This is a genomic window from Bradyrhizobium vignae, from assembly GCF_004114425.1.
GTDB classification, from domain to species: domain Bacteria; phylum Pseudomonadota; class Alphaproteobacteria; order Rhizobiales; family Xanthobacteraceae; genus Bradyrhizobium; species Bradyrhizobium vignae.
This window is the reverse complement of the sequence record NZ_RDQF01000039.1, coordinates 1-56,875: the sequence shown is the minus strand read 5'-3', so window position 1 is coordinate 56,875 and position 56,875 is coordinate 1. Positions and strand designations below refer to the sequence as shown.

At 63.8% G+C, this 56,875-nt stretch carries 48 protein-coding genes and 3 pseudogenes (1 of these 51 cut by a window edge); 34 read left to right on the top strand and 17 right to left on the bottom strand.

Annotation, left to right across the window (positions count from 1 at the left end):
- Positions 1-358, bottom strand: partial view of a (2Fe-2S)-binding protein gene (locus EAV90_RS27015; RefSeq protein WP_162500386.1) — the 5' portion only. The gene continues 92 nt to the left of window position 1, outside the view; only the first 358 of its 450 coding nucleotides appear in the window; it begins with the start codon at positions 356-358; its stop codon lies off the left edge, out of view.
- A 313-nt stretch (positions 359-671) separates the two neighbouring features.
- Here EAV90_RS27015 and EAV90_RS27010 point away from each other — a divergent pair, with 313 nt between their 5' ends.
- The gene (locus EAV90_RS27010) at positions 672-2,276 is read left to right on the top strand and encodes a B12-binding domain-containing radical SAM protein (protein WP_122404407.1); all 1,605 of its coding nucleotides are present in this window, start codon (positions 672-674) and stop codon (positions 2,274-2,276) included.
- Positions 2,277-2,280: 4 nt separating this feature from the next.
- Here EAV90_RS27010 and EAV90_RS27005 read toward each other — a convergent pair whose 3' ends face one another.
- Positions 2,281-3,669, bottom strand: coding sequence for an MFS transporter (locus EAV90_RS27005; protein ID WP_129145174.1), 1,389 nt, complete (start codon positions 3,667-3,669; stop codon positions 2,281-2,283).
- 1,351 nt (positions 3,670-5,020) lie between these two features.
- Between EAV90_RS27005 and EAV90_RS27000 the strand changes: the two genes are divergently transcribed.
- From EAV90_RS27000 to EAV90_RS26980, 5 genes are all read left to right on the top strand, one after another.
- Positions 5,021-6,655 (top strand): calcium-binding protein, encoded by a 1,635-nt coding sequence (locus EAV90_RS27000; protein WP_129145173.1) that lies wholly within the window; start codon positions 5,021-5,023, stop codon positions 6,653-6,655.
- A 565-nt stretch (positions 6,656-7,220) separates the two neighbouring features.
- Positions 7,221-8,669, top strand: coding sequence for a coiled-coil domain-containing protein (locus tag EAV90_RS26995; RefSeq protein WP_129145172.1), 1,449 nt, complete (start codon positions 7,221-7,223; stop codon positions 8,667-8,669).
- 63 nt (positions 8,670-8,732) lie between these two features.
- A complete protein-coding gene (locus EAV90_RS26990; protein ID WP_122404403.1) occupies positions 8,733-9,776 on the top strand; it encodes a TAXI family TRAP transporter solute-binding subunit in 1,044 nt (347 codons plus the stop codon).
- Positions 9,773-10,402, top strand: a complete 630-nt coding sequence (locus EAV90_RS26985; protein ID WP_244607692.1) for a hypothetical protein — start codon at positions 9,773-9,775, stop codon at positions 10,400-10,402. Before EAV90_RS26990 ends, EAV90_RS26985 begins: the two co-directional genes overlap by 4 nt.
- A gap of 24 nt (positions 10,403-10,426) precedes the next feature.
- A complete protein-coding gene (locus EAV90_RS26980; protein ID WP_160118846.1) occupies positions 10,427-11,041 on the top strand; it encodes a DsrE family protein in 615 nt (204 codons plus the stop codon).
- A 123-nt stretch (positions 11,042-11,164) separates the two neighbouring features.
- On the opposite strand, the gene EAV90_RS26975 is transcribed toward EAV90_RS26980, so the two are convergent.
- A complete protein-coding gene (locus EAV90_RS26975) occupies positions 11,165-11,908 on the bottom strand; it encodes an SDR family NAD(P)-dependent oxidoreductase (RefSeq protein WP_122404401.1) in 744 nt (247 codons plus the stop codon).
- A gap of 143 nt (positions 11,909-12,051) precedes the next feature.
- Here EAV90_RS26975 and EAV90_RS26970 point away from each other — a divergent pair, with 143 nt between their 5' ends.
- The 5 genes and pseudogenes from EAV90_RS26970 (at position 12,052) to EAV90_RS26955 (ending at position 15,289) form a co-directional block, all read left to right on the top strand.
- Positions 12,052-12,822 (top strand): methyltransferase domain-containing protein, encoded by a 771-nt coding sequence (locus tag EAV90_RS26970; RefSeq protein WP_122404400.1) that lies wholly within the window; start codon positions 12,052-12,054, stop codon positions 12,820-12,822.
- A 198-nt stretch (positions 12,823-13,020) separates the two neighbouring features.
- The gene (locus EAV90_RS26965; RefSeq protein WP_122404399.1) at positions 13,021-14,022 is read left to right on the top strand and encodes a DctP family TRAP transporter solute-binding subunit; all 1,002 of its coding nucleotides are present in this window, start codon (positions 13,021-13,023) and stop codon (positions 14,020-14,022) included.
- A gap of 65 nt (positions 14,023-14,087) precedes the next feature.
- Positions 14,088-14,618: pseudogene (locus EAV90_RS40790) on the top strand (TRAP transporter small permease); the annotation flags it as partial.
- Position 14,619: 1 nt separating this feature from the next.
- Positions 14,620-14,949 (top strand): annotated as a pseudogene (locus EAV90_RS40785) (TRAP transporter large permease subunit); the annotation flags it as partial.
- Between the two features lie 154 nt (positions 14,950-15,103).
- Entirely contained in the window at positions 15,104-15,289 is a 186-nt protein-coding gene (locus EAV90_RS26955; protein WP_129145171.1) for a hypothetical protein, read from the top strand.
- A gap of 15 nt (positions 15,290-15,304) precedes the next feature.
- Here EAV90_RS26955 and EAV90_RS26950 read toward each other — a convergent pair whose 3' ends face one another.
- A complete protein-coding gene (locus tag EAV90_RS26950) occupies positions 15,305-16,375 on the bottom strand; it encodes a glycosyltransferase family 4 protein (RefSeq protein WP_122404397.1) in 1,071 nt (356 codons plus the stop codon).
- Between the two features lie 275 nt (positions 16,376-16,650).
- On the opposite strand from EAV90_RS26950, the gene EAV90_RS26945 reads away from it, so the two are divergent.
- From EAV90_RS26945 to EAV90_RS26930, 4 genes are read left to right on the top strand one after another with little or no spacing between them, the layout of a single operon-like run.
- Complete coding sequence (locus EAV90_RS26945; protein WP_122404396.1) at positions 16,651-18,414, top strand: ABC transporter ATP-binding protein; 1,764 nt, start codon at positions 16,651-16,653, stop codon at positions 18,412-18,414.
- Positions 18,415-18,472: 58 nt separating this feature from the next.
- A complete protein-coding gene (locus tag EAV90_RS26940) occupies positions 18,473-20,677 on the top strand; it encodes an amylo-alpha-1,6-glucosidase (RefSeq protein WP_129145170.1) in 2,205 nt (734 codons plus the stop codon).
- Between the two features lie 23 nt (positions 20,678-20,700).
- Complete coding sequence (locus EAV90_RS26935) at positions 20,701-21,222, top strand: PRC-barrel domain-containing protein (protein WP_162500385.1); 522 nt, start codon at positions 20,701-20,703, stop codon at positions 21,220-21,222.
- A gap of 23 nt (positions 21,223-21,245) precedes the next feature.
- A complete protein-coding gene (locus EAV90_RS26930; protein ID WP_129145169.1) occupies positions 21,246-22,532 on the top strand; it encodes an MFS transporter in 1,287 nt (428 codons plus the stop codon).
- 146 nt (positions 22,533-22,678) lie between these two features.
- Here the strand turns inward: EAV90_RS26930 and EAV90_RS26925 are convergent, their stop codons facing one another.
- Positions 22,679-23,881 carry an MFS transporter gene (locus EAV90_RS26925; RefSeq protein ID WP_122404395.1) on the bottom strand — a complete coding sequence of 401 codons (1,203 nt, stop codon included), beginning with the start codon at positions 23,879-23,881 and terminating at the stop codon, positions 22,679-22,681.
- 134 nt (positions 23,882-24,015) lie between these two features.
- The gene (locus EAV90_RS26920) at positions 24,016-24,495 is read right to left on the bottom strand and encodes a cupin domain-containing protein (RefSeq protein ID WP_122404394.1); all 480 of its coding nucleotides are present in this window, start codon (positions 24,493-24,495) and stop codon (positions 24,016-24,018) included.
- A 237-nt stretch (positions 24,496-24,732) separates the two neighbouring features.
- Between EAV90_RS26920 and EAV90_RS26915 the strand changes: the two genes are divergently transcribed.
- Positions 24,733-25,017 (top strand): hypothetical protein, encoded by a 285-nt coding sequence (locus tag EAV90_RS26915; RefSeq protein ID WP_122406772.1) that lies wholly within the window; start codon positions 24,733-24,735, stop codon positions 25,015-25,017.
- A gap of 83 nt (positions 25,018-25,100) precedes the next feature.
- Positions 25,101-25,817 (top strand): peroxiredoxin-like family protein, encoded by a 717-nt coding sequence (locus tag EAV90_RS26910; protein ID WP_122404393.1) that lies wholly within the window; start codon positions 25,101-25,103, stop codon positions 25,815-25,817.
- Positions 25,818-25,894: 77 nt separating this feature from the next.
- Here the strand turns inward: EAV90_RS26910 and EAV90_RS26905 are convergent, their stop codons facing one another.
- Positions 25,895-26,782 (bottom strand): LysR family transcriptional regulator, encoded by an 888-nt coding sequence (locus EAV90_RS26905; RefSeq protein ID WP_162500384.1) that lies wholly within the window; start codon positions 26,780-26,782, stop codon positions 25,895-25,897.
- A gap of 178 nt (positions 26,783-26,960) precedes the next feature.
- On the opposite strand from EAV90_RS26905, the gene EAV90_RS26900 reads away from it, so the two are divergent.
- From EAV90_RS26900 to EAV90_RS26890, 3 genes are all read left to right on the top strand, one after another.
- A complete protein-coding gene (locus EAV90_RS26900) occupies positions 26,961-27,785 on the top strand; it encodes a 3-hydroxybutyrate dehydrogenase (protein ID WP_122404391.1) in 825 nt (274 codons plus the stop codon).
- Between the two features lie 85 nt (positions 27,786-27,870).
- A complete protein-coding gene (locus tag EAV90_RS26895; RefSeq protein WP_122404390.1) occupies positions 27,871-29,019 on the top strand; it encodes a patatin-like phospholipase family protein in 1,149 nt (382 codons plus the stop codon).
- An 86-nt stretch (positions 29,020-29,105) separates the two neighbouring features.
- A complete protein-coding gene (locus EAV90_RS26890) occupies positions 29,106-30,050 on the top strand; it encodes an oxygenase MpaB family protein (RefSeq protein ID WP_162500383.1) in 945 nt (314 codons plus the stop codon).
- Between the two features lie 64 nt (positions 30,051-30,114).
- Here EAV90_RS26890 and glgA read toward each other — a convergent pair whose 3' ends face one another.
- On the bottom strand, positions 30,115-31,530 hold the full coding sequence (gene glgA / locus EAV90_RS26885; RefSeq protein ID WP_122404388.1) for a glycogen synthase GlgA: 1,416 nt from the start codon (positions 31,528-31,530) through the stop codon (positions 30,115-30,117).
- Positions 31,531-31,711: 181 nt separating this feature from the next.
- Here glgA and EAV90_RS26880 point away from each other — a divergent pair, with 181 nt between their 5' ends.
- The 3 genes from EAV90_RS26880 to EAV90_RS26870 all read left to right on the top strand — a co-directional run bounded on the left by EAV90_RS26880 (position 31,712) and on the right by EAV90_RS26870 (position 35,335).
- Entirely contained in the window at positions 31,712-32,908 is a 1,197-nt protein-coding gene (locus EAV90_RS26880) for a CaiB/BaiF CoA transferase family protein (RefSeq protein ID WP_122404387.1), read from the top strand.
- 147 nt (positions 32,909-33,055) lie between these two features.
- Positions 33,056-34,123, top strand: a complete 1,068-nt coding sequence (locus tag EAV90_RS26875; RefSeq protein ID WP_122404386.1) for an alcohol dehydrogenase — start codon at positions 33,056-33,058, stop codon at positions 34,121-34,123.
- 132 nt (positions 34,124-34,255) lie between these two features.
- Complete coding sequence (locus EAV90_RS26870; RefSeq protein ID WP_122404385.1) at positions 34,256-35,335, top strand: isocitrate/isopropylmalate dehydrogenase family protein; 1,080 nt, start codon at positions 34,256-34,258, stop codon at positions 35,333-35,335.
- A gap of 57 nt (positions 35,336-35,392) precedes the next feature.
- Here the strand turns inward: EAV90_RS26870 and EAV90_RS26865 are convergent, their stop codons facing one another.
- The 4 genes from EAV90_RS26865 to EAV90_RS26850 all read right to left on the bottom strand — a co-directional run bounded on the left by EAV90_RS26865 (position 35,393) and on the right by EAV90_RS26850 (position 38,332).
- Positions 35,393-35,671, bottom strand: coding sequence for a hypothetical protein (locus EAV90_RS26865; protein WP_129145168.1), 279 nt, complete (start codon positions 35,669-35,671; stop codon positions 35,393-35,395).
- A 104-nt stretch (positions 35,672-35,775) separates the two neighbouring features.
- The gene (locus tag EAV90_RS26860) at positions 35,776-36,597 is read right to left on the bottom strand and encodes an enoyl-CoA hydratase (protein ID WP_122404383.1); all 822 of its coding nucleotides are present in this window, start codon (positions 36,595-36,597) and stop codon (positions 35,776-35,778) included.
- A gap of 284 nt (positions 36,598-36,881) precedes the next feature.
- On the bottom strand, positions 36,882-37,253 hold the full coding sequence (locus EAV90_RS26855; RefSeq protein ID WP_020608151.1) for a helix-turn-helix domain-containing protein: 372 nt from the start codon (positions 37,251-37,253) through the stop codon (positions 36,882-36,884).
- A gap of 29 nt (positions 37,254-37,282) precedes the next feature.
- Positions 37,283-38,332 (bottom strand): LysR family transcriptional regulator, encoded by a 1,050-nt coding sequence (locus EAV90_RS26850; RefSeq protein ID WP_122404382.1) that lies wholly within the window; start codon positions 38,330-38,332, stop codon positions 37,283-37,285.
- 484 nt (positions 38,333-38,816) lie between these two features.
- Here EAV90_RS26850 and EAV90_RS26840 point away from each other — a divergent pair, with 484 nt between their 5' ends.
- Complete coding sequence (locus EAV90_RS26840) at positions 38,817-39,083, top strand: hypothetical protein (RefSeq protein ID WP_122404381.1); 267 nt, start codon at positions 38,817-38,819, stop codon at positions 39,081-39,083.
- A 206-nt stretch (positions 39,084-39,289) separates the two neighbouring features.
- Positions 39,290-40,021: a cytochrome c biogenesis CcdA family protein gene (locus tag EAV90_RS26835; RefSeq protein WP_122404380.1), complete on the top strand. Its 732-nt coding sequence runs from the start codon at positions 39,290-39,292 to the stop codon at positions 40,019-40,021.
- Here the strand turns inward: EAV90_RS26835 and EAV90_RS40780 are convergent.
- Together EAV90_RS40780 and EAV90_RS26825 are read right to left on the bottom strand one after the other, a co-directional pair.
- Positions 40,019-40,450: pseudogene (locus EAV90_RS40780) on the bottom strand (sensor histidine kinase); the annotation flags it as partial. The gene EAV90_RS26835 and the pseudogene EAV90_RS40780 sit on opposite strands and share 3 nt — an antisense overlap.
- 306 nt (positions 40,451-40,756) lie before the next feature.
- Positions 40,757-41,098: a DUF1236 domain-containing protein gene (locus EAV90_RS26825; RefSeq protein ID WP_122404379.1), complete on the bottom strand. Its 342-nt coding sequence runs from the start codon at positions 41,096-41,098 to the stop codon at positions 40,757-40,759.
- Between the two features lie 137 nt (positions 41,099-41,235).
- Between EAV90_RS26825 and EAV90_RS26820 the strand changes: the two genes are divergently transcribed.
- Entirely contained in the window at positions 41,236-41,469 is a 234-nt protein-coding gene (locus EAV90_RS26820) for a hypothetical protein (RefSeq protein WP_122404378.1), read from the top strand.
- 206 nt (positions 41,470-41,675) lie between these two features.
- Here EAV90_RS26820 and EAV90_RS26815 read toward each other — a convergent pair whose 3' ends face one another.
- On the bottom strand, positions 41,676-42,950 hold the full coding sequence (locus EAV90_RS26815) for a serine hydrolase domain-containing protein (protein WP_129145167.1): 1,275 nt from the start codon (positions 42,948-42,950) through the stop codon (positions 41,676-41,678).
- Between the two features lie 165 nt (positions 42,951-43,115).
- On the opposite strand from EAV90_RS26815, the gene EAV90_RS26810 reads away from it, so the two are divergent.
- Positions 43,116-44,033: an intradiol ring-cleavage dioxygenase gene (locus EAV90_RS26810; RefSeq protein ID WP_129145166.1), complete on the top strand. Its 918-nt coding sequence runs from the start codon at positions 43,116-43,118 to the stop codon at positions 44,031-44,033.
- Between the two features lie 15 nt (positions 44,034-44,048).
- Here EAV90_RS26810 and EAV90_RS26805 read toward each other — a convergent pair whose 3' ends face one another.
- Positions 44,049-45,782, bottom strand: a complete 1,734-nt coding sequence (locus EAV90_RS26805) for a bifunctional protein-serine/threonine kinase/phosphatase (RefSeq protein WP_164937114.1) — start codon at positions 45,780-45,782, stop codon at positions 44,049-44,051.
- Positions 45,783-45,842: 60 nt separating this feature from the next.
- Entirely contained in the window at positions 45,843-46,682 is an 840-nt protein-coding gene (locus EAV90_RS26800; RefSeq protein ID WP_129145164.1) for a formate/nitrite transporter family protein, read from the bottom strand.
- A gap of 677 nt (positions 46,683-47,359) precedes the next feature.
- On the opposite strand from EAV90_RS26800, the gene EAV90_RS26790 reads away from it, so the two are divergent.
- The 7 genes from EAV90_RS26790 to EAV90_RS26760 all read left to right on the top strand — a co-directional run bounded on the left by EAV90_RS26790 (position 47,360) and on the right by EAV90_RS26760 (position 56,699).
- Positions 47,360-48,676 (top strand): CmpA/NrtA family ABC transporter substrate-binding protein, encoded by a 1,317-nt coding sequence (locus EAV90_RS26790; protein WP_122404373.1) that lies wholly within the window; start codon positions 47,360-47,362, stop codon positions 48,674-48,676.
- Positions 48,677-48,735: 59 nt separating this feature from the next.
- On the top strand, positions 48,736-49,632 hold the full coding sequence (gene ntrB / locus EAV90_RS26785) for a nitrate ABC transporter permease (protein ID WP_129145163.1): 897 nt from the start codon (positions 48,736-48,738) through the stop codon (positions 49,630-49,632).
- An 11-nt stretch (positions 49,633-49,643) separates the two neighbouring features.
- Positions 49,644-50,438 carry an ABC transporter ATP-binding protein gene (locus EAV90_RS26780; protein WP_129145162.1) on the top strand — a complete coding sequence of 265 codons (795 nt, stop codon included), beginning with the start codon at positions 49,644-49,646 and terminating at the stop codon, positions 50,436-50,438.
- A gap of 340 nt (positions 50,439-50,778) precedes the next feature.
- On the top strand, positions 50,779-52,158 hold the full coding sequence (locus EAV90_RS26775) for an MFS transporter (protein ID WP_129145161.1): 1,380 nt from the start codon (positions 50,779-50,781) through the stop codon (positions 52,156-52,158).
- Between the two features lie 180 nt (positions 52,159-52,338).
- Positions 52,339-52,767: a globin family protein gene (locus EAV90_RS26770; protein WP_122406770.1), complete on the top strand. Its 429-nt coding sequence runs from the start codon at positions 52,339-52,341 to the stop codon at positions 52,765-52,767.
- A 10-nt stretch (positions 52,768-52,777) separates the two neighbouring features.
- Positions 52,778-53,995, top strand: a complete 1,218-nt coding sequence (locus EAV90_RS26765; protein ID WP_129145160.1) for an NAD(P)/FAD-dependent oxidoreductase — start codon at positions 52,778-52,780, stop codon at positions 53,993-53,995.
- Between the two features lies 1 nt (position 53,996).
- Positions 53,997-56,699 (top strand): nitrate reductase, encoded by a 2,703-nt coding sequence (locus tag EAV90_RS26760; RefSeq protein WP_129145159.1) that lies wholly within the window; start codon positions 53,997-53,999, stop codon positions 56,697-56,699.
- Positions 56,700-56,875: the final 176 nt, after the last annotated feature.

Below are 56,875 nucleotides of genomic sequence, written 5' to 3'. Positions count from 1 at the left end.
CGGTCGGCTTCGGCTTCTCGTTCAAGAGCGCCGCCACCGCCATGATCATGCCGCTCTGGCAATAGCCGCATTGCGGCACGTCCTGAGCGATCCAGGCCTCCTGCACCTTGTGCAGCGAATCCCCGGATGCGAGCCCTTCGATGGTGGTGATCTTCTTGCCCTCGGCCTCACTGACCGAAAGGCCGCAGGAGCGCATCGCTACGCCGTCGATGTGAACCGTGCAGGCGCCGCATTGTGCAATGCCGCAACCGTATTTGGTGCCGGTCAGGCCGGCGTTCTCGCGGATCGCCCAGAGCAGCGGCGTATCCGGCTCGACGTCGAGGGTGAGGGTTTTTCCGTTGATTGTTAGGTTTGCCATCGCAGTCCCCTGATTGGCCCAATCCACCGATTGAACTCAGGGGCGCAATGTGTCCGGCAAACTGGAACTGTTCAAATCAACAGTCCGAGGGGTGGCTGGAATGCATTGCGTCGCTCTTGGGGGATGGACCGGCGCGTTGTTTTGCCTCATCCCTTGTCGAGCGATTCGGGTTGACGCCTTTTCGTGGGCGCCAATCCGCGGCTTGAAGCGACGTCCGGGGCGGATTGCCGTGCAGAGGCCACAGTTTGTCCTTTTTGCCGGGGTGCAAGATGAGGGCACTTTGGTACACTGCCCCGCCGCCAACAGGAGTTCCATGAACGTGCCGAGTCCCTGCAACGTACTGATGCTCTACCCGCTGTTCTCGGCAGAGTCCTTCTGGAGCTTTGGCGAATCCTGCAAAGTGATGGGCGTCAAGCGTCCCGCCGCCCCTTTGGGCCTGATCACCGTTGCCGCGATGTTGCCCCAGAGCTGGACGGTCCGGCTGATCGATTGCAACACGGCACCGCTCGGCGACGAGGATCTTGCCTGGGCCGATGTCGTCTTCACCGGCGGAATGTTGCCGCAGCAGGCCGACACGCTGCGCCTGATCGAGCTCTGCCGCGCGGCTGGCAAGCCGGTGGTGGTCGGCGGCCCCGATCCCACCTCGAGCCCCCACATCTATGAGCGGGCCGATTTCCAGGTGCTCGGCGAGGCCGAGAGCGTCATCGACCAATTCATCGCGGCCTGGGAAAGTGGTGCGCGGTCCGGCGTCTTCACCGCGCCGAAATTCCAGGCCGACGTCACCAAGACGCCGGTGCCGCGTTTCGACCTGCTCAATTTCGAGGACTATCTCTATCTCGGTGTCCAGTATTCACGCGGCTGTCCCTTCACCTGCGAATTCTGCGACATCATCGAGCTCTATGGGCGCGTGCCGCGGACCAAGACGATCGAGCAGATGTTCGTCGAGCTCGAGACGCTCTACGAGATGGGCTACCGCGGCCATCTCGATTTCGTCGATGACAATTTCATCGGCAACAAGAAGTCGCTGCGGCAATTCCTGCCAAGGCTCGCCGAATGGCAGCGTGCGCACGGCTACCCCTTCGAATTCTCCACGGAAGCCTCGGTCAACCTCGCCGACGATCCGGAACTCTTGGAGCTGATGGGCGCGGCGAATTTCTTCGGCATCTTCGTCGGCATCGAAAGTCCGGACCCGGCGACGCTTGTCGCGATGCGGAAGAAGCAGAATACGCGGCGCAACATCGCCGAGAGCATCCACAAGATCTACGCCGCCGGCATGCTGGTCACCGCGGGCTTCATCGTCGGCTTCGACAACGAGAGTGTCTCGATGGCGGAGTCCATGATCGAGTTCATCGAGGAGGCGGCGATTCCCGTCGCCATGGTCGGCCTGCTCTATGCCTTGCCGAACACGCAGCTCACGCGCCGGCTCGAGCGCGAAGGCCGGCTGCATCAGGGCCACGACGTGGCGCCGACCATCGGCGCCGATCAGTGCACGGCCGGCATCAACTTCGATCCGGTCCGCCCGCTGCGCGACATCCTGTTGGACTACAAGCGGGTGCTGGAACACATCTACAGCCCGGCGGCCTATGCAGCACGCGTCGATCGTTTGATGACACTGCTCGACCGTTCCCGGCAGCGCGCCGAGCTCGCCGAAGGAGACATCCGCGCCAGGCTCGGGGCGATGGAGACGGTGCACAAGGTGGTCACCGCCCTTCCCGAGGCGCGGGGGCCGCTCTGGCAGACCTTCATGAACTGCGCCAAGCGCGACACGTCATCGGCGCGCATCGCCGTGCAGATGATCGCGGCCTATGCGCATCTCGGACCGTTCTCGCGCAAGGTCATCGCGGCCATCGACGCGCGCTTGGCTGCGCTGGATAACGAGACCGTCACTCCGGCGGCTGTCGGCGTGACGGCGGCCTGACGGCTTACTTCACCGCAAGCCGCAAGAAGCTCATCACGCTGCCGAGCGCCGCAAAGCCGGCGCCGAGCGCCAGCGCCAGTGTCGCACCGTCGTGTCCGGCGAGCGCGAAGCACAAGGCGGCGAGCGCGGCCCCGGTGGTTTGTCCCGTCAGGCGCGCGGTCGCGACGATGCCGGAGGCGCTGCCGCTGCGATGCGGCGGCGCGCTCGACATCACCGCCTTCATGTTCGGTGCCTGGAAGAAGCCGAACCCCATGCCGCAGATCACCATCCGCCAGATGATGTCGGCGACGGCGGGGTTGGCCGGAAGCGTCGCGAGCAGCGCCATGCCGAGGCCGAGCAGCACCAGCCCAATGCCGCCGAGCAGGCCGACCGCGTGACGGTCCGACAGGCGGCCTGCGATCGGCGCCATGATGCCGACCACCAGCGGCCATGGCGTCATGAAGAATCCGGTCTCGACCTGCGAGCGGCCGAGCACGTCCTCGAAATAGAACGGCAGCGAGACGAAAGCGAGGCCCTGGACCGCGAAGGAGCACACCGCGGTCGCCGCCGACAGCGCGAACATCGGACGGCTGAACAGGTCGATCGGCAGCATCGGCGCGGGATGCTCGGCATGGCGCCGCGTCAGGATGAAGCCGAGCGCGAGGGCCGTGACCAGCTCAACGCCCACGACGATCGGCGACAGGTTATGCGCTGCGCTGCCAATGCCGGTGATGAACAGGCCGAGGCAGGCGGCGGCGAGGATCGCGCCGAGAAAGTCGAAGCCGTGATCGGCGCGCGGCGTCTTCGGCAGCATCGCAAAGCCGATGCCGATGGCGATGAGGCCGAACGGGATGTTGACGGCGAACAGCCAGGGCCACGGGCCGAGCGCCAGGATCGCGGAGGCGATCGAGGGCCCGAAGGTAAAGGCGGTCGCGACCACCAGCGCGTTGTGGCCGAAGCCGCGGCCGAGCATCCGCCCCGGATAGACGAAGCGCACCAGCGCGGTGTTGACGCTCATGATGCCGCTCGCGCCCAATCCTTGCAGCGTGCGCGCGACCAGGAGGCTCTCCAGCGACCATGCCACCGCACAGAGCAGCGAGGCGATGGTGAACAGGATAAGGCCGCCGAGATAGATGCGCTGATGCCCGACGATCTCGCCGAGCGCTCCGAGCGGCAGCAGCGTCGCCACCAGTGCGATCTGGTAGACGTTGACCACCCAGACCGACTGCTCCGGGCTGACATGCAGATCGGCGGCGATGGCAGGCAGGGCGATGTTGGCGATCGCGGTATCGAGCGAAGCCATCGCCAGCGCGGTGAAGATCGCGGCAATCGCCCAGCGCCGTTGCGCGGCCGGAACGCCGTCGGCGATCGGCGGAGCGGGTTCGCGCGCGGCGGCAGGTAACGTGATTGTCATTGCGTTGGCGCGTTGCTCCGGCGGCAGGCTATGCCTGTACTACGGCTCGGCGGCCGGCCACAGGCTTATGCGTGCATGCTGTGTATGCGCCGATGCCGCACGCGCCGCGGAAAGGGCAGGGCAAGCGCGCCGTTCGCCTGCTTTCGGTGCCGGTCACGACGTTCAAAGCAAAAAGTCGAAAAACAACCCCATGCACAGTAGAAGAGCCCTTGATCTATAAGGGAATTTTCCAACTGCCTTGCGATGACATTCGCAGCCGCGATCAAGTTGACCCGTCGGGCAAAACACTGGCAGGATGAAATCGTGGCAGGACGCTCGGAAGGACCAGCATGCGCGCGTCGACGTCGCATAGTCGTCGCGGCCACGCCCAGAGCCGTCGCCCCTAACGCACTTCCGTCACGGTCGGATCGACCACCGATGGCGGGCTTGCGACTGTCGACTCGCCGCTACTGCCAAAATCGGCGCCGCATCGGCCAGATACCAGTGACTTTTGAACGTCTGCGGCTTCGTCTTTCCTCGGCCTTTTCCAGTCGGGTACGCAGGTTCTGAAGCTCTGCCAATTGAGAGCTGAGTGACGAGACACGCTGACGCAGAACCACCATACGGTCGCACACCTGGCCACGAGTACTCATGACGCGCCCCTAAACTGTGACTATTAAACAATGATCGACGTCGGGCGAAAACAAAATGGGCTCAACCTATAGGTTTAGTTAAATGACGGTTAGCACAGGTTCATTGAAAAAATATGAAATAGCCGACACGCACGGCAGGAGACGTGGCCCGACCGCGGTCCGGGGAGACGGCAAGGGTCAAACCGCCGCTGGATCGTGATTTCGAGCGAGAGCCCAAGTCGCTTCCGAATTCGTCTGCGGGAAACCGCCGCTAGAGTAGAAGCCCCAGCGCCAACCAGGTTGCAACAGACAAGCAGACGCCAATTCCTAAGTACGGCAATGCAATGCGCATCGGTCACTCCTCGGCTCCGAGACGCGACGAGAACACGGTCAGATACGCATATTCGCGGCGCCGAGCCTATATTCCATGCGATGTACGGGCTTTGTCATGTAACCGCCGGAACGCAGCGTGCTTGGCTGAAATCCGGTGTGATCAGGCGTGACTGCTTACCGAGTGCGGGTGAATTCCGATGTAGCGTCATCGAGGCTTTAGCGGGGGTGGGCGGGTGAGCTGGACCGTCGGCTGAACCACCGCTGTTCCCCGCTCTTATTTTGACGCCCGCCCTGATTTAAAAGACTAATTCAATTTTATTAAAAATTGCGATTTAATTTAGAAAATGATACGTTGTAAACGTTAGCGCCACATCCTGCACGAACCCGCAAATGCGAGGGAGGGGCACGTGGCTATTCTATTTGGCGATACGAATGGATCACTCACGGGCCGACAGCACGGCGGAGCCCAGACACTGGTCGGTTCCGATCCGACCAACATGCTGTTCGGAGATGCCGGCGTTGACTTGCGCGACCGCGCGGTCGGCGGCAACGACACCTTGCTGACTTCCGGATCCGGAAGCCTGTTTGGTGATGCGGGCGGAAACATTTCTGATTACGCGCTGGGCGGCAACGACACGTTGTCCGCCGATGTGCCGGCGTCTGCCATCATCCCCGGCGAGACTTTCATTCTGAGCATGTACGGTGATGCCGGAGGCAGCATCTCGGATCGGGCCCTTGGTGGCAACGACAGCCTCAATGTCGAACTGCCGCTGGCCTTCACGCCCGGTGTGAGAGTGAATGCCTATGGCGACGCAGGCGAAACATTGGCCGGTCAAGCCCGTGGAGGTGATGATCATTTCGGCGTTTCCGGTGGCGGGCACCAAACCGTCGCCGTGTATGGAGATGCCGGCGGCAATCTGATCAATCGCGCAGTCGGCGGTAACGACACCTTCGTTGGTCACACCGGACCGGATAGCACTTTTGAGTTCTATGGCGACGCCGGTGGAAGCCTGTTCGGGTATGCCCGCGGCGGAAGCGACAGCTTCACCGCGAGCGGATCCGAGTACAACAATCATCTCTATGGTGATGCCGGAGGCGACATGGCCGGCCATGCAGCCGGTGGTAATGATAGTTTTGCTGTGAGCGGGATCAACCCGTTCAACTTCGTCTTTGGCGACGGCGGTGGAAACATGTCCGCTTCCGCCGCCGGCGGAAACGACACGTTCAACGACTCGAGCGATGCGACACTCGCCGATCGCAACGTCTTTGCCGGCGATGCGGGCGGGAACATGTCCGGTCTGGCCCGCGGAGGGGACGACACCTTCAACAAGACCGGTCTTGGCGGGAGCACGTTCTATGGCGATGCCGCGGGTGACATGTCCGATGGCGCCCACGGCGGCAATGACACCTTCCAGGCTTCGGGCACGCAAGACCAAAATGTCTTCTACGGCGATGCCGGCGGCAACATGGGGGATCAGGCCGTCGGCGGCGACGACACCTATATCGGCGGCAACGTCTTTTCCCAGCTCGCCAATCAGGCGTACGGGGATGCGTCGACCATGTCGGGCCACGCGCATGGCGGGAACGACACGCTGGTCGGCGGCGATGATCCCAATCCACATCCGGCGGGCAGCTACGAAACCACTCTCGTCGGCGATGCCAAATCGATGTCCGACTACGCAAGCGGCGGCAATGACAAGCTGGTAAGCGGCACTGGAAATGACGACATCTGGGGCGATGCGCAGGTGATGCTCGGCTTCGCCAATGGTGGGAACGATACGTTCGTGTTCAATTTCGACAGCGGCCACGACAGGATCGAGGATTTCGGGCAGGCGCTGTCGAACTTGGGATCCGATCACATCGATGTCTCTGCGCTCGGCATCGCGGATTTCAGTGATCTCAGCATCTCAAAGTTCGATCCCGCAACGCATGAGAGTACGATCACGTTCAGCCCGGGCAACGACGTGGTCGTGCATAGCGAGGAAGCGCTCAGGCCCGAGGACTTCATCTTCGCGCCCCATCAGGACCTGCTAATGGCCTGAGCCAAGTGTCTCGTTGCTTAGCTGTCGGTCGAGGACGGAGGCAGCATTCATGCCGCCACGAGGCGGAGTGCATTCCACGGTCTTGTCAGTGGTTCGCGAGCGAGGTTCGAGTGGCAGCTCTCCCATAAAGCTCCCATAAAGAGAGGCTTGCTTTGTTCGCCAGAGAGTGCGTGAGCGGGCCGGGGCCAGCCCGCGCCGGCGACGATTTAATTTGACTTTTGCGCATGAGCAAAATTATATGGATTTAAGTTAATTTATCTATTTAATTTGAGCGCCTTGCCGCGGCGCAGCATCACTATCTACGCGTGTTCTGATGGGTACCGAAACCATGCGCACAGGCCAAGTGATCGCTCCATTGGAGTTGCACTTGAGAGAGGCGTGATCCATGCGCCGATCAATCGATACTGCACCGAGGGGGCGAGAGAACACTCGGATAGAAGACGCGGCGGGGGCTGTTGAGGTCGGTCACCGGTTGCCCGAGACGGGTAGATGGGTCGCGAAGGACGGCTCGCCGATCTGCTTGTCACCGACTCATTGGTGTCCCGAGACCGAGGATGTCGATCCCGTGGAGGCAAAATCGGGCAGTTCGCTCGTTGCGGCTGTCGTTCTGGTCCCCCTCATCTTCGTTGGGGCGGCCCTGCTCGGTGCGTTCGACCCGTTCAAGGCACAGACGATTCCGGAAATGACGCGCATCGACCGCGAGAGCGCCGCCGACCTCGACCGGCGGCCTGAAATCGCGAGCGGATCGCTAGCACTCCTTCAAGGCGAAGCGACGGGGGCCCTGATGCAGGCGATGCCGGCAAGCACAGTGGGACCTCGACAAGGGCTCGACGCAGACGCTCCGCGCAACGACGCACTCTCCGGTGAGCTGGCCGGCGCGCGCAAGGAGCTTGATGAGGCGATCCAGCACACGCACACAGCGGAAATGGCTGCGGAGGAGCTGCGGCAGTCTCTTCAACAGGAGCAAGCCCGCAGCGCCGCAGTCGCGAACGAACTTGCCGGAACCCGCCGCGAAATCGAAACCCGAATCGCACAGGCGCGCAACGCGGATGAGGTGGCCGCGCAGCAGAGAGATGCGGCGGCGCGGGAGATCGCCGAACTGCGGTGGTCCCTGCAGCAGGAGCAGGAAAAGAGCGCCGTCCTGGCGAAGCAGGTGAGCGCCGCGCAGGCAGCAACGGCAAGCGCTGAGCAAGAGCGCTACGAGGCGCAGTCGCGCGCCGCGGCACTCGCAAGCGAACTTGCCGGCATACCTCGCGGATCGCTTGCGGCCGACGGTGCGGCGGCGGAGCAAAGCGAAGCGGCCGGACGGGAGATCGCGGAACTGCGGCAGTCGCTGCAGCAGGAGCGCGAAAGGAACGCAGCCCTCGTGCAGCAGGCGGACGCCGCGCGTTCGACAGCGATGAACGCCGAGCAACAACGTCGTTCCCTCGAAGAGGCCAAGGCTGCCGCGCTGGAGGGCAAACTTGCGGAAGCGCGCCGGGACATCGAAATCCTGAACGGGCAATTGCGCGAGGCGAACGATGCGGTCCCGCAGCAGAGACAGGCCGCGAACCGAGAGATTGCCGAACTGCGGCAGTCGCTGCAACAGGAGCGGAGCAGGACCGAAGCCAGGCAGAGAGACCGCGCCTCGATATCGCGCCGCATCGATGAGCGCGCCCCGATAGAGCAAAGAAACGAAGGCACAATCGCGTCGACGGCGCAGAACGTGATCGCAGCGGAGCCGCCGATGAGTCCAGGGCAAGACGAGGTGGAGGCCCGATTGATCCCGCGTGCCAGAGCGTTGCTCGATCAGGGCAACATTGGCGCAGCGCGGATTGTACTCGAGCTCGCTGCCGAGAAGAACATTGCGCAGGCAATCTTCATGCTGGCGGAGACATATGATCCGGCGGTTCTGTCCGCCTGGGGTGCCTATGGAACGCGCGGCGAGGCGGCTAAGGCGCGAGAGCTCTACGCGAAGGCACAGAGGAGCGGTATTCGCGGAGCCAAGGAACGACTGGACGCATTGCATCACTGAAAGTGGGCTTTTGCGTTTCGACTGGAACGAGTGGTTGCGGTGGGTCATCCGGAAAGAAACAACATGAACAAGGTGCCAAAGTCGCTCTCGTCGCTCCTGCTGGCCGCGCTGGTGCCGATTGCCATGCTGCTTCAACCGGCTTGCCTGGAAGCACAAACCGCAAGAACCGCCAAGACGGATGCACAAATAGTCCGACGGCCGCTCTCTCAGGAGAGCGAAAAGCAGCGGATGAACGCCTGGACAGTCGGGCTCGCCGGCGGGCTGCTCGAGGGCGCGCCGATCCGCCTTGCGGCGGAAATGGCCCGTGTCGTCGATGACGGAGCAGAGCTGCATCTCCTGCCGATCGTCACCCGAGGCGCCACCGACAATCTGAATGCGCTGCTCTATTTGCGTGGTGTCGATACAGCCATCATCAATTCCGACGCGCTGGACGAGTACAAGCTTCAGGTTCCGCAGATCCAAAGCCGCATCACCTACTTGCTCAATCTGTTCCCGTCCGAGTTGCACATTTTCGTGCGACCGGAAATCACGAGCCTGCAAGATCTTGCCGGCAAGAAGGTGAACTTCAACACGCTGGGCACCGCAGCCGCCTATTCTGGACCGCTGATCTTCAGCCGTCTCGGCATCGACGTCGACAAGACGTTCATTCCGCATCAGGTGGCCTTGGAACAGATGCGCAAAGGCGAGATGTCGGCCGTCGTGTTCATCACATCGAAACCCGTCGATGCCTTCGTACGGGGCCGCTGGGAGGCTGGATTCAAGTTCCTCCCGGTCCACTACGACAGGCAGTTCGAGGACTATTATCTGCCGGCGACCTTGGACGCCAACGAGTATCCCAATCTGATCAAGCCAGGTGAGCGGGTCTCGACCATCGCGGTGCCGACGGCGCTGGTTGCGTTCAACTGGCCGCCGCGCTCAAATCACTATCAACGCGTGGCGCGCCTCGTCGAGTACCTGTTCTCGCGAATTGACCGCCTGCAGGGACCCGGTTTCGATCCGAAATGGCAGTCGATCAATCTCGCGGCATCCGTCCCCGGGCTCACCCGCTTCCAAGCCGCGCAGGAATGGCTGGATCGCAAGGCGCGCAGCGTACAGGCGAGGCCATGAAGAGTGCCGCTCCTCCGCTAGCCGTCGCCTTGAACGTAGCCTGCGGAATCGCTTATGCGCAAAACACGAGCGATCCCATGGAAACACTTCGGGCTTGTTCGGCGACGGAGGGGCAAGCCCGGCAGGAATGTCCGCAAGATCTGTCAGGCAAGCTTCCGCCGCCCGGGCGGCGGGCGTCAGACGGTGGCTGGCTGATCAGCGAGACCACCTCGCCAGTCGATTATTCACCGGTCGTCACCGCCACCACCTCGTCCGTCGGCAGCTCGGATGGTGGCACGATGCAACTCGCGATCCACTGCCGCCGAGGGCGCACGGAAGTCACGGTCGCCGGACCGGCGCTGTCACGGAGCGCCAACGAATACGTCATCTCCTTTCGGCTGAATGCGGACACGCCAATGCAATTGACGGCAGCGTCGCCGTCATTCGGCTCCGGCGTCGCTTTCGGCGGCGACGTCGTAAAGTTGCTGAGCTCGCTACCCGAGGATGGTCACATCGTTGTGCGCCTTTTCACCCGCACTGGTCCGGCGCAAGACGGACAATTCCTGCTCAGCGGATTCGAAAACGTGCGCAAGAAAATGGCGGTTGCATGCAAATGGCCACATAGCGTCGCCAGACCAGCAAGGTGATGGTCAGGGAAGGGGAGACACGAGATGAACAATCCAAAGTTGGCGGCGGCAGTCATCAGCGGCCTGGCGATGCTGCTTCTGGTCGAACCGAGCGCGCAGGCGCAGCAGGACAACCGGTTGATCCCGCAGTCGAGCGCGACGAGCCAAGCGAGCCGTCCGAAGCATTCGGTCCAGAAGCAGGCGAGCAAGCCGGGGCAGACTCACACGAGCAAGCAAATCACCGCGACAAGGGCGGCGCTGGCTCAGGCGACAAAACCCGAAATCGACAAAAAGCCGCATCAGCTCATATTGCAGGTCAATTCCAACGACCCTGCGATGATGAACCTGGTCCTCAACAACGCGACCAACGTCGCCGAATACTACCACGACCTCGGTGAGGCAGTGTCGATCGAGGTCGTCACCTTTGGTCCTGGCCTTCACATGCTGCGCGATGACACTTCGCCGGTAAAGCCGCGCATTGAAGTGCTCGCGATGAGCCATCCCGAAATCTCTTTCAAAGCCTGCGGCAATACCCGGGAAAACATGCGTAAGGCGGAGAACAAGGACATAAGCCTGATTCCACAGGCGACCGTCGTCAAATCTGGCGTCGTTCGCGTCATGGAGCTGCAGGAGCAGGGCTGGAGCTACGTCAAACCGTGAGGTCAGGCGGTAATGCGGCCGTCGGGAGTGCAGCTGGCACAACATGCCGTCCCGACCCGAGTGGCCGCTGACGGTCAGACCGACTGTCGGCGGCGTGCCAGACGGTGGCCAAGAGGCCCCGCCCTAGAACTGATACCTCCGCAAGCCCCCATCCACCGGGATCACCGCGCCCGTGATGTAGCGCGCCACAGGCGAGGCCAGAAACACCGCGAGTGCCGCCAGATCCTCCGGCTCGCCCCAATAGCCGACCGGGATTTCTTCTTCGGCAAAGCGCTCGCGATAATCCGGCGGATAGTTGCGGCGGATCTGTTCGCTCATGATGCGGCCGGGCGGGATGCAGTTGATGGTGATGCCGTGGGCGCCGATCTCGCGTGATAGGCCCTTGGCCCAGGCATGCACGGCGGCCTTGGCGGCGAAGGCGGCATTGAGGCCTTCCGGCTCGGACTTGCCGGTGATGTTGATGATGCGGCCCCATTTGCGTTCGATCATCTGCCGCAGCAACGCATGGGCGATGCGGCGGTAGCTGGTGAAGTTGAGCGCGATCGCCTCGTCCCATTTGCCGTCGGGCGCGTCGACGGGGAGGGGACGGCTGCCGCCGGCATTGTTGACGAGGATGTCGACGTGGCCGAACTCCTTCAGCGCGAAGGCCGCGATGTTCTCGGCGGCGCCCTTGGCCATCACGTCCTGCTCGAACGGCGTGATCAATCCGCCTCCGACTTCTTTCACTAGCTCGGCAAGCAGATCGGTGCGGCGCGCCACGCCGACGACACGCACGCCTTCGGCCGCCAGGCCCTTGGCAATGGCGCGGCCGATGCCGATGCTCGCACCCGTGACGACAGCGGTTTTCGATTTGAGCCCGAGGTCCATGGTCACACGCTCTCTTGGTTGTTGCTTTACTTTTTTGCTGTTCGTTTCCTGCCCTGTCCCGGAGGCTTGCGAATTGCCCGACCGGGACGAGCAGTGGTAACCAAGAGCTCTGGCGAAGGAAACCCGAAAAAGAAGAGGCGAAGATGGTCTGGGATCCGCAGCAATATCTGAAGTTCTCCGGCCATCGGCTCCGGCCCGCCGTCGATCTGTTGATGCGGATTCCGGATTTTGCCCCGCGCGCCATCGCCGATCTCGGCGCCGGCGCAGGCAACGTCACCAAATTGATCAGGGAGCGCTGGCCGGATGCACGTGTGACTGGCGTCGAGGGCTCGGCTGAGATGGTTGCCGCGGGACGGAAGGCCGCGCCTGATGTGGAGTGGTCGCATGAGGATCTCGGCCATTGGCGCCCCACACAGCACTACGACTTGATCTATTCCAATGCCGCACTGCACTGGCTGCCCGATCATGCGGCACTGTTTCCGTCGCTGATGGAGAAGGTGACGCGTGGCGGCATGCTCGCGGTGCAGATGCCGCGCAATTTTCTCGCGCCTTCGCATGTGCTGATCGGCGAGACCGCGCTAGACGGTCCGTGGCGATCCAAGGTGGAGCATCTCGTCACCCCGCCGCCGGTGGAAGGGCCGGCCTTCTATCATGATCTTCTCGCGCCGATGTCGGCCAACATCGACATCTGGGAGACCGAATATCTGCAGGTGCTCGAAGGCGAGAACCCCGTGAAGGAATGGACCAAGGGGACCTGGCTGACGCGCTATCTCGATGTCTTGCAAGGCGATGAGAAAGCGGCGTTCGAAGCCGCCTATGGGATGCGCGTCGCAAAGGCCTATCCGAAGAATGCGGCGGGGCAGACGCTGTTCCCGTTCCGGCGCCTCTTCATGGTCGCCCAGCGCAAAGGCTGATTGCACTGCCGCAATGCGGCATAAGCGCTCGCTCCCTTGGACGCGCGCGGGCACCGGGTTGCGCATGCGGCGGTCGTCAAGTTAGCTTGGCTTCGACAAAATTGGGCTTAGGTCTAGTTGTTCGCGTGGCGGATTGCTGCCACTACTGGCCTGAAAAACAAAAAGAACCCGATTTCAGAGTTGTTGGGAGGTACCTTCATGCGCAAGCTGTTTGCCGCGGTCGCTGCCGCGGCTGTTCTCTTGGCTCCCGCCATTGCCCAAGCCCAGAGTCCTATTGTCATCAAGTTCAGCCACGTCGTCGCCAGCGACACCCCCAAGGGCAAGGGCGCGCTGAAGTTCAAGGAGCTCGCTGAAAAATACACCGACGGCAAGGTCAAGGTCGAAGTCTATCCGAACTCCACGCTCTACAAGGACAAGGAGGAGATCGAGGCGCTGCAGCTCGGTTCGGTGCAGATGCTTGCGCCCTCGACCGCGAAGTTCGCCCCGCTCGGCATCAAGGAGTTCGAGGCGCTCGACTTGCCCTGGCTGTTCAAGGACGACCAGACCTACGCCAACGCGATGAAGGGTACGGTCGGCAAATGGCTGTTCCAGAAGCTCGAGGCCAAGGGCATCACCGGCCTCGCTTATTGGGACAACGGCTTCCACATGGTCTCCGCGAATCGGCCGCTGATGAAGCCGACCGATTTCCAGGGCCTCAAGTTCCGCATCTCCGGTTCGAAGATCGCCGACCAGTATTTCCGCTTGCTGGGATCGATTCCGCAGATCATGGCGTTCTCGGAAGTTTACCAGGCCTTGCAGACCGGCGTGGTCGACGGCTGCGAGAACACGGCGTCGAACTATCTGACGCAGAAGTTCTACGAGGTGCAGAAGGACATCACCGTGTCCTATCACGCGCATCTGCAATACGCCGTGATCGTCAACTCGAAATTCTGGTCCGGCCTGCCGCCTGATATCCGTACCCAGCTCGACAAGGCGATGGCGGAGGCGACCGACTACACCAACTCGATCGCGCGCCAGGAGAACGAGGATGCGCTGGCCGAGATCAAGAAGACCGGCAAGACCAATCTGCATTATCTCACCGACGCCGACCGCAAGGCGTGGCAGGAGGCGTTGCAGCCGACTTACAAATGGGCCAAGGGGCGGGTCGGGCAGGAGGTGCTCGATCTCATTGCCAAGGAACTCGACGTCAAGATGAACTGACGGCTGCGGTCCAATAAGAACACGACCAACGGTCGGGGGTGATCGCTCCCGGCCGTTGCGCTTGAATGATCCAACCCGGGGGGACCAAGTTGCTGCGCTTGCTGAATCGTTTTCTCGATCATCTCGAGGAATGGCTGATTGCGACGATGATCGCGGCTGCGACGTCGCTCATCTTCGTCGCGGTGCTGCATCGCTACGGCGCCGGACTGTCGATCGACATCGCCAGATGGGCGGAAGCCCGCAACCTGGCCTTTCTCGCCGAGTCCGCGCGCGCCGCGTTCGCCTGGCTTGCCTCGCTCGACCTGTCCTGGGCGCAGGAGCTCTGCATCTACATGTTCATCTGGATGGCGAAATTCGGCGCCGCCTACGGCGTGCGGACCGGCATCCATGTCGGCGTCGACGTCCTGGTCAATATCCTCCCGGGCGGATCGCGCCGGCGCGTGATCACCTTCGGCCTTCTCTGCGGCGCGCTGTTCACCGCCATCGTCGCCTATTTCGGCGCCGCGTTCGTCAGCCAGATGTGGCAGACCGGTCAGCAGTCCAACGATCTCGAAGCGCCGATGTGGATGGTGTATCTCACCATCCCGCTCGGCTCCGCTCGTCAACCTGCTGCTGCTGCTGGCTGGCAACGTGATGGAGCCGTCCTCGATCATCCTGATCATGGCCCCGATCCTGTTTCCCGTCGCGGTCAAGCTCGGCATCGACCCCATTCATTTCGGCATCCTGATGACGGTCAACATGGAGGTCGGACTGTGCCATCCGCCCGTCGGCCTCAACCTCTACGTCGCCTCGGGCATCGCCAAGATGGGCATCACCGAGCTCACGGTGGCGGTGTGGCCGTGGCTGCTGACCATGCTCGGATTCCTGGTGGTGGTGACCTATTGGCCCGGCCTGTCGTTGTGGCTGCCACGGCTGCTGGGGATGTAGCCGGACGAAAACGTCGTAGATGGGATGGAGCGCAAGCGTAATCCGGGAGCTTCGTCCTGACGCAAGAGAATCCCGGATTGCGCTGCGCGCAATCCGGGCTACGTATCCTTTTCTTGCCAACCGCCAGATAGACACGGGAGGGGAGGAAACAAACATGACCGACATCATCAACGAGCCGAAGGACGCAACGCCCTCCGTGGTCGCGCAGCACGCGGCCATGCTCAACGCGCTGCCGTTTTCCGATACGCGCGACTTCGACGATGAGACCGCGGTGCTTGAGCCGAGAAGCTGCGGAGTACCGGATGCCCCGGTCAAGCCGGGGCATGACAGTGTGCCTTGAGGTGAGAGCGACCAGCTACTCTGCGCTGCTCACCAGCTTGATCCGCGGCGCCTTTGCCTCGGTCAGGCTGCGGTAGGCCGCGAGATAGTCCAGCGCCATGCGGCGTGCCGTGAAGCGCGTCTCGAACTGCTTGCGGATCGCGGCGCGGTCGAGTTGCGGAAGGCGGTTCACCACTCCCGCCGCGCTGATGACATCCTCGACGATGAAGCCGGTGAGGCCCTCATCGATGATCTCCGGCACCGAGCCCCGGTTGAAGGCGACGACCGGCGTTCCGCACGCCATGGCCTCGATCATGACGAGGCCGAACGGCTCCGGCCAGTCGATCGGCAGCAGAAGCCCGAGCGCGCCGCTCAGGAAATCGGACTTCTCGTGATCGCTGATCTCGCCGATGAAGTCGACCAGCGGATTGTTCTCGATCATCGGCCGGATCAATTCGTCGTAGTAATCCTGATCGGCGCGATCGACCTTGGCCGCGATCTTCAGCGGAATACCGCAATGGGTTGCGATCTTGATGGCGCGGTCGACGCCCTTCTCCGGCGCGATGCGGCCGAGCACGGCGAGATATTCCTGTTTTGCCGCCTTCGGCGTCAGCAGCTTCTCCGGCAGGCCGTGGTGGATCGTCGTCACCCAGTTCGCCTGCGGCACCGGCCGCCGCTGCGCGTTGGAGATCGAAATGACGGGCATCTTGGAGAAAGTATTGAAGACCGGCTGATGCTCCGGCAGATCGAGCCGGCCGTGCAGCGTAGTCACGAATGGCGTCGGCTGACGGTGGAACAGCGACCACGGATAGTAGTCGAGATGGAAGTGGAGGAAGTCGAACTCCTCGTCGTCACATTTTTGCCGCACCCGCTCCAGCAGCACCATGTGCAGCGCATTGGGATCGCGCACGGAACCGTCGAGACGGAGCGCCTTCGGCCACAACGCATCCAGCTTGCCTGACGTCTGGGAGTCGCCGCTGGCGAACAATGTCACTTCGTGTCCAAGGGCCACCAACTCTTCCGTCAACCAATGCACCACCCGCTCGGTGCCGCCATACAGCTTGGGTGGAACAGCCTCCGTCAACGGAGCTACCTGCGCGATGCGCATCTCACCATCTCCTCTGTGCGATCATGATTGAAAACCCCCGCCTGTACGGCACCGGCAAATGCCAGCCAAGGGAACGTTTCCGCACCTGCGAAGTTCCTTCCCCCAAACGTTACATATTCGACACGTCAGGGGATCGTCGCGATGCTGCCACCACATCTTCGCAGATCGTCCGTATCCGCATGTCGTGATGAGCTTGCCCGGGAACCGAGGCGAAGTGGTCGATGTTCACTCGACCAGTGACGAAACGAAAATCAGCATAACGGGGCGATAGCCATATGGATCAGCTTTCTGGATACGCGCGCAGGCCATTTGCCTTTGTCTTGCGCTATCTTCGGCGTCGCCTCGCGGCGCATTTGCTGATTCTGACCGCGGTCGTGGCCGCCGTCGCCTGCTCCGTGGGCACCCAATACGGCGTCAAATCCCTGGTCGACAGCTTGTCCGCCGGACCCTCACATGGTGGCAGCGTATGGCTGGCATTCATTTTGCTCATGTCGCTGATCACGGCCGACAACTTCCTGTGGCGGATCGCGAGCTGGACGGCGAGCTTCACCTTCGTTCGTGTCACGGGTGACTTACGTCGTGACATATTTCGTCATCTGACCGGACATGCGCCGAGCTACTTCTCGGACCGGATGCCCGGCATGCTGACGAGCCGCATCACGGCGACGTCGAACGCGGTGTTCACCGTCGAAAACATGTTTGTCTGGAACGTGCTACCGCCCTGCATTGCCACAATTGCGGCAATTGCCTTGATTGGAACCGTCAGCCCCTACATGGCCCTCGGGCTGATCGTGATCGCCGGTGGCATGGTCATTGCGATGTTTCGTCTGGCAGCCGCGGGCAAGCCGCTGCATGACGATTTCGCCGACAAGGCCGCGGTGGTCGATGGCGAGATGATCGACGTCATCAGCAACATGCCGCTGGTGCGCGCCTTCTGCGGCATCAGCCACGAGCATGAGCGGTTCGACGCGACGGTGAACCGCGAGATCACCGCGCGCGGCCGCAGCCTGCGCTATCTGGAGAAGCTGCGGCTGACGCATGCCGGCGTGACCGTGCTGTTGACGGTGGCGCTGATGGCCTGGGCGATCACGCTCTGGCAAAAGGGCGAGGCAACCACCGGCGATGTCGTGCTGGTCTGCACGCTCGGTCTCTCCATCCTCAACGCGACGCGCGATCTCGCGGTGGCGCTGGTCGACGTCACCCAGCACGTTGCGCGCCTGACCGAGGCCATCGCCACGCTGCTGGTGCCGCACGAATTGCGCGATCACCCCGAGGCCGAGCCGCTGGTGAAGAGCGGCGCCGCGATCGCGTTCAACAACGTCACCTTCGGCTATCCCGGCGGCGAGAAGATTTTCGAGCGGTTCAGCCTGCGCCTCCAGCCCGGCCAGCGTGTCGGACTGGTTGGGCAGTCCGGCGGCGGCAAATCGACGCTGTTCACGCTGCTCCAGCGCTTCTACGACGTGGACGATGGCAGTATCACCATCGACGGCCAGGACATCTCGAAGGTGACGCAGCTGAGCCTGCGCGAGGCGATTTCCGTCGTGCCGCAGGACATTTCCTTGTTTCATCGCTCCATTCGCGAGAACATCCGCTATGGCCGGCCGAACGCAACCGACGACGAGGTGCTGCGCGCGGCGATCGCGGCGCGCTGCGACTTCGTCGAGAGCCTGCCTGACGGCCTCGACACCATGGTCGGCGACCGCGGTGTGAAGATGTCCGGCGGCCAGCGCCAGCGCATCGCCATCGCGCGCGCCTTCCTGAAGGATGCGCCGATCCTGCTGCTCGATGAGGCGACCGCAGCACTCGACAGCGAATCCGAGGAGGCGATCCGCGAGGCGCTGTCGCGCCTGATGCGTGGCCGCACCGTGATCGCGATCGCGCATCGCCTGGCGACGCTGCGCAATTTCGATCGCGTGGTGGTGCTCAAGGCCGGTAAGATCATCGAGGACGGTGCGCCCGACCGGCTGATGCAGGGTCACGGTCCCTACCGTGAGCTGGTGACCCAGGAGATGAACCGGCTCGCGAAGGTCGCCGCGTAGATCCAGCCGTCTCGTTCGCGTTGGTTGCGTTTCGAATCAAGGCGCAGGGGAGCAGCTCATGGCAGCCGAAACCGTAACCCAGATCGTATCCATATCGCAGGCGACGGAAGCCGTCGCGGAGCAGACGTTCTACATTCCGATGACGGGGCCCGCCGCCCGGCCGCGGCGATCCCTCAAGCACGACGACACCTTCATCGTGCTCGACAGCCATGGCGACATCGGCGCTTCGGCGGGCGGGCCGGACGGTCTGTTTCACTGCGACACGCGCTATCTGGCGCGGCTGGAGCTCGTGCTCGACGATCTCCAGCCGCTGCTGCTCGGCTCGAATTTGCGCGACGACAATTCGGCGTTGACGGTCGATCTCACCAATCCCGACATCTACCGCCAAGGCCGCCTCTTGTTGCAAAAGGATCTGCTGCACATCGTGCGCACGATCTTCCTGTGGCGCGGTGCCGCCTATCAGCGCATTGGCGTGCAGAACCACGGCGACGCGCGCGCCAGCTTCGAGCTGACGCTGCTGTTCGACAATGACTTCGCCGATCTGTTCGAGGTGCGCGGCGAGCGGCGCCCGCGCCGCGGGACCGGCACGAGCCGCCTGTTGGGTCCGACCGACGTGCTGTTCGAGTATCGCGGCCTTGACGACGCCGAGCGCACCACCGGCCTGCATGTCGACCCGCGTCCCACCACGCTGTCCGTGAATGCCGCGACCTGGCAGCTCGAGCTCGATCCGCACCAGGCCAAATCGCTGTTCGTCGCCGTCTCCTGCAACCGGCCGGTGACGGAACGGCCGGCGCGGTTCTTTCCGGGCCTTCTGGCTCATCGCCGCGAGATGCGGCAGTCGACGATGGGCGCTGCCAGCATCGAGACCTCCAACAATATCTTCAACGAGGTGCTGTGCCAGGCCATGGCCGACCTCAACATGCTGATGACCGAGACCCCGCAGGGGCGGTACCCCTATGCCGGCATTCCCTGGTACTCGACGACATTCGGGCGCGACGGTCTCATCACCGCGCTGCAGATGCTCTGGGTCGATCCGCGCGTCGCCAAAGGTGTCTTGCGCCGGCTCGGGCATTTTCAGGCCACGGCAATCGATCCGTTCGCGGACGCCGCGCCCGGAAAGATCCTGCACGAGATGCGCGGCGGCGAGATGGCGGCGCTCGGGGAGGTGCCGTTCGCGCATTATTACGGCAGTGTCGATTCGACCGCGCTGTTCGTGCTGCTCGCGGGCAGCTATTTCGAGCGCACCGGCGACGAGGCCACCTTGATCGAGCTCTGGCCGACGATCGAGGCGGGCCTGGCCTGGATCGACGGTCCCGGCGATCCCGACCAGGACGGCTTCGTCGAATACCAGCGTGCGACCGAGAAGGGGCTGGCCAACCAGGGCTGGAAGGACTCCTACGACGCGATCTTCCATGCCGACGGCCAGCTTGCAGAGGGCAATATCGCGCTCGCGGAAGTCCAGGGCTACGTCTTTGCTGCCAAGCAGCTCGCCGCGCGTTGCGCGCTGCGGCTCGGCAAATCGGACTGCATGCGCAGGCTCGAGAGCGAAGCCAGGGCGCTCGCCGAGCGCTTCGAGAAGGCGTTCTGGTGCGAGGAGCTCGGCACCTATGCGCTCGCGCTCGACGGCAAGAAGCGACCCTGCAAGGTCAGGACCTCGAATGCCGGGCAGATCCTGTTCAGCGGCATGATCCGCGAGGACCGCGCGCGCCTCGTTGCTGCCGATCTGATGCGGCCGCATTTCTTCTCGGGCTGGGGCATCCGCACCGTCGCGCAAGGCGAGGTGCGCTACAACCCGATGTCCTATCATAACGGGTCGATCTGGCCGCACGACAATGCGCTGATCGCGCTCGGGCTCGCGCGCTACGGCCTCAAGCACTCGGTGGCGCATGTCTTCAAGGGGCTGTTCGATGCTGCGACCTACATGGATCTGCGCCGGTTGCCCGAATTGTTCTGCGGGTTCCGGCGCGAGAAACGGCGCGGCCCGACGCTCTATCCGGTCGCCTGCGCGCCTCAGGCCTGGGCCAGCGCGACGCCGTTCACGCTGCTGGAGGCGGCGCTCGGTCTCGAGTTCGACGTGACGCGCGGCGAGATTCGCCTGCGCAATCCGCATCTGCCGGCGTTCCTCAACGAGGTGATCCTGCGCGATCTGCGCCTCGGCCAGTCCAGCGTGGACCTGCGTGTTAGCCGGCATGGCGACGACGTCGCGCTCGAGGTATTGCGCACGCGCGGCCAGATCCAGGTCTCGATCGTGCTGGCTCACTAGCGGCGCGTCGTGAGGAGGGTATCATGCGTGCGATCGGAGCGTTGATCCTGGGTGTGGCGATTATGGTTGCCCTCGCGGTCGGACCATTGCGCGCCGCAGAGGATCAGCCCGCAGGCCAGGATGAAGCGAATGCGCCGGCGACGGCGCAGCCGCCGGCCTCGACCGTTCCAGTGACGCCCAAGGACGCCGCGCCGCCACCCTCGGTGACCATCATCGGCGCGAGCGAGGCCCACGGCGTGCTCGGCCGCGACGTTCGCAGCGCCGCCGGCGAGGACATGGGCCGCATCGTCGACGTCATCGTCGATCGCACCGGCCATGTCCGCGCCGCGGTGATCGATTTCGGCGGCTTTCTCGGCGTCGGCAGCCGCAAGATCGTGGTGGACTGGAACGCGCTGCGCTTCGGCAAGATCGCCAACAAGAAGGACAGCATCACGTTGGAACTGAACAAGGCGCAGGTCGCGGCCGCGCCGGAATACAAGGAAGACACGCCGATCGTCGTGCTCGGCGCGTCCGGCAGCCTTCAGCCGCTGCAAGCGATCCAGTGAGGTGCAGGGAGGGCTGACCGCCCGTGCTGTTGTCGAGGAAGCTGACCCATGCAGATCGCAGCGGCCGCGTCGAGCAGGACAACGTCGTTGCGCCGTCGGCTGCAGGCATTCCGGCGCCGTCGCGCCAGAGCCTGCGCGGCCTCGACTGGTTCATCTTCTTCCTCGCCGACGTGCAGACCGGATTTGGTCCTTTCATCGCGGTCTATCTGACGACGCAGAAATGGACCCAGGTCGAGATCGGCCTCGTGCTGTCGATCGGCGGCGTTGTCGCCCTGATCGGCCAGATGCCCGGGGGCGCGATTATCGATGCCGCGAAATCGGAGCGTCTCGTCGCCGCCCTCGCGATTGCGACCATCGGTACTTGCGCGCTGGCCTATGCCGCGATGCCGATCTTCCCCGTCGTGGTGACCGCCGCCACGCTGCATGCGATGGCGAGCTGCGTGCTCGGGCCTGCGATCGCGGCGATCAGCCTCGGCCTCGTCGGCCCGATCGCGATCGGCGAGCGGCTCGGCCGCAACGCGCGCTTCGCCTCACTGGGCAATGGCGTCGCGGCGGCGGTGATGGGCACCGCGGGCTATCTCCTGTCGAGCCGCTCGGTGTTCCTGGTCACCTTCCTGCTCGCGATCCCGACCCTGATCGCGCTGTCGCGCATCCGCGAGAATGAGATCGACATCAGGCGCTGTCACGGTGAGATGCCGCCCGAAGCCGCCGATCGCGGCGACACCAATATCTGGCACCTGATCCGGCAGCGTCCGCTCATCGTCTTCGCACTCAGTGTGCTCTTGTTGCACCTCGGGAACGCCGCGATGATGCCGCTGATGGCGAGCGCGGTGACGGCACGGTCGAGCCAATGGGCAACGGTGCTCGTCGCCTTTTGCATCGTCGTCCCGCAGGCGATCGTGGCGCTGCTGTCGCCGACGGTCGGACGCAAGGCGCAGCTCTGGGGCCGGCGGCCCCTGCTGTTGATCGGATTCGGCGCGCTGGCGATTCGTGGCCTCTTGTTTGCGACCGTGCGCGATCCGTATCTCCTGGTTCTCGTGCAAGTGTTCGACGGCATTACCGCGGCGGTGTTCGCGGTGATGGTCCCGCTGATCGTCGCCGACGTTGCCTTTGGCACGGGGCATTTCAACTTGGCGCAGGGAATCGTCGGCACCGCAACCGGCATCGGCGCGTCGTTGAGCACGGTGCTTGGCGGCTATGTCAGCGACAAGTTCGGCAATGCCACGGCGTTCGTCGGGCTGTCCGGCGTTGCCGCGGCGGGGCTCTTGCTCATTTTCTTTGTGATGCCGGAGACACGGCGCACGGTCTGACCCGTGCGAAAGAAATGCGTGGCGCAAACGGGTTCGGCCGGTCAGAAGTCCCGGGGAGAAACTGATCTGGCGTCCGGATTGTGCAAGCGCATGCGGTTGCGGGGCACGATTGGCATCACGCCGGCCGAGGCGGTACGGCCCAGGCGTTAGCGCTTCAAGGCGAGCGTGAGCAGGGCCGCAGCGGCGAGCGCCGCGCCGATACCGGCCACGCACGCATACCATCCGTACTCATCGAACAGACGCCCCAGCACCGCCGTGCCGACCAGCCCGCCGCAGAAGTAGCAGGCCAGATAGGTGCCGCTGGCAATCCCGCGGTTCTCGGCAGCCGCCTGTCCGACGAAGCCCGTCGCGGCGGCCTGGGCGAAGAATGTGCCGATGCCGACCAGCACCATGCCGGCGAGCACTTCGGCCAGATGCGGCGCCAGCATCAGGGGCAGGCCGAGCCCGGCAGCGGCGAGTGCCGCCCAGATCGTGGGCCGCGTCCCCAGTCGCGCGGCCACCTTGCCAGCTAGAAGCGTCGTGAGGATGGAGGGCAGGAAGACGAAATAGACGAAGCCCAGATCCATCATGCCGAGCGACAGCGGCGGCCGCACCAGCACGAAATTGACGAAGGTGAAGGTGCCGATGAAGGCGAAGAGGATACAGAAGCCGATGCCGAAGGCTGCTCGCAGCTGCGGATTGCGCCAATGCGCGATGGTGGCGGCGAGCGGTGAAGCCGCCGGCATCATCGCGTGCATCGGCTGCACGCGTCCGACGGTGAAATAGACCAGCACCGTGCCGGCCAGATTGAGCGCCGCGAAGAAATAGAAATTCCAGGCGAGGCCGAGGCCGTCCGCGACCGCCGCCGAAATCAGCCGGCCGACGAGGTTGCTGGCGACATTGCCGGTGATGTAGGCGGCAAACGCACTGCCGGCGTCCATGGCGCTGCATTGCTCGCCGAGATAAGCGAGGGTGAGCGCGAAGGCGGACGCCATGCAGAGGCCCTGCGTGACCCGCAGGGCGGTGAAGACGGCAAGATTGGGCGCGGACGCCAACAGGCTGGTGGGGATCGCAAGAACTGCCAGGCTGAGCAGGATACCGGTCCGCCGATCGATATGCGGGCTGAAGAAGCCGATGACGAGACCGGCGACCGCCATGCCGAAGGTGCTGGCGTTGACCGCAAAACCCATCGCTGCGGGAGTGACGCCGTAGTGGCGCGTGAGCGAAGGCAGGATCGCCTGCGTCGCGAAGAGATCGACGACGGTCAGGAATGCGGTGAGGCCGATCACGAGCGAGCGCAGGGCGAGGCCCGGCGAGTGCGCATCCATCCTCGTCGCGGCCGGTTTGATCGGCGCGGAAACATCGGTCATGGCGTGATTGTCCGTTGATCTGTCGTTCCGGGCTGGTGCGCACGGGACCGCAATGCGGCCCGGAGCACCAGACCCGGAATCTCGAGGTTCCGGGTTCGCTTCGCGCCCCGGAACGACGGCACACTTGGCGCTCGTCACATGTGATGGTCGTTCGGATCCTTGCGGACATCGCCGACATAGAGAATGACCGTTTCCTTGCCGAGGTTCTTCCACCAATGCGAGGTGCCGTAGACCTCGGGACGGATGTCGCCGGCCTTGTGCACGATCGGATCGACGCAGTTGGAGGCGTATTCGACGATCTCGCCCTGCTGCACGAAGATCAGGGCGGGGCGGTCGTCATGGCTGTGCCAGGGCACGATGCCGCCGGGCTCGATGGTCAGCTTGCGGAAGCGCAGCTCGCGACCATCGATATGGGCGGGCTGCTTGCCGAGGTCGATCGCCCCGAGCGTGACGTCGGTGACGCCGACCGGCTTATAGTCGACCATCTGCTGTGCGTTCGGCTTGATCTTGCCAGCCGGACATTCGCCGGCGAAAACTGGTGTGGCAAATGTCAGCGCCCCGAGAACGGCAACGCCTGTCCAAACCACGCGCGACACGATGTGATGCCTAGACATGGGAACTCTCCTGTGTTGGCCGCAACCGTGGTGGTCGCCGGCTATGGCAGGAGCTTCGTCGAGACCGCGTCGATGTTGAAATGCCGGCTCGCTTTCGATGCGATAGCCCGGCGCTATGTTGATGCGCCGCGGCTATCGAACCGATTGGGCATCGGCATTTCCGCTTCCGGGGGATCTGGCGTCCGATGACAGGGCGCCCGATTGGCGGGCGTTCACGTCAATCCGGAGGAGCATCTCATGACGAAAGTGTCCAAAACCCTGATCTTTACCGCGGCCTTCGCGGTGATCGCCACGTCGGCGTTCTCGGAAGCGGCCTGGGATTTGAAGGCCGGCATGGCCTATGTCTATGGCGGGCCCGGCAAGATGTCGGCGATGGCCATGGCTCCCGCCGAGAAGAACCACGAGGCCATGATGAAGAACGCGAGGAAGGTGCCTGCCAACACCGTGTTCTTCATGGACAACGGCACGCTGTACTCCACTTCCGGGCGGTTGGATCCGACCGGCAATTTCTACGTGAATTGAACCGGTCCGGGCATCGGGGCCGCCCCTTGCGGGCGGCCGAACCGGGAAACTAGTATTCGCCCCAGGAATGCCGGAGCAGAAGGATGACGTCTCTATCCCCAGCCGACGCCGAACGGCTCAGGCTCGCCTTCCAGCGCTGCCGCGACATGGACGGCACGCTGAACGAACAACTCCGCGCCTACGCCGATGCCAGCCGCAAGGTCTTCCCTGCCTATGGCGAGGCGGTCGATCGCCTCGTGGCGCGATTGGACGGGAACGGCGGTGGCGAGACCGCGCCGCGGCCGGGCGATCCGATGCCGCCGTTCATGTTGCCCGACGAGGGCGGGCGGCTCGTGACGCTGCCCGCGCTGCTGCAGCGTGGCCCCGTCGCAGTGATGTTCTTCCGCGGACACTGGTGTCCCTACTGCCGGCTCAATGTCCGCGCCGTGGTCCAGGCGCAGGACCGCATCAAGGCAATGGGTGCGCAGGTCGTCGCGATCATGCCGGAGACGCAGGAATATACTGGACAGCTCAAGGCCGAATCCGGCGCGCCGTTTCCGATCCTGACCGATCTCGACAACGGCTATGCGCTGTCGCTCAACCTCGCGATCTGGCTCGGCGCCGAGATCCAGGAGCTGCTGTCCCATCAGGACATGGCGAAATTCCACGGCAATGACGGCTGGATGCTGCCGATCCCGGCCGTGTTCGTGGTCGGGCGCGACCGACTGGTGAAGGCTCGCTTCGTCGATCCGGATTTTCGCAAACGAATGGAGATCGACGATCTAGTCGAGGCGCTGGAGAGCGCGAGCCGGGAGAACTGAGCCGCGCAGAGTGTTCCACCCTCTCCCCTTGTGGACCACAAAGGGAGAAGGAAGAAGCGCGGCGATCACTCACAGTATCACCCCGCGATCTCCCGCCAGTCCGCGCCGCGCAGCATCCGCATCACCGCATTGGCGACCGCCGTCCGCTGTCGGCCGGCGACGCCGTAGAGGCTGACGGTGCGGCGTGCGTCGAGCCCGGTGACTGCGGCACGTTTCAGGCTCTCCGGCACCGGCGAGGTGTGGGGCATCATGGCGATGCCGATGTCGGCCTCGACCAGTTCGATCAGGTCGCGCTCGCTCGAAATCTCGTGGCCGTGATCGACGTCGATGCCGTGCTCGCGCAGGCTGGCGGAGATGCGTCTGGAATGCTCGCAATAGCTCCGGCCGAGCAATTGCTCAGCGCGCAGATCGTCCGGCTCGATCACGTCGTGCTCGGCGAGACGGTGGGCGCGGCTGACGACGAGATCGAAGCCTTCCGTGAACAGTGGCCACACGTCGAGCCGCTCCCAGGCCTCGTCGATCTCGGCGGCGATGCCGAGCTCGGCTTCCCCCTTCTTGAGGAATTCACCGACCTCGCGGCCGGTCCCGCGCAGGAAGCGGAATTCGAGCCGGTTGAACTGCCGTTTGATCTCGCTGAGATGCGGAATGAGCAGCGCGAGGTCGATCGAATGCGTCAGTGCAATACGGAGCGCACCGATCTCTCCGCTCTTGAACGAGGAGGCGAGCGAGCGCGCGCCTACGGCGGCGTCATAGCATTGCTTCAGAAGCGGATGCATGCGCTGACCGAGCTCGGTCAATTGCGCCGCCGGCCGTTCGCGGCGGAATAGGTCACCGCCGAGCTCGGCCTCGAGCTGCTTGATCGCGCGCGTCAGCGACGGCTGCGTCACGTTGCAATCTTCGGCGGCGCGCGTGAAATTCAACAGCTGCGCCACCGCGAGGAAATAGCGGACCTGATGCATTTCCATGGATCGGCTCCCGGCAAAATCGACCGGAAATCTAGCCGATAGGAACCGGGAATGACACCCCGCAAGCGATAGCGCGGACGTATCGACTCGGAAGCTAACCGGCATTTCCGCAAACCCGGGTGATCCCGCACATTTCGAGCCAGCCGCGGCGCGGCGTTGCGCAGAAGAGGTCTGGATCATGAATATCCCTATCAAGACGCAGACGTCCGCTTCGTCCCGCGTGCTGGCCGGCAAGGTGGCTCTCGTCACCGGGTCGACCAGCGGCATCGGCCTCGGCATTGCGCGGGCTCTGGCCGCTTCCGGCGCCGACATCGTGCTCAACGGTCTTGGTGTCGCCGGCGAGATCGGCCGGACACGCGAGCAGATCGCCACCGAGTTCGGCGTGAAGGCAAGCTACTCGCCCGCGGATATGACGAGGTCGACATCGATCGCCGAGATGATCGCTGCGACGCTGGCCCAATCCGGCCGGCTGGACATCCTGGTCAACAACGCCGGCATCCAGCATGTCGCGCCGCTCGACCAGTTTCCGGTCGAGAAGTGGGACCAGATCCTCGCGATCAACCTGTCCTCGGCCTTCCACACCACACGGCTCGTGCTGCCGGCGATGCGGCTGAACGGCTTTGGCAGGATCATCAACATTGCCTCGGCGCACGGCTTGATCGGTTCGCCGTTCAAGGCGGCCTATGTCGCCGCCAAGCACGGCATCATCGGTCTCACGAAGGTGACGGCGCTGGAGACCGCGGAAGAGGGCATCACCTGCAACGCGGTCTGCCCCGGCTATGTCTATACCCCGCTGGTCGAGGCCCAGATCGACGGTCAGGCGAAGGCGCACGGTATCTCGCGCGATCAGGTAGTCCGAGATGTTCTGCTGGCACAGCAACCCAACAAGCGCTTTGCCACCGTCGAGGAGCTCGGCGCGCTCGCGGTGTTCCTGTCGACGGACGCGGCCGCATCGATCACCGGCGCGGCGCTGCCGGTCGACGGCGGCTGGACCGCGCATTGAGATGGAACGGGTTCGTTCCGGCCGGCGTAACAAGCTGCCGCCGACAGCGAATATTCGATCGGTGCAAGCTCAAAAGGAGCGAGACATGGATGGCATGCAGGACAACGCGCGAGGCAACAGCAAAGACCTGCCCGGCCAGGTCGTGCTCGTGCTTCAGGGCGGCGGTGCGCTCGGCTCCTACCAGGCCGGGGTCTACCAGGCGCTGCACGAGGCCGGCATCGAGCCGGACTGGATCATCGGCACTTCGATCGGCGCCATCAATGCAAGCTTGATCGCCGGCAACGAGCCTCGCCAGCGGCTCGCGCGCCTGAAGGAATTCTGGAAGCGGATGGAGCAAAATCCAGTGTGGAATCTGCGCGCCGCGTTTCCGGGCTTCAACGAAAAACTGGCCTATTGGTCGACCGTCACCAATGGCATTCCCGGCTTCTTTCGCCCAAATCCGCTGGCGCATGCCGGCGATTCATTTCCGCTGGGCACCGATCACGCCGGCTTCTATTCGACCGCTCCGCTCGAGAAGACGCTGCGCGAACTCGTCGATTTCAGCCTGATAAACCGCTGCTCGCCGCGGCTGACGGTCGGCGCGGCGCATGTCCGCAGCAGCCGGATGCGCTATTTCGACAGCCGCGACGGCGAGCTGACGGTGAAGCACGTCATGGCCTCGGGCGCGTTGCCGCCGGCGTTTCCGGCGGTGCGCATCGACGGCGAGCTCTATTGGGATGGCGGCATCCTGTCCAACACGCCGACCGAGGCCGTGTTTGACGACAACCCGCGCAAGGATTCGCTGATCTTCGCCGTTCATCTGTGGAATCCGGTCGGTGCCGAACCGACGACGATGGCGGAGGTGTTCAACCGCCACAAGGACGTGCAATATTCCAGCCGGATCGCGAGCCAGATCGCCCGCCAGCAGCAGGCCCATCGCCTACGCCACGTCATCAATCAGCTCGCCGCGCGGCTGCCCGAGAGCGAGCGTGGCGATCCCGCCGTGCGCGAGCTGACGAGCTATGGTTGTCCGACCCGCATGCATGTGGTGCGCCTGCTGGCGCCGCAGCTCGACCGCGAGACCCATACCAAGGACATCGATTTCAGCCCCTCAGGCATCGCCCAGCGCTGGGATGCCGGCTATGCCCACACGAGATCCGTGCTCGCGCGAAGACCGTGGATCGGTGAGTTCGATCCGCTCGCCGGCGTGGTGCTGCACGAGCATATGGACGAGATGCCGATGGCGGCGGAATGAGGGCTTCGTCGTCGTCTTGTGTGATGACGATTTCGCGAACGCGTGGTCTGGGCTAGTGTTGCCGCGTCTTCGTCGCGAGGCTGCAATTGGTCACTGAGAAGGATCTCGAGGCAACTCTTGATAACGTCCGCGCTCACGCGGCAGGGCCGGTTGCCGGTGTGTTCGGTCCGTCCTCGGTCACTTGGCAGATCGACCGCGAGGCCGTGATCTTTCTCGGCGCCGGCCGCGCGCTGCTGTTGCAACTGGCGCATCCCTGGGTCGCGGCCGCCATTGCCGAGCATTCGAAGACCTTTGCCGATCCGATCGGTCGTTTTCATCGCACCTTCGGCATCGTGTTCCCCATGGTGTTCGGCTCGCTCGACCAGGCGCTGCTGTCGTCCCGGCAGCTGCATCGGCGTCACAGCATGATTGTCGGCGAGATGCCCGAGACCGTCGGCCCGTTCCCGGCCGGCTCGCGCTACTGCGCCAACGACATCCCCTCGCTGCGGTGGGTCCATGCGACGCTGGTCGAGACCGCGCTGATGGTGCACGATCTGGTGCTGCCGCCACTCTCGGCGGAGGAGCGCGATCGCTATTGGAGCGAGGCCAGGCTGTACGGCGCCCTGTTCGGATTGACCGGGGATGATTTGCCGGCGGACTGGTCCGGCTTCGCCGCCTACACCACGGCAATGGCGCAGTCGGAGACGCTGACCGTCAGCCCTGCGGCGCGCGAGATCGCCGCACAGATCTTCAGCGGCGCCCGTCCGTGGTTGCGACCGCCGCGCTGGTATCGCGCGCTCGCGGCGAGGATGCTGCCGGAGCGACTGCGCGCCGGGTTCGGACTTGCGCTTGACGAGCGCGACATCAGAGCTGCCGACAACGCGCTCACCTGGATCAGGCGTGTCTATCCGAAACTGCCCGACCGGTTGCGCTACGTCGGTCCCTACCAGGAAGCACAAGCACGGCTGCGGGGTGAGCCGCAGCCTGATTGGATGACACGGTGTCTCAATCGGGCTTGGATCGGGCGGCCGCAAATGGACGCGCGCCGCTAAGAATTGTTCCCGGCGTGCCCCGGACTTGCACAGCAATGACGGCGCCTGTGGAAATGCCTCAGCTTCACACCGATGCCAGCTTCCGGTAGAGCGCGCTGTAACAACCCGCCGAGATGCTCCAGGAGAACGATCGTCCCATGGCGCTGCGGCGCATGGAGTCGAGCTGGTCGTGCGCCACGAAGGCCGAGAAGGCCCGGCGGACGCCGCCGAGGAAAGATTCGCGCGAGGGTTTTGAGAACAGGAATCCGGTCTCGCCGTCGGTGATGGTCTCGGCGAGGCCGCCGGTCTGGTGACCGATCGGCAATGAGCCGAAGCGCTGGGCGTACATCTGGCTGAGACCGCAGGGCTCGAACCGCGACGGCATCAAGGTGAAGTCGCTGCCGGCGAAGATGCGCCGCGCCTGCGCGTCGTTGAAGCCGATCGCGACCCCGATGGCGTCGGGGCGGCGGCGATGCGCGTCTATCAAGGCCTGCTCGAGCGCCGGCTCGCCGGAGCCGGTGACCACGATCTGCCCGCCGGCATCGACGATTTCGTCGGCGGCCGACAGCACGAGGTCGATGCCCTTCTGGTGCACGAGCCGCGCGACGATGCCGAACATCGGGCCGCGCGAGACCGCGAGCCCGAACTGTTTGCGCACGTAATCCGCATTGGCCTTCTTGCCGACCCAGTCGCCGGCCCCGAACTGCTGGGCGAGTTGCGCACAGGAGCGCGGGTCCCAGCTTTCGTCGATGCCGTTGAGGATGCCGGTGAGCTCGGCGGCGTCGGAGCGCAGCTGCAACAGGCCCTCCAGGCCGCAGCCGAATTCGGCCGTGGTGATCTCCCGCGCATAGGTGGCGCTGACCGTGGTGAGGTGCGAGGCGTAGACCAGTCCCGCCTTGAGGAAGGAGACCTGGTCGTAGAACTCGACGCCGTCGATGTGGAAGGAGCTCTCCGGTGCGCCGATCCGCCGCAGCGCCTCCTTCGGGAAGAGACCCTGATAGGCGAGATTGTGAATGGTCAGGATCGACGGCAGCTTGGCGCCGCCCCAGGCAAGGTACGCCGGCACGAGCGAGGCCTGCCAGTCATTGGCATGGATCAGGTCTGCTGCCCAATTCTTGTCCAGCTTGCCCATGGCGAGCTCAGCCGCCGCCGAGGCAAAGCGCGCGAAACGGATGTCGTTGTCGGGCCAATCGTGTCCGGACTCGTCGCCATAGGGATTGCCGGGCCGGTCGTAGAGCTGAGAGCACAACAGCACATAGACCGGCAGGCCGTCCTTGGTCGCGGCCCGGCCGAGCGAGCAGGCCGGCATCTCAGCGAATGCGGGACAGCGACCAACGATCTGAATATGCGTGAGTTGCTCGATGATGTCGCGATAGCCGGGCAGCATGATCCGGATATCGGCAAAGGAGCGAAGGGCGCGCGGAAGGGCGGCAGAAACGGCGCCCAGTCCGCCGACGCGGACGAAGTCGTCCATCTCCGTGGTGATGAACAAGACCCTCAAGAACAGCTGCCCTCTTCCGATCCCGTTCGCTGCTATGCAAGAACGGGTCCAGTTGCCCCGGAATTCTTAAAGCCCGCTTACGCGACGCGTCTGTTCGGTAAAGACTTTCCTACTCAGCCGCCGCCCTCTAGGGTCGCGGCATCAACAACGAAGAACATTGAGGGTTCCAAAGGGCGTCGGGATGCAGCTACCAGACAAGCATGAGGGGACGACGACAAAGGCTTTCGCGGGCCTGCGGGTCCTGGATTTTTCGACCACGATCGCCGGTCCCCACTGCGCGCGCATGCTAGCCGACATGGGCGCCGAGGTCATCAAGATCGAGACCGACGGCGGGGAGACGATGCGGACCCGGCCACCGCTGCGCAAGGGGTGCAGCACCACGTTTGGCCAGCTCAATGTCGGCAAGAAGAGCGTGGTGCTCGACCTCAAGTCCGAGGACGGCAAGGAGGCGGTGCGCCGGTTGGCTGCGACCGCCGATATCCTGGTCGAGAACTTCCGCCCGGGTGTGATGCACCGGCTGCGGCTCGATTACGACAGGCTGCGTCAGGTCAACCCGAGGCTGATCTACTGCTCGATCTCGGGCTATGGCCAGACTGGCCCTTCGGCCGAGTTGCCGGCCTATGCGCCGGTGATCCATGCGGCTTCCGGCTACGACATGGCACATCTCGCGTACCAACCGGGCCGCAGCCGGCCCGACTATTGCGGCATCTACCACGCCGACGTCGTCACCGGCACCTACGGTTTCGGTGCCATTGCGTCAGCCCTCTATCAGCGCACCGTGACCGGGCTTGGCCAGCACATCGACGTCTCCATGCTGGAATCGATGCTGACCTTGACCCTGACGGAGTTGCAGAGCTCGCAATTCGCGGTGAAGCCGCCGCCGCGCCCGATGTTCGGCCCGACCGAGACGGCAAACGGCTATGTCATGATCACGGTCGCCAGCGAGAAGACGTTCCGGGCTCTGATGGGAGTGATCGGCCGCTCCGAATGGATCTCCGATCCACGCTTTGCCACCTATGCTCCGCGCCGCGAGAACTGGGCGGCGCTGATGGATGGCGTCGAGGTCTGGTCGCGGCAGCTTTCGACCGATGCATGCCTGCTCGCGCTTGGCGCTGCCGGCGTCCCGGCCTCGGCCTATCGCACCGTGTCAGAGGCGTTGGCCGATCCGCAGCTTGCGCATCGGCAGGCGCTTTCCGAAGTGCGGGACGAGGGCGGCTCGTTCCAGGTGCTCAATCTGCCGTTCCGGATGTCGGGGGCCGACACGACGCCGGCCAAGACGGTGGCCGTGCTCGGCGCGCACACGGATGCATTGCGCGAAGAGGTTGGGCTCTCCAGCGACGCGTCCATTCCGACAGGCAAAACGGCCGCGACAGGCTGAACGGCTTCGTGCCGCAAGCAATGCGGCGTTGCGTGCCGTCGGGTTGCCATCCTCGATCGCCGTAAACTAGACAGGAGCGAGTTTGTCTCGCTCCGCCGGCCATGGCATGGTGGGCGTGACAACAAGAAATATGCCGGGAGGATGCCAATGAAGAGTTTCAAGGTCGCCGATTTCAAGGCGCCGCTGCAGGAGGTCGACGAGGCCACGCCGCAGCCGTCGGGCACGCAGGTGTTGATCAAGGTGAAGGCGGCCGGCGTCTGCCACAGCGATCTCCACATCTGGGAAGGCGGTTACGATCTCGGCCATGGCCGCAAGCCGCTGTCGCTGAAGGACCGCGGCATCAACCTGCCGCTGACGATGGGTCATGAAACGGTCGGCGAAGTCCTGGCCTTCGGTCCCGACGTGAAGCCCACCGACCAGGGCGATCTCAGGGTTGGCGATATCGGCCTGGTCTATCCCTGGATCGGCTGCGGCAAGTGCGCGACCTGCCTTGGCGGTGACGAGAACATGTGTCTGACACCGCGCTCGCTCGGCGTCTATTGTGACGGCGGCTATGCCGACCACATGCTGGTGCCGCATCCGCGTTATCTGCTCAATCTGAAAGGCCTCGATCCCGCGACGACCGCGCCCTATGCCTGCTCGGGCGTCACCACCTACAGCGCGCTGAAGAAGGTCGAGCAGCATTTCGACACGCCGATCGTGATGTTCGGCGCCGGCGGCCTCGGCCTGATGGCGCTGTCGCTGCTGAAGGCGATGGGCGGCAAGGGCGCGATCATGGTCGACATCGACGCGAAGAAGCGCGAAGCCGCTGAGAAAGCAGGCGCGCTGGCGACCGTCGATCCCAAGGCGCCGGATGCGCTGGAGCAGCTTGCCAAGAAGGCGGGCGGCCCGATCCGCGCCGTGATCGACCTGGTCGGCAACTCCGCCACGACGCAGCTCGGCTTTGATTGCCTCACCAAGGGCGGCAAGCTCGTCATCGTCGGCCTGTTCGGCGGCGGTGCGACCTGGGCACTGCCGCTGATCCCGATCAAGGCGATCACGATCCAGGGCAGCTATGTCGGCAATTTGCGCGAGACGCAGGAATTGCTCGATCTCGTGCGAACGAAGAAGGTGCCGCCGATCCCGGTGACGCGGCAGCCGCTCGCCAAGGCCAATGACGCGCTGTTGCAGTTGCAGCAGGGCGCGGTGGTCGGACGCACCGTGCTGACGCCGTAACAGCGATTCTCTCCGCCGTCATTGCGAGCGCAGCGAAGCAATCCAGAAATCCCTGCGCGGAAACAGTCTGGATGCTTCGTCGCAAGAGCTCCTCGCAATGACGATGCCACCTTCGTTCAAGCAGGAACCCCCATGTCCGCAAACATCGCCTTCCACGTTGCCGTGCTCGCCGGCGACGGCATCGGTCCTGAAGTCATGGCGCCGGCGCTCGAGGTGCTGCGCAAGGTCGGCGATAAATCCGGCCTTGGCTTCCGTTTCACCGAAGCGCCCGCCGGCGCCAACAATTACCTCGCCACCGGCAAGTCGATGCCTGATACGACGATCAAGCTGTGCGAGGAGGCGGATGCGATCCTGCTCGGCGCCTGCGGTCTGCCGTCGGTGCGCTACCCCGACAACACCGAGATTGCACCGCAGATCGAGCTGCGCTTCATCTTCGATCTCTATGCCGGCGTCCGTCCGGCGCGGCTCATTCCGGGCGTGCCGAGCCCGATCGTCGGCGCTGATGCGCGCGGTATCGATCTCGTCGTGATCCGCGAATCCACCGAGGGCCTGTTCGCCTCGATGGGCAAGGGCGTCGTCACCCATGAGGACGCGCGCGAGACCATGGTGATCACGCGCAAGACATCCGAGCGCCTGTTCGAGTTCTCGTTCCGCCTCGCCGAGCGGCGCAAGGCGCGCGGCAAGCCGGGGATGCTCACCTGCGTCGACAAGGCGAACGTATTCAAGGCCTTTGCGTTCTTCCGCGGCATTTTCGACGAGATCGAGAAGAAGCATCCAAGCGTGAAGACCGAGCGGCTCTATGTCGATGCCTGTTCGGCGATGCTGGTGAAGCGTCCCTGGGATTTCGACGTGATGGTGATGGAGAACATGTTTGGTGACATCGTCTCCGACATCACCGCGAGCCTGATCGGCGGCCTCGGCATGGCGCCATCGGCCGACATCGGCGACAAGTATGCAGTGTTCCAGCCGTGCCACGGCACCGCGCCCGATATCATGCTGCAGGGCAAGGCCAATCCGACCGGCATGATCCTGTCGGCGGCGATGATGCTGGATTGGCTCGCCGACAAGTACGGTGTGGAAAGTGCGGCTGAGGCGGGTCAGACCATCGAGCGGGCGGTGGACCAGGCCTATGCCGGCGGCATCAAGCCAATGGAGTTCGGCGGCAGCAACGGCACGGCCGACATCACGAAAGCGGTGCTCGCGGCGCTTTGAGAAGCAATCGAAGAGTTCATCTCACAAGAAAAAAGGGGCCCTCGGGCCCCTTTGCCGTTACCAGCGGCGCCAGTAATGATGACGCCAGCCCCACGGACGTGGGCCGTAGAAGCGCGGGCCGCCGTAATAGCCGTAGGCGCGATAATAGTTCGGGCGCCACCAGCAGCGCCCCCAGGGGTTACACACCCAGCGCACCTGATCGACGTTGGCGGCGGGACCGCCTGCAATCTTGTCCGCCTGCGGGATGCCGTTCGGCATTGCCGCAAGGGCCGGTCCCGACGCGAGCGCCACACCACCTATGGCGGCCAGACCAAGAACAGCAAACTTGAGTTTCATCGCATTCTCCCTCGTTGGTGGCGGGAGAACTTTCGCCAGATCAACTGGTTGCTGCCGCATTGATCTGCACGAGGAATTTAATCTTCGTGAACGTCGGTTCAGCTTCAGCAGCCCCGGAACTGCGGCTTGCGCTTCTCCATGAAGGCCTGCCGGCCCTCCCGGAAATCGGCGCTATCCATGCAGGCGGTACCGATGGCCTTGATCGCGTTCATGTCGCGCGCGCTTTCGTCCTTCAGTACTTGTGCGATGGTGATCTTGGCGGCCTTGATCGCGAGCGGGGCGTTTTCGGAGATGGTCTGCGCGATCGCCATCGTCTCTCCCCAGAGTTGATCGACCGGAAACAGGCGCTCGACGAGGCCGATGCGCAGTGCTTCGGCCGCATCGATGCGCATGCCCGTGTACATCAGGAGCCGAGCCCAGGACGGACCGACCAGCGACACCAGATGTCGCAAGCCGTCATAGCCGTAGGCAATCCCGAGCTTCGCTGCGGGAATGCCGAACTGGCTGCCATGCGCGGCGATGCGGATGTCGGCGAGCATCGCGACCTGCATGCCTCCGCCGAGACAGAAGCCCTCGATGCAGGCGATGGTCGGCTTGGGGTAGTCGGCGAGCAGCGCACGCTGGGCGGCGCTGCGCTTGGCGTACTCCTCGGACGCCGCCGCATTGTGCCTCACCTTCTCGAACTGGCTGATGTCGGCGCCCGAGACGAACGCCTTGCCGCCGGCGCCGCGCAGGATCACCACGCGTACCGTGTCATCGTCGCGCAAGGCCGTCAGCGCCTCGCCAAATCCCTCCCACATCTCCAGCGACATCGCATTGCGCTTGTCGGGATTGTTGAAGCTGATCACGCCGACGCCACCCGCCGTGTGCTTGAGGATCTTGCCATCGGCGTAAGGTGTTCCGGTCGTGCTGAAAATGTCGGACATCGCGCGCTCGCTCGTCGTAGGCGATGCGCAATGTGCGGCGCAGGCGCCGCCGTGGTCAACCGGGGCAGGGTAGGAGAGGCCGCATCCGCCTGTGCTGGGATTGCATGGCGCGCGCGAAGCGCGGCGGCAAATTACCAAGAAGAAGGGGCGGCGAGGCCGCCCCGAGGCAAAACCGCGCGCAAGCGCAGGCGCAGACATAGCTCCTCCGATCTCGTTCAATCCGGCCGCGCCCCCGCGACGCGACGGATTGAACATCGGCCCTAAAGGCCAGGCGTCGATCGGCCTCAGCTCTCGTTCGCCGCGATCGATTCCATCAGCGAGACGAGCTGACGCTGCACCGTCTGGTCCTTGATCTTGCTGTAGGCGCGCAGCAGGCGGAGGCTGAAGGCCGAGTCGAGGAAGAGCAGGCTCTCGACTTCGCGGGCCTTGTTGTCGCCGTCGTAGAAGAAGGTCACGGGCACGTCGAGGGCGGAGGCGATCTGCTGAAGCCGAGCCGCGCCGACCCGATTGACGCCCTTCTCGTATTTCTGAACCTGCTGGAAGCTGACGCCGAGCTTCTCGCCGAGCTCGGCCTGCGAGATCTTCATCTCGACGCGCCGCAGACGGATCCGCTTGCCGAGCTCGATGTCCGGCTTGCCGGCGCTGCGCTGTTTCATTCTTTTCGCCGCTGCTTTCATCTCTGTTTTCACCTTTGTTCTTCGGTTGAAAATCCCCCGAAGAGCTGGGTCAGGGGTTCGCCCATATACGAGTCCTTGAATTCATGCGGATGCACGAACTCTTCCTTAAACCACGGGAAGCGAGCCGGATTGAAAGCCTCGATCAGCCAGTCGATCATGTGCCGCACGCGCGGGATACGGCCGCTACCAGGATGGTAGGACAGCCAGATGTCCAGCGGTCGGTTCAGCTCGACCTCCAGTGGAATCAACTTCCCGCCAAGCGCAATGGCGTAGCTCGGGAATACGCCGATGCCGGCGCCATTCGCGACCGCCCAGTAGTTGGCGCTTGAGACGTTGGTCTTCATGACCAGGAGGTCACGTTCCGAAACGCCCGGGAAGAAGCTCTCGAAAGATTCCTTGGCGGCGAGCTGGTCGGCGAATTGCAGCACCAGGCGATGCTTGATCAATTCCGCCGCCGAGCGCGGCGCGCCATGCTTTGCGATGTATTTCTCGGAGGCCCAGAACATCAGATGCATGCGGCCGAGCCGCACCAGCTTGATGTCGAGCGCCGAGGGACGCGACAGATGGATGGCGACGTCGGCCTCGTGGCGCGAGACGTCGGCCGAGCGCATCGCGCAATGCAGGTCCACCAGGATCTTCGGATAGGCCTGCTGGAATTCGACGAGCCGCGGGGCCAGCCAGAATGTGCCGAGCCCCTCGGTGACGGCAACGCGGACCTCGCCGGACAAGGCGTTGGCCATCGAATCGCTGGCGCGCAGCACGTCGAAGGTGGCGGCCTCCATGCGCTCGACGGCGGAGACCACCAGCGCGCCCTCATCGGTCAGATGCGTGCCGTGAACGTCGCGGGTGAACAGTGTGGTACCAGTCTGGCGCTCGAAATCGTCGATCCGTCGGCGCACGGCATTGATCGAAAGCGACAAGCGCTCGGCAGCCGAGCGAAAACTTCCGCATCGAACGACTTCCAAAAATATGCGGGCGGCATCCCAATCCGAGAGGCCGCTGAGATTTGTCTTTGGGCGTTCCGCCGACGGAACGCCCCTTTCCGCCAAGGAGTGCATACAAGTCCCTTCGGAAAGCTAAACTGGCAGAATCTGGCGCAAACCACAACCACGACGGGTTGGGGAATGACGAGTTTTGAACGTCATCCTTACTGCAGTACGGGTGGTATTTGGATGCTGCCACGGGCTGAGAATTGGGCAGACGGTCGGCCTGACTGAGGGGTTTTGGCGTGAGTTCCGTTGCGAGCCTTGGAGTGGCTGCGGGATTGCCGGCGCTGTCCGCAACGGAAATTCTTGCGCGAAAGCCGATGCCGTCTCCCTCGATGGATCGATCACACCGCGTTCGGCGTTTGCTCCCGGACCGCTCCGGTGACCTTCAACGGCGCTGCATGGCGATGGCGGCCGGTACCGCAGTTCCAGGGCAGAAGCACACAGAAATCAGGTTCGGAGGCGCAGTAGCCTCGTGCTATCTTTGGTCTTCAATGGGGGCCGAAGGGGGCGTGACAAATACGTCTCGCAGGCCGAATTAACGGAAAGAACGCCGGTGTCGCATTCAGACGAACAGTTGCAGTCGGTGCTGGAAACGCTTGAGGAGTGCCGCAGGGCTCTCAACGCGTGCAACAGCCGTGAGTCGGCCGAGATGCTGTCCATTGTCATCCTCGACGTGCGGATGAAACTGAAAGGAATTGACAGTGCCGATCTCAAGGCACTGTGCGACGAGATGCTGCGGAGCGCTGCGAGTGAGCCGCCGCCCCCTTCCAAGCAGACGCAGGACCAGCCCCGGCGTCCGCTGCTCCGCGTGGTGAAGTAGCCGCGCCGCCGAATCTCGCTTTTTGGCGAGGTTTGTGCGCGTCCCGATGCCGCATCTGTGATCACGGAGGGCATCGGGAGGAGCCTTGGTTCTGTGCGCCTCTGTTGCGCAATCTCCGGCATAGGCTACACCAGAGCCGGTTCGGCTCCGGGCCGGGCGCATCCCTTGCGCGCCGTACCGGCACCTGAGATGGCTCCGACTGCATCATGCAAAATGTTTCGATCCCGGCGGCGCTGATTGCCGGCCTCGTCAGCTTCCTCTCGCCTTGCGTCCTGCCTCTGGTTCCGCCCTATCTGATCTACCTCACGGGCGCCACGATCGAGCATGTCGAGAGCGACCAGCCGGCCGCTGCCTCCAAGCGCGCGATCATGATGTCGGCGCTCCTGTTCGTGCTCGGCTTTTCCACGGTGTTCGTGGCGCTCGGCGCCAGCGCCTCGCTGATCGGCGGGCTGATCCGTACCTGGTCGGCGGAGCTGTCGGTCCTCGCCGGCATCGTCATCATCATCATGGGCCTGCACTTCCTGGGCCTGACGCGCATCGGCCTTTTGATGCGCGAGGGACGGCTGCCGATCCCCAAGCCCGTCGGCCTCTGGGGCGCCTATGTCATGGGCCTCGCTTTCGCCTTCGGCTGGACGCCTTGCATCGGTCCGATCCTCGCCGCGATCCTCTCGATCGCCGCGGCGGAAGCCACGGTGACGAAGGGCGCCGGCCTGCTCGCGGTCTACTCCGCGGGCCTCGGCATTCCCTTTCTGATCGCCGCGCTGATGATCGAAAAGTTCTCCGCGCTGTTCGCGCGCATGAAGGGGCACCTCGTCAACGTCGAGCGCGCCATGGGCGTCTTGATGGTGATCACCGGCATCGGCTTTCTCACCGGCGCTGTCTCCAATGTGAGCATCTGGCTGCTGGAGACGTTTCCGGCGCTGCAGACGATCGGGTAGGTCGGAATATTGCGGCGCCTTGCTTGCAAACACCCGCTCGACGATCTCCCGATTGTTGCGCAGTGGAAGATTCGCCGTTTCCGTCGTGACGGTCGAAAACAGCTGGCGGCCGGATCTGTCGGCCAGCAGAAGAACGCTGTCTCCGCCGTATTGGCTGATGAACCCGACTGCGAGGCGGCGGAAGCCGTCGAAATCACCGACTTGCAGGGATTCGCTGAGGGCGAGCACCTGCAAGCCGCCGGTTATCCGCTGCACTTCGGAATCGAGCGCGATGCGCATGCTGCGCACCGTCTCCAGCACCCGGCGCGTCGCCTCGCTGCGATCCTGGCGATAGTTGGAATAGGCAAGGCCGACGGCAAAGACGATCAGCGGCAACATCGTTCCCGCGACGAGGAGAGCGAGCCGGACCGGCAGGGTGAGCTTCGACAAACGCAGACGTCCCGGTGCGAGCGCGGCGGCGCCGGATCATGGCTTTGGCAGACCATACGGTCGCCAGCTACGCTGCGCCACGATTTTCGCGACTCGGCGAACAGTCCCGAACAGTCCGGAGACGGGATTTTCGCAGCGCTGTCGGCGACTCTTGCGCCTCAGCTCATGCCGGCCGCGGTCAGTAGCAGACACACGGCATAGATGGCCGCCAGGCTAAGTCCGGCGATCCGCGCCTCGCGATGCGATGTCATGCGCTCAACTCCGCGAGGACGGCCGCCGTCGCGACGGCCGTCCGTTTCGTCCTGATCAATCGATTTCCTGCACGACAGTGCGTGAGCCGGGATCCACCAGCATCACGCGATCCCCGGAATAGACGTAGCGATACTTCGTCAGCGACGGGCCCCAGTCCGCCGGAACGGCCTCGAGCTCGACGTCGCTCGGCACCGTCGCGCCGACAACGATCTTTTCCTTCGTCGTCACCGGACGGATGCGGTGCTCGGTGACGTAGGATTTGATCTTGGTTCGGTATTGCGGCTCGATCTGAACTACCGCCGCGTGACCGGTTCCGGTGGTCGTCACGGTGGATTGCGCGAATGCGCCGGTCGAAATCAGGACCGCCGTCGCGGACAGCAGGAACAGCTTTTTCATCTTGTCCTCCTCACGGGAATAAGCGCGGCAACAACACCCTCGCCATGCGCGGTGTTCCCCCGGCGTAGGAACAAATTGCTATTTTTTCCCGTTACTGAATCGACCGGGCCGAAGCCCGGGAATCTGAGGAGGAGAGAATGACGCTGAGAATAGCGAGTGCAGCGCTGATCGTTGCTGCATTGTCCTTGCCGGCGTTCGCGGCCGACGAGTTCTACGTGGTCCAGGACGTCAAGACCAAGAAGTGCACTGTCGTCGATAAGAAGCCGACAGACGCCTCGATGACCGTCGTCAGCCCTTCGGGCACGGTCTACAAGACACGCACCGAGGCTGAAAGCAGCATGAAGACCGTCAAGGTCTGCACGTCCAATTAGGGAGAGCTGTGATGCCGGTATTTATTCTCTGGGCCGTGCCCGCGATCATCGTGATCGGCGGCGGCATCTATCTGATTGGTCATATGCACTAGCTCCGTTTTCGAAGCCGAGCGGGCGTGTGCGTGCAGTGCACAGGCCCGCAAGTTTTCCGCCTTGCTCAAATGAGCGCGATCCCGCAGCCGGTGGCCGCGGGATCGCGCGATCGGTTACAGATTGCTCTCGGTGATTGCGGCGTAGACCATACTGCGCAGCTCGCGCCGGATCGGGTAGGCGCTCGACGGCAGCACCTGCGTCATGAAGATGGTGATCAGCTCCTCGGCCGGGTCGATCCAGAACGAGGTCGTGGCCGCGCCGCCCCAATTGTATTCGCCGGGGCTGCCGGCGATCAGCGTCTCGGCCGGGCGCATGGTCACGGCGAAGCCGAGGCCGAAGCCGATGCCGTTGTAGGTGGCTTCGGAGAACAGCGAGCGCGACACCTCGGGCAGCGCCCCGCCGCCCGGAATATGGTTGGTCGTCATCAGCGCCAGCGTCTTCGGCCCGATCAGCCTGACGCCGCCGAGCTCGCCGCCATTGAGCAGCGCGCGGCAGAAGGTGAGATAGTCGGCGACCGTCGAACACAGGCCGCCGCCGCCGGAGATGAAGGAGGGCGGTGACAGGAACGAGCTCGTGGTCGGATCGTCCTGGAGCGTCAGGCCCTCGCGGCGCTGGCCCGCGTGGAAGGTCATGCCCCCGCCTGGGTCCGCCGAGTAGCAGGCTGCGAAGCGATGAACCTTCGAGGCCGGCACGTGGAAGTCGGTGTCGATCATGCCGAGCGGATCGAGGATGCGTGATTTAAGGAACTGCTCGAACGGCACGCCCGAGATCTTGCCGACGAGGTAGCCGATCACGTCGGTCGCAACCGAGTAATTCCAGGCCTCGCCCGGCGAGAACTCCAGCGGGATCTTTGCGAGGCCCTCGATCATGGTCTGCAGCGTGCCTGATTTCTCGACCTCGCCGATCTTTTCAGCGCGATAAGCGGCATCGACATTGGAGCGCTGCTGGAAGCCGTAGGTCAGCCCGGACGTGTGGCGCAGCAGGTCGACGATCAGCATGGGCCGCGACGGCGGCCGCGTCAGGAAGGCCGGGTACGTGCCGGCGACGAACACGCCGAGATCCTTCCATTCCGGAATGTATTTGGCGACCGGCTCGTCGATCGCGACGAGGCCTTCCTCCACCAGCATCATGAAGGCGACGCTGGTGAGCGGCTTGGTCATGGAATAGATGCGGTAGATGGTGTCGTCCTTCACCGGCACCTTGCGCTCGACATCGGCAAAGCCCTGCACCGAACTATGAACCACTTTGCCTCGACGATAGACCAAAAGCTGGGTTCCGGGGAAACGGCCGGCATCGATGTAACGGTTCTTCAGGTGCGCATCGATGCGGTCGAGCGCAGCTTGGGACATGCCGACGGATTCGGGGGAGGCTGGAGTGGGGGCTAGCATGGGAACGTTCCTCGGACGGTTCTTGTCGTAAGCCTGATAGCCGAAATCGCCCCCCTCTTCCAAGCCGGTTGCGCTTAACTCCAGCTGGCCTGCTGGTGTAGCCTCTGGCTGAACGCCCCAAGGAAACCGAGAATCCGAAAGCAGAAAAACGGGAAGCACAGCATCATGACCCAGTTCAACGAGAGCGAGCTCACCGAAGCCGTGATCCGGAGCTTCGACGACACGCCGAACCCACGCGCGAAATTCCTGCTCCAGGAGCTGATCAAGTCGCTGCACGATTACGTGAGCAAGACCGGTCTCACCTTCGCGGAATGGGAATATGCCATCGATTTCCTGACCAGGACGGGGCAGAAATGCACCGACACCCGCCAGGAATTCATCCTGCTGTCCGACGTGCTCGGCGTCTCCATGCTGGTCGACGCGGTCAATCATCGCGACCGCGAGGGCGCGACAGAGACCACCGTGCTTGGCCCGTTCTATGTCGGCGAGCACAAGGTGACCGCGCACGGCACCGACATTTCGCCGAACAATCAGACGGGCGAGCGGATGTTCGTGCAGAGCCGCGTCACCGACCTCAAGGGCAATCCGCTTGCCGGCGTTCCCGTCGATGTCTGGCATGCCGATGATGACGGCTTCTATGATTCTCAGAAGCCGAACTATGACGAGGTCGGCGCCTCGGCACGGGCGCGCTTCATCACCGATGATGATGGACGCTTCTTCTTCCGCACCATCCTGCCGTGCAGTTACCCGATCCCGACCGACGGTCCGGTTGGCGAGATGATCGTGCAGACCAATCGCCACCCGATGCGCCCGGCGCATGTGCACTTCCTGGTGAATGCGAAGGGCTATGAGCCGCTGATCACCCACGTCTTCATCGGTGGCGACAAATATCTGGATTCCGACGTGGTGTTCGGGGTCAAGGACGATCTCATCGCCAAGGTCGAGCCGCGCAACGATCCCGAGATGCCCGACGGCACCAAGACGAGCGGGCGATGGCACCTGATGAGCTACGAATTCCACCTCAAGCCGGGTGGCGGCATGGCGCCGAAGCCACTGGGCGTGAAGGCGGCAGAGCCGGCGTGATCCGGTTTTGTTCGGCTATCGCAGTCGGAGCGCTGCGAGCAGCACGATGACGGCGCAAGCCAGGATCGCCGTGGTCAGCTTCCAGAACAGCAGCGGATTGCGCTCCAGAAGTGGCGTGGTCCGCGTGGCGAGATAGGCCGGATTGGGATTTCGGAGCTCGAAGACGAACTCGGAGAGATCTTCGTGGCGCTTGTAGGGATCGGGATGCAGCGCCTTCCTGAGTGCGCCATCGATCCAGCCCGGGATGCCCCGCTCGGCATCGACCGCAGGGCGGTATCTCAATTTCCACGCGTCCGATTGTCCCCGGATCTTGGCGATCTGGGCGCCGTAGGGCAGATGTCCGGTGAGCATCTGGTAACAGATGGCGGCCAGCGAGAACATGTCGGATCGGGGCGATCCGCCTTCGCCGAGGAAATACTCCGGTGCCGTATATTGAACGGTGCCGAGAATTTCCGTGTCGGCCGATCTCGGCGCCGCTTCGGCAACCCCTGCGACCCTGACCGATCCGAAGTCGATGATCTTCGCGGTGCCGGTCTTGTCGATCAGGACGTTGTCCGGCCTGAGATCCTGATGCAGCATCTCCATGCGATGGAAGGCGCGAAGCCCGGTGGCGATCTGCTCGACGATCCTGCGCACCGTCTCCAGATCGGGGCGCGGGTTGTCGAGCATCCACTGCCGCAGCGTCTGCCCCTCGACGAACTCGGTCGCGACGTAGAGATAATTCCGCCGCGTCGATTTCGACCGCGGTTTGAGCACGTACGGACTGTCGATCCGCCGCGCGATCCATTCCTCCATGAGGAAACGTTTCAGATAGGCCTGGTTGTCGCGCAGGTCGATCGACGGAATCTTGAGCGCGACCGTTTCCTCGGTCTCCGCATCGACCGCGAGATAGATGTGGCTGCGGCTGCTGCCGTGGATCTCCCGGATGATCCGGTAGCCATCGAACACAGCCCGGGGCTCCAACAGAGGCGGTAGGGGCAGCGTCGAGGTCCGATCGAAGACCCCCGTTTCCTCTGGCACCGCATCGATCCGTAGGATCTGGACAGTGATGTTGTCGTCGCTGCCGCGCCGGTAAGCTTCCTCGACGATGGCTTTTGCAGCACGATCGAGGTCGCCGGCAAGTTCGGCGATGACGCCGGTCACGAAGCGCTGATCGACGAATTCGTAGGCGCCGTCGGTCGCCAGCAGGAAGGTGTCGCCGGCCTGGATCTCGAGGGTCTGGTAGTCGATCTCGAGCTGCGGATTGATGCCGAGCGCACGGCCGAGATAGGTCTGCTCCGACGACACGATGATGCGGTGATCGTCGGTCAGCTGCTCGAGCGCCCTGCCGGCGACGCGGTAGATGCGGCAGTCGCCGACGTGGAAGATGTGCGCGGTGGCCGCCTTGATGACCATGGCGCTGAGCGTGCAGACATAGCCCTTGTCGCGGTCATAGGCATATTGGCTCTTGCGCGTCTGCGCATGCAGCCAGGAATTGGTCGCCTCCAGCACACGCCGGGCGGAGGTCTTCACCGTCCAGGATTCCGACGTGCAGTAATAGTCCATCAGGAAGCTCTTGACCGCCGACTCGCTGGCGATCTGGCTCACGCTGCTGCTGGAGATGCCGTCGGCGAGGACCGCCGCGATGCCCTTCAGGCTGAGCAGCGGCTCCTCCGGAATCAGGACGCCGTGAAAATCCTGATTGAGGGGCTTGCGACCCTTGTCGGAATGTTGGCCGACCGAAATCAGGAGTCCGCGGGGCATCGTCATCACCGGCAAAGGGGAGCCTCACCCTGATCGGGCGAGGCTCCCCTGTCGAGACGTCTTCGATCAGGCCGCAACGCGGGGCTTCGCAGCCTTGTCGGCCTGGCGCTTCGGCAGGGTCAGGACGTGGGTGGCGTAGAGGGTCATGCCGGTGAAGGCGAGGCCGCCGACGAGGTTGCCGAGCACGGTCGGGATCTCGTTCCAGATCAGATAGTCCATGATCGAGAACTTGGCGTGCAGCATAAGGCCCGACGGGAACAGGAACATGTTCACCACGGAATGCTCGAACACCATGTAGAAGAACACCAGGATCGGCATCCACATCGCGATGACCTTGCCGGAGACCGAGGTCGAGATCATGGCGCCGACGACGCCGGTGGAGACCATCCAGTTGCAGAGCATGCCGCGCATGAACAGCGTCGCCATGCCGGCTGCACCATGCGCGGCATAGCCCAGCGTTCGGCCTTCGCCGATATTGCCGATGGCGGTGCCGATCTTGTCGGGCGCCTGTGTGAAGCCGAAGGTCGTGACGAAGGCCATCATGAAGGCCACGGTGAAGGCGCCGGCGAAGTTGCCGACGAAGACGAGGCCCCAATTGCGCAGCACGCCACCGAGCGTGACGCCAGGGCGCTTGTCGATCAAGGCGAGCGGAGAGAGCACGAACACGCCGGTCAGGAGGTCGAAGCCCAGCAGATAGAGCATGACGAAGCCGACCGGAAACAGCAGCGCGCCGACCAGCGGCTGGCCCGTGTTCACGTTGATGGTCACGGCGAACCAGGCGGCGAGCGCGAGGATGGCGCCGGCCATATAGGCCCGGATGACGGTATCCCGGGTGGACATGAAGATCTTGGACTCGCCTGCATCCACCATCTTGGTGACGAATTCCGAAGGCGCGAGATACGACATCAATGGTTCCTTTGCTTCGTAAGTGAGATCGACACGCCCCTGGCGAGAGCGCGGCTGAACGTCATCGGCCGTGCGGGCTGGCCTGCCGCGCACGAGGATTATGGAATGTCTGGAAGCCTTGGGAATCGCGTCACGAGGACTGAGCCGGGAGGGCCGCGAAGCAGTTGAGCTTCCGGGATGCAGCCGCCAGAGGCTGCAACGATGCGGCAAGCCGCAGTCTTCGTTGACGCCAATGAAGAAGCAAGTTGCGTGCCGCCGAGACGCGCAGGAAAAATAAAGTCATATCAAAGTGATGCGTCTCTCGCCGACTTCGGTCGGAGGCGCTCGGCAGCCTCCTGCTTAAGCGGCTGCACAAGCTTTGTGCGTCGCACAAGGATTGAGCAGTGCGCAAATTTCGCAAGCGGGACCAGCCTGCGACAGTCTGGCACCGTGCATCTAAGTTACTAAATTTCTTGATATTTTGGCAGCGCTGAGCTTGGCACGAAGCTTGAATAGTTCCAGGCCGACGCCATTGAAGCCGTCCCGCGAGACTTCTCATCCGATTTTGCTGACGCCACCCGAACGGGGGACTCCCCCGTCATGCGTTCGCATGCGCCTTTTTCTGGCGTCACGGACGGACGGGCTGCTCGTGCGCACTGACGCAATCATTCGCAACGACGCAAAGGACGACACCACCGATGACCAAGCGCATTCGCCGGCCCTCCGAGACTGGCCTCAGCCGCCGTCAATTGTTGAAAGCCGCCGGCTCGACCGCCGCCCTTCTCGCCGCCGCCAAGTTCAATTTCCCCGCCGGCGCCTTCGCGCAGGATGCGGGCCCTGAGGTCAAGGGCGCCAAGCTCGGCTTCATTGCGCTCTCCGATGCCGGCCCGCTGTTTGTCGCCAAGGACAAGGGTCTCTTCGCCAAATACGGTATGCCTGATGTCGACGTGCAGAAGCAGGCCTCCTGGGGCACCACGCGCGACAACCTCGTGCTCGGCTCCGAGGGCAACGGCATCGACGGCGCGCATATCCTCACACCGATGCCGTATCTGATCTCGGCCGGCAAGGTGACGCAGAACAACCAGCCGACGCCGATGTACATCCTGGCGCGGCTCAATCTCGACGCCCAATGCATCTCGGTCGCCAAGGAATATGCCGATCTCAAGCTCGGCACCGATGCTGCGCCGTTCAAAGCGGCGCTGGAGAAGAAGAAGGCCTCCGGCAAGGCCGTGAAGGCCGCGATGACCTTCCCCGGCGGCACGCACGACCTCTGGATCCGGTATTGGCTCGCCGCCGGCGGTATCGACCCCGACAAGGACATCGAGACCATTGTGGTGCCGCCGCCGCAGATGGTGGCCAACATGAAGGTCGGTACCATGGACTGCTTCTGCGTCGGCGAGCCGTGGAATCTCCAGCTCGTCCACCAGGACATCGGCTACACCGCGGTCAATACCGGCGAGATCTGGAACAAGCATCCGGAGAAATCGTTCGGCATGCGCGCCGCCTTCGTCGACAAATATCCGAAGGCGACCAAGGCGATCTTGATGGCGGTACTGGAGGCCCAGCAATGGGCTGACAAGGCCGAGAACAAGCAGGAGCTCGCCACCATCATGGCCAAGCGGCAGTGGATCAACTGCCCGGTCGAGGACGTCTACGACCGTACCGCCGGCAAGTTCGACTACGGCAACGGCAAGGTGGTCGAGAACTCTCCGCACATCATGAAGTACTGGCGCGATCATGCCTCCTATCCATTCCAGAGCCACGATCTCTGGTTCCTCACCGAGGACATCCGCTGGGGCAAGTACGAGGCGAACTTCGACACCAAGGCGCTGATCGCCAAGGTCAACCGCGAGGACATGTGGCGCGATGCGGCCAAGACTCTCGGCGTCGCCGCTGCCGACATTCCCACCTCCACCTCGCGCGGCAAGGAGACCTTCTTCGACGGCAAGGTGTTCGATCCCGAAAATCCGGCTGCCTATCTGAAGTCGCTCGCGATCAAGCGCGTCGAAGTCTGATGGAGCCAGCGGCCGCCCATTGGGCGGCCGCGTCCTTGCCAAGCCGGAGAGAGATAGCGATGAACATGACTGCCACGAAGATCGAGGGTGAGACCGCGACGCCTGCCGCAACCGTCGCGCCAGTCGTCGCGCTAACGCCGAAGCGTCGCCCGCGCACTGAGGCTTACGCACGCATGGCACGCGAGACGGCCGTGCGCGTGATCCCGCCGCTGGTCGTGATCGCGCTGCTCACGCTGGTGTGGGAGCTGGTCTGCCGGAGAGCCGGCTCGGCACTGCCGCCGCCGTCAAAAGTGTTTGCGGACACCAGGGAGCTGATCTTCGATCCGTTCTTCGATCATGGCGGCATCGACAAAGGCTTGTTCTGGCATCTGTCCGCCAGTCTTCAGCGCGTCGCTTTCGGCTACTCGCTCTCGGCGGTCGCAGGCATCGCGCTCGGCGTGCTGGTCGGGCAGTCGGTCTGGGCGATGCGCGGGCTCGATCCGTTGTTCCAGGTGCTCCGCACCATTCCGCCGCTGGCCTGGCTGCCGCTCTCGCTCGCGGCATTCCGCGACGGCCAGCCCTCGGCGATCTTCGTCATCTTCATCACCTCGATCTGGCCGATCATCATCAACACCGCGGTCGGCATCCGTAACATTCCGCAGGACTACCGCAACGTCGCCGCGGTGGTGCAGCTCAACCCGCTCGAGTTCTTCGCAAAGATCATGATCCCGGCGGCGGCGCCCTACATCTTCACGGGCCTTCGCATCGGCGTCGGCCTGTCGTGGCTTGCGATCGTCGCAGCCGAAATGCTGATCGGCGGCGTCGGCATCGGCTTCTTCATCTGGGACGCGTGGAACTCCTCGCATATCAGCGAGATCATCCTGGCGCTGTTCTATGTCGGCATCGTCGGCTTCGTGCTGGATCGCCTGATCGCGGGCCTCGGCAAGTTCGTCACCCGCGGCACCGCGCAGAACTGAGGAGAAGGTACATGACCGCCTATCTGAAGCTCGACCACATCGACAAGGTCTTCACCCGCGGCGTCGCCTCCACGGAGGTGCTGAAGGACATCAATCTCACGATTGAAAAGGGCGAATACGTCTCGATCATCGGCCATTCCGGCTGCGGCAAGTCGACCCTGCTCAACATCATCGCAGGGCTGACCGGCGCCACCACGGGCGGCGTGCTGTTGGAAAACCGCGAGGTGAACTCGCCGGGGCCTGATCGCGCCGTGGTGTTTCAGAACCACAGCCTGCTGCCGTGGCTGACCGTCTACGAGAACGTCAAGCTCGGCGTCGACAAGGTCTTCGCCAAGACCAAGTCGCGCGCCGAGCGCGACGCCTGGGTGATGCACAATCTCAACCTCGTGCAGATGGCCCATGCCAGGGACAAGCGTCCTTCGGAAATCTCCGGCGGCATGAAGCAGCGCGTCGGCATCGCGCGGGCGCTGGCCATGGAGCCGAAGGTGCTGCTGCTGGACGAGCCGTTCGGCGCGCTCGACGCGCTGACCCGCGCCCATCTGCAGGACTCGGTGATGGCGCTGCATCAGAAGCTCGGCAACACCATTCTGATGATCACCCACGACGTCGACGAGGCCGTGCTCCTGTCCGACCGCATCGTGATGATGACGAACGGGCCGAGCGCGCGCATCGGCGAGGTGTTGGAGGTGCCGCTGGCGCCCCCCCGCAAGCGGCTCGAGCTCGCGACCAACACCACGTATTTGAAGTGCCGGCAGCGCGTGCTCGAATTCCTCTACGAGCGTCACCGCTTCGTAGAGGCCGCGTAAGCCAAGGTCTAATGCGCGAAACGTCCGCGCCTAAATAATCGACACCTCGCTCAATCCTTGTGCGCCGCACAAGGATTGAGCGAATCGCAAATTTTGCGAGCGAAAAAGCCCTGCAAGAATTTCGGGCAATACGAATAACATCCTGAAATCCCTGCATTTCCAGCGTGCGCGCAATTGGCACGGAAATTGAACCGTCTTTGCGCGACGCCAACGAAGACGTCCCTCAACATCATCAATCAGCATCGTGAACTCGCCACCGAGGTGAAGCCTCGGAGCGTGCCTCCGTGGCCCGGAGGCCAAGCCTGCAACGACGCAGCGGTGAGCCTAGAAGGGATACTCAATGACGAAGAATCCTACTTGGATTTCAGACTGGCGCCCCGAAGATGAGGCGTTCTGGAATGCGACTGGCAAGACCATCGCGCGACGCAACCTGATCTGGTCGATTGTGGCCGAGCATATCGGCTTCTCGGTCTGGCTGATCTGGAGCATCGTGACCACCAAACTTCCGCTGGCGGGCTTCCACTACACCACGGACCAGCTGTTCCAGCTCGTCGCGGTGCCGGGCCTGATCGGCGCCTTGATGCGCTTTCCCTACACCTTCGCGGTGACGACGTTCGGCGGCCGTAACTGGACCATCTTCAGCGCGGCGATCCTGTTCATCCCGACGCTGTCGCTCGCCTATTTCGTCAGCCAGCCCGACACGCCGTTCTGGCTGATGTTGCTGATCGCGTCGACCGCCGGCCTTGGTGGCGGCAACTTCGCCTCCAGCATGACCAACATCTCCTTCTTCTTCCCCGACCGGATGAAGGGATGGGCGCTGGGCCTCAACGCCGCCGGCGGCAATATCGGCGTTTCCAGCGTGCAGCTCTTGACCCCGATCCTGATGACGCTCGCCGTCTTCAATCTGTTCCAAGCCACTCCCGTTGACGGCATCTTCCTCCAGAATGCCGGCCTGATGTGGGTGCTGCCGATCGCGATCGCGGTGTTCGGTGCGGTGTTTTTCATGAACAACCTCACCACGGCCAAGTCTTCGGTGAAGAACCAGCTCGCCATCGTCAAGCGCAAGCACACCTGGATCATGGCGTATCTCTACATCGGTACGTTCGGGTCCTTCATCGGCTACTCCGCGGCATTTCCGCTGCTGATCAAGACGCAGTTTCCGACGGTGACGATCGCGATCGCCTTCCTCGGCCCGCTGGTCGGCTCGCTGTCGCGTCCGCTCGGCGGCTGGCTTGCCGACAGGATCGGCGGTTCGATCATCACCTTCTGGAATTTCATCGTGATGGCGGGCGCCACCATCGGCGTGCTCTACTTCGTCGGGCAGAAGGATTTCATCGGCTTCCTGTCGATGTTCCTGATCCTGTTTGTGACGACGGGCATCGGCAACGGCTCCACCTACCGCATGATCCCCTCGATCTTCCGCGAGGAGAACCTGTTCAAGGTGCGCGGTAAGGGCGATGTCGCGCGTGCGGCTGCCCTGAAGGCCGCGGGCATCGAGAGCGGCGCGGCGGTCGGCTTCATCGGCGCGATTGGTGCCGTCGGCGGCTATCTGATCCCGAGCGGTTTCGGCAAGTCGATCGCCATGACCGGCGGGCCGCAGCTCGCGCTCGCAATCTATCTCGCCTTCTACGGCTCCTGCCTCGCTCTGACCTGGTGGTTCTACCTGCGTCGCGGCCCGCAAGGGGAAGGCGCGCCAAGCCTCGCCGAAGCGCGTGTGTAGAGCATGATCCGGAAAAGTGTGAAGCGGTTTTCCGACCAGATCATGCTCGGAAGATAGACACTTGGCACGAATGTCGCTTCTCCCCGTACGCGGGGAGGAGTCCCTCTGGTGACGTTTGACCCATGAACTTTTTCCGCAATGGCGCGGACGAAGGCAGACCGAAACGGACAGGAGAACATCATGACGCCAGAACAGATCACTCTCATTCAGCAGAGCTTTTCCAAGGTTGCGCCGATGTCGGAGCAGGCCGCGGTTCTGTTCTACGATCGTCTGTTCGAGGTGGCTCCGTCCGTGCGCGCGATGTTTCCCGAGGACATGACCGAACAGCGCAAGAAGCTGATGGGCATGCTCGCCGCCGTCGTCGGCGGCCTGTCGAACCTCGAGACGATTCTTCCCGCGGCCTCGGCGCTCGCCAAGCGTCACGTCGCCTATGGCGCCAAAGCCGAGCACTACCCCGTGGTCGGCGCCACCTTGCTGTGGACCCTGGAGAAGGGGCTTGGCCAAGCCTGGACGCCCGAACTCGCCACTGCCTGGACCGACGCCTATGGCGTGTTGTCCGGTTACATGATTTCCGAGGCCTACGGCGCACAAGCGCAGGCCGCCGAATAGGAGATGTCTTGTGAGTGAACCGCTGGTCATCGTCGGTAACGGTATGGCGGCCGCGCGTCTGGTCGACGAGCTCGCCAAGACCGCGCTCGGCCGCTACGCGGTCGCCGTGATCGGTGACGAACCGCGGCTCGCTTACAACCGCGTGCTGCTCTCCTCCGTGCTGGCCGGCGAGACCGGCTCGCACGAGATCGAGCTCAGGCCGGCGGACTGGTGGCGTCATCGCGGCGTCACGGTGCGCTACGGCTATCGCGTGACCGAGATCGATGTCGGCCGCCGCGAGCTCAAGATCGCCGGCGAAGAGAGCATGGAATATTCCAAGCTGGTGCTCGCCACGGGATCGACGCCGCTGCGGCTCAACGTGCCGGGCGCCGATCTCGCCGGCGTGCACACCTTTCGCGATACGCGCGACGTCGACCTGCTGTTGACGCTGGCTGCGGCGAAGAAGCGCGTCGTCGTCATCGGTGGCGGACTGCTCGGACTCGAGGCTGCCTACGGTCTCGCCAAGGCCGGTGCCCCCGTGACGCTGCTGCATCTGATGGACCGGCTGATGGAGCGCCAGCTCGATGCGCCCGCGGCCGACCTGCTCAAGATGTTGGTCGAGCGCAAGGGCATCCGCATCCTGCTCAACGCCAGCACGAAGTGCATCCACGGCGACGGTCATGTCCAGGCTGTCGAGCTCGCCGACGGCAGCCGCATCGAGGCCGATGCGGTGATCTTCGCCGCCGGCATCAGGCCGAACGTCGCGCTGGCGAAAGAGGCGGGGATCGCGGTCAATCGCGGCGTCGTCGTCAACGACGTGATGCAGACATCCTCGTCCGACATCTTCGCGCTCGGCGAATGCGCCGAGCATCGCGGCACCTGCTACGGCCTGGTCGAGCCCGCCTATGAGCAGGCGCGCGTGCTGGCACGGCATCTCGCCGGCCGGCCCGCCGCCTATCAGGGCAGCGTGGTCTCGACCAACCTCAAGGTCTCCGGCGTCAGCGTGTTCTCCGCCGGTGACTTCATGGGCGGGGAGGGCAGCGAGAGCCTCGTGCTGTCGGACCGCAGGCGCGGCACCTACAAGAAGCTCGTCATCGCCGACGGCCGGCTCACCGGCGCGGTGCTGATCGGCGATACCGTCGATGCGCTCTGGTACCTCGAGCTGATCCGCAATCGCGACAAGGTGGCGGCGATCCGCACCGACATGATGTTCGGCCGCGCGCTGGCGCTCCTTTCGAAAGCGGCTTGATATGACGGCGATCGATCCAAATCTCCGCACCACCAAGACGACCTGCCCCTATTGCGGAGTCGGCTGCGGCGTGCTGGCGACGCCGGACGGCAGGGGCGGCGCGGCGATCGCGGGCGATCCTGATCATCCCGCCAATTTCGGCCGGCTGTGCTCCAAGGGCTCTGCGCTCGGCGAGACCGTCGGGCTCGAAAGCCGGCTGCTCTACCCGATGATCCGCTGCAAGGGCGTGCTGGAGCGGGTCGCCTGGAGCGATGCGCTCGACCATGTCGCCCACCGCATGCAGCACATCGTGGCGCGCGACGGCGCCGATGCGGTCGCCTTCTATCTCTCCGGCCAGCTCCTCACCGAGGACTATTACGTTGCCAACAAGCTGATGAAGGGCTTTGTCGGCACGGCGAACGTAGATACCAACTCGCGGCTGTGCATGTCGTCCTCGGTTGCCGGCCATCGCCGCGCCTTCGGCGCCGACACCGTGCCCGGCTGCTACGAGGATCTCGACCAGGCCGACTTGCTCGTCTTCGTCGGCTCGAATGCGGCCTGGTGCCATCCGGTGCTGTTCCAGCGCATGCTGAAGAACCGTGGGGAGCGCGGCGCGCGCATGATCGTGATCGATCCGCGCCGCACCGACACCGCGAGCGATGTCGATCTCTTCCTCGGCCTCAAGCCCGGCACCGACACCGCGCTGTTCTCCGGCCTGTTCGTCCATCTCGCCGACAACGGCGCGCTCGATCAGGATTACATCGCGCAGAACACGAGCGGATTCGACGATGCGCTGGCGCGTGCGCGGGGCATTGCCGGCAGCGTCACCGCGACGGCGCTTGCCACGGGCCTGTCCGAGCAGGACGTCGCCAACTTCTTCAAGATGTTTCGCGAGACCGCGAAGGTCGTCACGCTCTATTCGCAGGGGGTCAACCAGTCGGCGCAGGGCACCGACAAGGTCAACGCGATCCTGAACTGCCATCTTGCCACGGGCCGCATCGGCAAGCCTGGTGCCTCGCCGTTCTCGCTCACGGGCCAGCCCAACGCGATGGGCGGCCGCGAGGTCGGCGGCCTCGCCAACATGCTCGCCGCTCACATGGGTTTCACGCCGCCCGACATCGATCGTGTCAGGCGGTTCTGGAAGGCGCCGCGCATTGCGACCCATGAGGGATTGAAGGCGGTGCAGCTGTTCGAGGCGATCAACCGCGGCGAGGTCAAGGCGCTGTGGGTGATGGGCACCAACCCGGCGGTGTCGCTGCCAGATGCCGACATGGTTCGCGATGCGCTGAAGAAGCTCGAACTGTTCGTCATCTCCGAGAACGTGCTCTCCAACGACACCGTCGAGGCCGGCCCGCACGTGCTGCTGCCGGCGCTGGCCTGGGGCGAGAAATCCGGCACGGTGACGAATTCCGAGCGGCGCATCTCGCGCCAGCGATCGTTCCTGCCGGCGCCGGGCGAGGCGCGCCCCGATTGGTGGATCTTGAGCGAGACCGCAAAGCGCCTCGGCTTCGGCGACAGTTTCAACTACAAATCCGCCGCGGACATCTTCCGCGAGCATGCCGCGCTCTCGGCCTTCGAGAACGACGGCAGCCGCGATTTCGACATCGGCGCGCTGACCTCGCTGTCGGACGAAGCGTTCGATGCGTTGAGGCCGGTGCAGTGGCCGGTGCGGGAAGGCGGGCTGCCTGGCGAGCGGTTCTTCGCGCAAGGCGGCTTCTTCACCAATGACGGCAAGGGCCGCTTCGTCGCGCCGGAGGTGCCGGCGCTGCGCGGCGAGACGGGGCCGGCGCGCCCCTTGCGGCTCAACACCGGGCGCATCCGCGACCAATGGCACACCATGACGCGCACGGGTCTCAGCCAGCGGCTGGGCGCGCATCTGCCCGAGCCGTTTGTCGAGATCCATCCCGACGACGCCAGCAAATACGGCATCGCTCATGACAGCTATGCCCGGATCACCACCGATTACGGCCAGTGCATCCTGAAGGCTGTCGTCAGCGAAGGGCAGCAGCGCGGCACGCTGTTCGTGCCGATCCACTGGAGCGCGATGAACACCTCGCATGGCCGGGTTGGTGCGCTGGTGCAGTCCTTCACCGACCCGTTCTCCGGGCAGCCGGAATCCAAAGCGACGCCGGCTGCGATCGTGCCCTATGAATTCGTGTTCCGCGGGTTTGCGCTGTCGCGCAAGCAGCTGGACCTGCCGCCAAACCTGTTGTGGACCCGCGTCACGGTCGCCGGCGGCTTCGGCTATCTGTTCGCCGACAACGCAGATCTTTCGCGCTGGCCCGCCTGGCTCGAGAACGTCGCGGGCGAAGACGTTGCCGAATATCGCGACTTCGGCGGCGGGGTCTATCGCGCCGCCTCGTTCGCGGGCGACCGCATCGACACCTGCCTGTTCGTCGGGCCCGCGCACGACGCCGGCGATTGGGAGGTGGTCAAGAGCCTGTTCGTCGCCGATCAAGTCACCGACGATCAGCGCCGCATGCTGCTATCGGGCAAGTCCAGCGAAGGCGCCGCCTCGACCGGCCCGATCGTCTGCGCCTGCTTCGGCGTCGGCCGCGGCACCATCTGCGACACCATCGCTGGCGGCGCACGCACCGCCGCCGAGATCGGCGCCAAGCTCAAGGCCGGCACCAATTGCGGCTCCTGCATCCCCGAGCTGAAGCGTTTGATTGCGGCGACGGACGTGCCGGTGAAGCCGGCGAAGGTGGCGGGAGCGGCGGGGTAGGGGCGTCGTTCCCGGTCGTCGCCGCAGACTCTGCTGTCATCGCCCGGCTTGATGTTCAGCCCGGGGACATGACCGACGGGTGTTCGGGGACATAGCCGACACATCATAGTGCAGGGATTTGGCAGTAAAGGAGGCCAAGTCCATGCCCTGGCGAGAGGTGTCGGTGATGGATCAGC

Excerpts from the sequence above, each read along its gene's own strand:
- EAV90_RS27010 (WP_122404407.1), top strand. The coding sequence starts at position 672 with ATGAACGTGCCGAGTCCCTGCAACGTACTGATGCTCTACCCGCTGTTC.
- EAV90_RS27005 (WP_129145174.1), bottom strand. The coding sequence starts at position 3,669 with ATGACAATCACGTTACCTGCCGCCGCGCGCGAACCCGCTCCGCCGATC.
- EAV90_RS26990 (WP_122404403.1), top strand. The coding sequence starts at position 8,733 with ATGAACAAGGTGCCAAAGTCGCTCTCGTCGCTCCTGCTGGCCGCGCTG.
- EAV90_RS26985 (WP_244607692.1), top strand. The coding sequence starts at position 9,773 with ATGAAGAGTGCCGCTCCTCCGCTAGCCGTCGCCTTGAACGTAGCCTGC.
- EAV90_RS26980 (WP_160118846.1), top strand. The coding sequence starts at position 10,427 with ATGAACAATCCAAAGTTGGCGGCGGCAGTCATCAGCGGCCTGGCGATG.
- EAV90_RS26975 (WP_122404401.1), bottom strand. The coding sequence starts at position 11,908 with ATGGACCTCGGGCTCAAATCGAAAACCGCTGTCGTCACGGGTGCGAGC.
- EAV90_RS26970 (WP_122404400.1), top strand. The coding sequence starts at position 12,052 with ATGGTCTGGGATCCGCAGCAATATCTGAAGTTCTCCGGCCATCGGCTC.
- EAV90_RS26965 (WP_122404399.1), top strand. The coding sequence starts at position 13,021 with ATGCGCAAGCTGTTTGCCGCGGTCGCTGCCGCGGCTGTTCTCTTGGCT.
- EAV90_RS26955 (WP_129145171.1), top strand. The coding sequence starts at position 15,104 with ATGACCGACATCATCAACGAGCCGAAGGACGCAACGCCCTCCGTGGTC.
- EAV90_RS26950 (WP_122404397.1), bottom strand. The coding sequence starts at position 16,375 with ATGCGCATCGCGCAGGTAGCTCCGTTGACGGAGGCTGTTCCACCCAAG.
- EAV90_RS26945 (WP_122404396.1), top strand. The coding sequence starts at position 16,651 with ATGGATCAGCTTTCTGGATACGCGCGCAGGCCATTTGCCTTTGTCTTG.
- EAV90_RS26940 (WP_129145170.1), top strand. The coding sequence starts at position 18,473 with ATGGCAGCCGAAACCGTAACCCAGATCGTATCCATATCGCAGGCGACG.
- EAV90_RS26935 (WP_162500385.1), top strand. The coding sequence starts at position 20,701 with ATGCGTGCGATCGGAGCGTTGATCCTGGGTGTGGCGATTATGGTTGCC.
- EAV90_RS26925 (WP_122404395.1), bottom strand. The coding sequence starts at position 23,881 with ATGACCGATGTTTCCGCGCCGATCAAACCGGCCGCGACGAGGATGGAT.
- EAV90_RS26920 (WP_122404394.1), bottom strand. The coding sequence starts at position 24,495 with ATGTCTAGGCATCACATCGTGTCGCGCGTGGTTTGGACAGGCGTTGCC.
- EAV90_RS26915 (WP_122406772.1), top strand. The coding sequence starts at position 24,733 with ATGACGAAAGTGTCCAAAACCCTGATCTTTACCGCGGCCTTCGCGGTG.
- EAV90_RS26910 (WP_122404393.1), top strand. The coding sequence starts at position 25,101 with ATGACGTCTCTATCCCCAGCCGACGCCGAACGGCTCAGGCTCGCCTTC.
- EAV90_RS26905 (WP_162500384.1), bottom strand. The coding sequence starts at position 26,782 with ATGGAAATGCATCAGGTCCGCTATTTCCTCGCGGTGGCGCAGCTGTTG.
- EAV90_RS26900 (WP_122404391.1), top strand. The coding sequence starts at position 26,961 with ATGAATATCCCTATCAAGACGCAGACGTCCGCTTCGTCCCGCGTGCTG.
- EAV90_RS26895 (WP_122404390.1), top strand. The coding sequence starts at position 27,871 with ATGGATGGCATGCAGGACAACGCGCGAGGCAACAGCAAAGACCTGCCC.
- EAV90_RS26880 (WP_122404387.1), top strand. The coding sequence starts at position 31,712 with ATGCAGCTACCAGACAAGCATGAGGGGACGACGACAAAGGCTTTCGCG.
- EAV90_RS26875 (WP_122404386.1), top strand. The coding sequence starts at position 33,056 with ATGAAGAGTTTCAAGGTCGCCGATTTCAAGGCGCCGCTGCAGGAGGTC.
- EAV90_RS26870 (WP_122404385.1), top strand. The coding sequence starts at position 34,256 with ATGTCCGCAAACATCGCCTTCCACGTTGCCGTGCTCGCCGGCGACGGC.
- EAV90_RS26865 (WP_129145168.1), bottom strand. The coding sequence starts at position 35,671 with ATGAAACTCAAGTTTGCTGTTCTTGGTCTGGCCGCCATAGGTGGTGTG.
- EAV90_RS26860 (WP_122404383.1), bottom strand. The coding sequence starts at position 36,597 with ATGTCCGACATTTTCAGCACGACCGGAACACCTTACGCCGATGGCAAG.
- EAV90_RS26855 (WP_020608151.1), bottom strand. The coding sequence starts at position 37,253 with ATGAAACAGCGCAGCGCCGGCAAGCCGGACATCGAGCTCGGCAAGCGG.
- EAV90_RS26850 (WP_122404382.1), bottom strand. The coding sequence starts at position 38,332 with ATGCACTCCTTGGCGGAAAGGGGCGTTCCGTCGGCGGAACGCCCAAAG.
- EAV90_RS26835 (WP_122404380.1), top strand. The coding sequence starts at position 39,290 with ATGCAAAATGTTTCGATCCCGGCGGCGCTGATTGCCGGCCTCGTCAGC.
- EAV90_RS26825 (WP_122404379.1), bottom strand. The coding sequence starts at position 41,098 with ATGAAAAAGCTGTTCCTGCTGTCCGCGACGGCGGTCCTGATTTCGACC.
- EAV90_RS26820 (WP_122404378.1), top strand. The coding sequence starts at position 41,236 with ATGACGCTGAGAATAGCGAGTGCAGCGCTGATCGTTGCTGCATTGTCC.
- EAV90_RS26815 (WP_129145167.1), bottom strand. The coding sequence starts at position 42,950 with ATGCTAGCCCCCACTCCAGCCTCCCCCGAATCCGTCGGCATGTCCCAA.
- EAV90_RS26810 (WP_129145166.1), top strand. The coding sequence starts at position 43,116 with ATGACCCAGTTCAACGAGAGCGAGCTCACCGAAGCCGTGATCCGGAGC.
- EAV90_RS26805 (WP_164937114.1), bottom strand. The coding sequence starts at position 45,782 with ATGACGATGCCCCGCGGACTCCTGATTTCGGTCGGCCAACATTCCGAC.
- EAV90_RS26800 (WP_129145164.1), bottom strand. The coding sequence starts at position 46,682 with ATGTCGTATCTCGCGCCTTCGGAATTCGTCACCAAGATGGTGGATGCA.
- EAV90_RS26790 (WP_122404373.1), top strand. The coding sequence starts at position 47,360 with ATGACCAAGCGCATTCGCCGGCCCTCCGAGACTGGCCTCAGCCGCCGT.
- ntrB (WP_129145163.1), top strand. The coding sequence starts at position 48,736 with ATGAACATGACTGCCACGAAGATCGAGGGTGAGACCGCGACGCCTGCC.
- EAV90_RS26780 (WP_129145162.1), top strand. The coding sequence starts at position 49,644 with ATGACCGCCTATCTGAAGCTCGACCACATCGACAAGGTCTTCACCCGC.
- EAV90_RS26775 (WP_129145161.1), top strand. The coding sequence starts at position 50,779 with ATGACGAAGAATCCTACTTGGATTTCAGACTGGCGCCCCGAAGATGAG.
- EAV90_RS26770 (WP_122406770.1), top strand. The coding sequence starts at position 52,339 with ATGACGCCAGAACAGATCACTCTCATTCAGCAGAGCTTTTCCAAGGTT.
- EAV90_RS26760 (WP_129145159.1), top strand. The coding sequence starts at position 53,997 with ATGACGGCGATCGATCCAAATCTCCGCACCACCAAGACGACCTGCCCC.